Below are 57,671 nucleotides of genomic sequence, written 5' to 3' on the forward strand. Positions count from 1 at the left end.
TTTGTCCCTCCTCCTCCCTTCAAGTCTAACCATACAAGCTGGCTTGCCGGCGATGAGGCCCTTGCAGGCAACAGCTGACGCCACTGGTCGGCACAGCCCAACCGCTCTGGAACCTCTATTCCCTATCTTTGTTGCGTGGTTATGCGCCGGGCCCGGTGCTATGATCCAGCCCTTGCGTCGCAAAGAGTACAAACTCGTCGACGCACATCGGGCCGCCCGTGATCGGCCTTGCGCAAACCGCAAACAGACCTGAATCAGGAGATCCACCATGGCTTTTGAATTGCCGCCGCTGCCGTACGCCCACGATGCCCTGCAGCCGCACATCTCCAAGGAAACCCTGGAGTATCACCACGACAAACACCACAACACCTATGTCGTGAACCTGAACAACCTGGTCCCAGGCACCGAATTCGAAGGCAAGACCCTGGAAGAGATCGTCAAGAGCTCTTCGGGCGGCATCTTCAACAACGCCGCTCAAGTCTGGAACCACACCTTCTACTGGAACTGCCTGGCACCAAACGCCGGTGGCCAGCCGACCGGTGCCCTGGCTGACGCCATCAACGCCGCTTTCGGTTCCTTCGACAAGTTCAAGGAAGAGTTCACCAAGACTTCGGTTGGCACCTTCGGTTCCGGCTGGGGCTGGCTGGTGAAGAAGGCTGACGGTTCCCTGGCCCTGGCCAGCACCATCGGCGCCGGCTGCCCGCTGACCAGCGGCGACACCCCGCTGCTGACCTGCGACGTCTGGGAACACGCCTACTACATCGACTACCGCAACCTGCGTCCGAAGTACGTCGAGGCGTTCTGGAACCTGGTCAACTGGGCCTTCGTCGCCGAACAGTTCGAAGGCAAGACCTTCAAGGCCTGAGTCATCCAGCCTTGAGACACAACCCCGGCGCCACGCCGGGGCTCTTCGAAAATCCGATGCCAGTCCCCTGGTATCGGATTTTTCGGGGCATGCGAGGGGCCAGAACGCCCTGTTTTCAGGAAGCGTACCGATCAAGCCAGCCAAGGCTATCTACGGTGGCACCCGTAGGCCGATACTCACATCCAACCCACCCCGCATACCCGCGCTGCTCCAGCGCCGCCAACAACCCCGCAACATCCATCTGTCCCGTTCCCGGCTGATGCCGCCCCGGACAGTCGGCCACCTGCACATGCACCGTCCGTTCAAAGAACTGCGCCAACACATCGGCAGCATTTCCAGTCAGCAACTGTGCATGATAAAGATCAAGGATCAGCCCAATACCGGGATGCGCCTCCAGTACCTGCTGCGCCTTGCCGAAATCGGACATGTAATACCCCGGCATTGCCTGCGTGCAGATCACCTCGATCAATGGCCGCAGCCCCTGGTCCTCAAAATACTTCACGGCATAGTCCAGGTTGCTCGCATACACCTTGTCGGCGCCATCCTCGTGGGTTACCCCAGACATCAGGTGCACATCCGCACACGCCAGTGCGCGGGCATAGCTGACGGCCTGGCTTAACCCGTCACGGAATTCGAGCTCCTTGCCCGCCACAGCAGCAATGCCCTTGGAAACGCCGGCCGGCGCGGCAAACTGGACCAATGGCAACGCATATTGCGCCAGTTGATCAGCCAACAAACTCGCGTCGAATTCATAGGGTGACGGGAATTCCACCGCGCGAAATCCGGCGGCGGCAGCGGCTTCGATACGCTGCAGAAAAGGCAGTTCAGTGAACTGGAAGCCGAGATGAGCATTGAATTTGAGCATACGTATAGATCCATCCGTGTGTGGTATTTTCCTGTCCCCAGTCCGACCCGAATCTGCTGGATCGACTGAAGTTAACCATTCGGAATACAGCCTGTGATAAAGAAAGATCTCGCCCTGCAGTTGGCCCCTCGCGTCATCGAGATGATCCGCGCCCGGTCGATGAAGGCCGGCGAGCCATTGCGCGAGCAGACCTTCGCCCAAGCCTTCGATGTCTCCCGCTCCCCCATTCGCAGGGTATTTGCCCTGCTCGCCGAGTGGAACATCGCGGTGCAGGAGCCCAATCGCGGCTACTTTCTGAAACAGGACGCCGGGCAGATCCAGGAAACCACTGTACCGCCCACCTGCGACCCATTCGAAGACTTCTACCTGCGCGTGGTGGACGACATCCTCAGCGGGGAAATCCCTGCCGAATTCTTTGAGGCCCAATTACTGCGACGCTACTCCGTGCCCCGCGGGCAAATGCTCAAGGTCCTCAACCGGCTGGCAAGCGAAGCCATGGTCGAGCGCAAGCCCGGGCAAGGCTGGAGCCTTAACGAATTCGTACACAACGCCCAGACCCACATCCAGAGCTACCGCTTCCGCATGGCCATCGAGCCGGCCGCACTGCGCGAACCAGGCTACAAGGTCAACCAGGCCGCATTTGCCAAAGCCCGGGAGCAACAGCAGGCCATGCTCGACGGCGAAATTCACCAGCTCTCACGTGCCCAACTGTTCGAAATTGGCGCCCAGTTTCACGAAATGATCGTGCAGTGCTCGGGCAATCTCTTCTTCATAGATGCCATACGTCGGCAAAACCAGCTCAGACGCTTCATGAGCTACAAAGCCAACGTCGACCGCAGTCGCCTGATGACGCAATGCCTGGAGCACCTGCACCTGCTCGACTTGATCGAGTCCGGTCGGCGTGAAGAAGCCGCTCAGTTTCTCTGGAAACATCTGGACGAAGTCGGCCGGCTCAAGACCCGTCAGGATGCCTTGCTGGAAAGCCAGCAGGCGTAAACCCCTTCCCCCGCCTACCTTTCATTACCCGCGCGTTCAGATCAGGGAAGGCAGCTTAGACATTGCCTTCTTTTAACGCAAGATACAAAACAACCCTGAGATCCAGCGCCAGGATTGAATTTCGCGCCACTTATTGTATTTCATTGCAAGAATAAGCAATTATGCGCGCCGCTCGGACGCACTGTGGCACCGAATCACACAGGGATGATTGCAATGAAACAAGGAACGTTGGCTAACGGGACGGGGGTCTCCAGCCTGCTGTTCGGGGTGTACACGATTCTGCTGGCCCTGCTTGGCCTGACGCTGGCCTGTCAGGGAAGCACGCTGGTCAGTGCCGGCGGCTCGCCTTACTACGCAATGATGGGTACCGCATTGCTGCTGTCAGCCGCACTCATGGGCCTGAAGAAGTCGCTCGGCATCTATCTCTACGGTGCAGCATCCCTGGCCACCTACGGCTGGGCAATCTGGGAATCCGGCTACAACGGCTGGGCCTATATCCCACGTCTGGCATGGCTGGTACTTCTCAGTGTGATCTTTCTGGCCTTCTGGCCTCTTGTCCGGCGCGACTTTGCCAAAGTCAACAAGGCACTGTATTTCAGCATCATGGGGGGGATGCCGCTGCTGATGGCGGCCACCATCCTGACACCGCTGTTCTTCCCCAACACCGTTCACCTGGCCGACTCGCCCGCTATCACCGCGCATACACAGCAACCCTTCAGCCGCAGTAGGTGACCTCACCGGACGCCAATGTCGCCGCGTCCCACGACAAGACCAACTGGACCGCCTATGCCGGCTCCAACCTCGGCAACCACTATTCCGCTGCGGCGCAGATTACCCCAAGCAACGTTTCCGGCCTGGTCAAGGCCTGGGAGTATCATCATGGCGATGTGAAACAGCCTGGCGAAAAAACCAAGTATCTGAACGAGGCCACGCCAATCAAGGTTGGCGACTCGCTGTATACCTGCACGCCCAAGCAAATCATCATTTCGTTGAGCGCCACTACCGGCAAAGAGAACTGGCGCTACGACTCGAAAGTCGACCCGGACTATTTCGCCAACGGTGGTGCCTATTGCCGTGGTGTCTCGTACTACGAAGTATCCAATGCCAGTGGCCTATGCGCCAAACGCATCATCTGGGGCACCAACGACATCCGCCTGGGTGCAGTTGATGCGCTCACCGGGCAGGCCTGCCCAGATTTCGGCACGGCAGGCTTTGCCGACCTCAAGGACGGCCTGGGCACGTTCCGCAAAGGCTCCACCGGCATCACTTCTGCACCACTGGTAATCCGCGGTGTGGTCATTACCGGTGGCCGCGTGCTTGATTCGGATGTGCGCCCAGCGCCATCAGGTGTGGTTCGCGCCTACGACGCAGTCAGCGGCAAACAGAAGTGGGCCTGGGACCTCGGTCGCCCCGACAGCACTGCGCCTGCCGACGCCGATGAAACCTATACGCTCAGCACGCCCAACTCATGGGCGCCGATTTCCGCCGACGACGAACTGGGGCTGGTCTACATCACCACCGGCAATGCTGCAGGCGACTTCTATGGCGGTACCCGTACCGAACAGGAAGACAAGTTCAGCTCTTCACTGGTGGCCCTGGATGCGCTCACCGGCAAGGTCAAATGGCATTTCCAGACCGTCCATCACGACCTCTGGGACTACATGAGCGAAGGGCGGCAGTACGTTGTTGCCGTGGTCGGCGGGCATGACCGGATTCCGACCAAGCTGGGTGACAGCATCATTGCCTGGGCGCTGCCGGAAAAATAGCGCGCCCGCTGCGTAAAGGCGCTGTTCGGCACTGAAAGCCAGGCGCTGACATACCCGCTATCAACCAATCATCGACAGCCGATGGCGCGCCGTGCGCCGTCGGGTGGTAGTTGCAGTTCATCGCAGGGACCCGTCCGCTTCTCCAGCGGCGTGCAAATCAGACCCGCCCCACAGGCGCTACTCCATTTGGAGGAATGTGCCATGCCTGAGGGGGCGGGCTTGCCCGCGAAGCGGTCGACACGGTTTTCATCCACGCCCCACCCGCAAAACGCTTGCTCAGCCCGCATACCACGCTAACATCAAACCTCTGGAAGATTGTCACGGCGCATTCAAGTTGCGGGGTCAGGCAACCGATACACTTCTGATGGTCGGCCGATAGTGTATCGTCATCGTTGATGGCAAAATGATGCCATGCGCATGGATTAAGGAAACCCCCATTGAAGCTGGAATTGCGGAACAGCTTGTCGGTCAAGTTGCTCAGGGTCGTGCTGCTGTCGGCGCTAGCGGTCGGTGTCGTGCTCAGCTGTGCGCAAATCGTCTACGACACCTACAAGACCCGCCAAGCCGTGAACAGCGATGCCCAACGCATCCTCGACATGTTCCGCGACCCCTCGACCCAGGCGGTATATAGCCTCGACCGCGAAATGGGCATGCAGGTGATTGAAGGCCTGTTCCAGGACGAATCGGTACGCATGGCCTCCATTGGCCACCCCAACGAAACCATGCTCGCAGAAAAGTCCCGCCCGCTGCAGGACATGTCCATGCGCTGGCTGACCGACCTGATCCTCGGCCAGGAACGTACCTACAGCACGCAACTGGTCGGCCGCGGCCCCTACAGCGAATATTACGGCGACCTGAGCATCACCCTCGACACCTCGTCCTACGGCGAAGATTTCCTGATCAACGCCGTGATCATCTTCATTTCCGGCGTGCTGCGGGCCCTGGCCATGGGCCTGGTGCTGTATCTGGTCTACCACTGGCTGCTGACCAAACCGCTGTCGAAGATCATCGAGCACCTCACCCAGATCAACCCCGACCGCCCAAGCCAGCACCAGCTGCCGCTGCTCAAGGGCCACGAGAAGAACGAGCTGGGCCTGTGGGTAAATACCGCCAACCAGCTGCTGGCCTCGATCGAGCGCAACACCCACCTGCGTCACGAGGCGGAAAACAGCCTGCAACGCATGGCCCAGTATGACTTCCTCACCGGCCTGCCCAACCGTCAGCAACTGCAGCAGCAACTGGACAAGATCCTCGTCGACGGTGGCCGCCTGCAACACCGCGTGGCGGTGCTATGCGTAGGCCTGGACGACTTCAAGGGCATCAACGAGCAGTTCAGCTACCAGGTCGGCGACCAGTTGCTGCTGGCCCTGGCCGACCGCCTGCGCGCCCACAGCGGCCGACTGGGCGCCCTGGCACGCCTGGGTGGTGACCAGTTCGCCCTGGTGCAGGCCAATATCGAGCAGCCCTACGAGGCCGCCGAACTGGCGCAGAGTATCCTCGACGACCTGGAAGTGCCGTTCGACCTCGACCACCACCAGCAGATCCGCCTGCGCGCCACCATCGGCATCACCCTGTTCCCGGAAGACGGCGACAGCACCGAGAAGCTGCTGCAGAAAGCCGAACAGACCATGACCTTGGCCAAGGCCCGTTCGCGCAACCGCTACCAGTTCTACATCGCCAGCGTCGACAGCGAGATGCGCCGCCGTCGCGAACTGGAAAAGGACCTGCGCGAAGCCCTGCCACGCAACCAGCTGTACCTGGTGTATCAGCCACAGATCAGCTACCGCGACCACCGCGTGGTCGGTGTCGAAGCACTGCTGCGCTGGCAACATCCGGAGCTGGGCATGGTGCCCCCGGACCAGTTCATCCCCCTGGCCGAACAGAACGGCAGCATCATCGGCATCGGCGAATGGGTGCTCGACCAGGCCTGCCGGCAATTGCGCGAATGGCACGACATGGGCTTCAGCGACCTGCGCATGGCGGTCAACCTGTCCACCGTGCAGCTGCACCACAACGAGCTGCCGCGGGTGGTCAACAACCTGCTGCAGGCTTACCGCCTGCCACCACGCAGCCTGGAGCTGGAAGTCACCGAGACCGGCCTGATGGAAGACATCAGCACCGCTGCCCAGCACCTGCTGAGCCTGCGCCGCTCCGGAGCACTGATTGCCATCGACGACTTCGGCACCGGCTACTCGTCGCTCAGCTACCTGAAATCGCTGCCTCTGGACAAGATCAAGATCGACAAGAGCTTCGTCCAGGACCTGCTGGACGACGATGACGACGCCACCATCGTCCGCGCCATCATCCAGCTGGGCAAGAGCCTGGGGATGCAGGTAATCGCCGAAGGCGTGGAAACCGCCGAACAGGAAACCTACATCGTCGCCCAGGGCTGCCACGAGGGCCAGGGCTACCACTACAGCAAGCCGCTGTCGGCCCGTGAGCTGACCAACTTCCTCAAGCAGGCACAGCGAAACCAGGTTTCGATGTTCTGAGCCGCCTGCCCGATTACAGCCCGTGACCGGCATTTACACGAATTGCATGCCCGCCCCTTTACAGCAAATGCAAATCTTTCGCATGATGTTGTCGTTTCGCGTGCCACGGCGCACCGTCCACCCCTTGGTCCAACCACACGACGCAGGAAACCAATAATGATTCGAATGCCTCTGGCCTCCGCCAGTCTGCTGGCCATTGCCATCGCTCTCGCCGGTTGCGGTGAAGGCAAGGACGACAAGGCCGCCGCGCCGCAAGCCCAGGCACCTGCTGCCGCCAGCACCACCGCTGCAGCGCCCGGGGCTGTCGACGAAGCCGCCGGCAAAGCCGTGGTCAAGCATTACGCCGAGCTGGTCTACGCCGTGTACAGCGACTCGCTGAGCACCGCCAAGACCCTGCAGACCGCAGTCGACGCGTTCCTGGCCAAGCCGAACGACGAAACTCTGAAAGCAGCCAGGGAAGCATGGGTCGCCTCGCGCGTACCGTACCTGCAGAGCGAAGTATTCCGCTTCGGCAACACCATCATCGACGACTGGGAAGGACAGGTGAACGCCTGGCCGCTGGACGAAGGCCTGATCGACTACGTCGACAAGAGCTATGAGCACGCCCTGGGCAACCCGGCGGCCAACGCCAACATCATCGCCAACACCGAGATCCAGGTGGGCGAAGAGAAGATCGACGTCAAGGACATCACCCCCGAGAAGCTGGCCAGCCTGAACGAACTGGGCGGCTCTGAAGCCAACGTCGCCACCGGCTATCACGCCATCGAGTTCCTGCTCTGGGGCCAGGACCTGAACGGCACCGGCCCGGGCGCGGGCAACCGTCCGGCGTCGGACTACCTGGAAGGCAAAGGCGCCACCGGTGGCCACAACGACCGCCGCCGTGCCTACCTGAAAGCGGTCACCGACCTGCTGGTCAAGGACCTCGAAGAGATGGTCGGCAACTGGGCCCCGAACGTTGCCGACAACTACCGCGCCAAGCTGGAAGCCGAGTCGGTCAACGACGGCCTGCGCAAGATGCTGTTCGGCATGGGCAGCCTGTCGCTGGGCGAACTGGCTGGCGAGCGCATGAAGGTTTCGCTGGAGGCCAACTCGCCGGAAGACGAGCACGACTGCTTCAGCGACAACACCCACTACTCGCACTTCTACGATGCCAAGGGCATCCGTAACGTCTATCTGGGCGAGTACACCCGCCCGGACGGCAGCAAGGTGACCGGCCCGAGCCTGTCGTCGCTGGTGGCCAAGGTAGACCCGGCTGCCGACGCCACCCTCAAGGCCGACCTGGAAGCCACCGAAGCCAAGATCCAGGTGATCGTCGACCACGCGCTCAAGGGCGAGCACTACGACCAGCTGATCGCTGCCGACAACGCAGCCGGCAACCAGATCGTGCGTGACGCCATCGCCTCCCTGGTCAAGCAGACCGGTGCGATCGAGCAGGCCGCGGGCAAGCTGGGCATTGCCAACCTGAACCCGGATACCGCGGATCACGAGTTCTGATCCTGCTGTAGCGGTTCTGAAAGAGGCGGCCTTCGGGTCGCCTTTTTCGTTCAGGCAACACACCCCCTTGTAGGAGCGGCCTTGTGTCGCGAAAGGGCCGCAAAGCGGCCCCCCCGGCATTGTTTGCATCGGTGCCGAAATCCTGGGGCTGCTTTGCAGCCCTTTCGCGACACAAGGCCGCTCCCACAAGAGACCGAGCATGCCGACATGGCCAACTGACACCGATTTCATCCAGCAATTGCAAATTGCTCTTATTCAAACTCACTCACCCTGCTAAGCTTGCACGCCGGTTTTTCGCTCACGCCCAGGATTTTCGATGTCCTTGTCGCTGTCCCGACTCTCCCCCCTGCTGCTGGCCTTAGCCCTTGCCGCCTGCGACGACGCCCCGCGTTTCACCCAGGCCGAGCCCGGCGAAGCGTTGTCGGGCGGCAAAGCCACCGTGCAGCGTACTGACCGCAATGCCTATTCCCTGCCCTCGGCCAACCTCTCGCCCGAGCGGCGCCTGGACTTCGCCGTAGGCAACAGCTTCTTCCGCAACCCCTGGGTGATCGCGCCATCCACTACCACCGCACGTGACGGCCTGGGGCCGCTGTTCAATACCAATGCCTGCCAGAACTGCCACGTGCGCGACGGCCGCGGCCACCCGCCAGAGCCGGGCGACAGCAACGCCGTATCGATGCTGGTACGCCTGTCGATCCCCGACCAGCCCTACCTGGCCAAGGTGGTCGAACGCCTCGGCGTGGTGCCGGAGCCGGTCTATGGCACCCAGCTGCAGGACATGGCCATCCCCGGCGTGACGCCGGAAGGCAAGGTGCGGGTGAGCTACACCAGCGAAACGGTGTCGTTCGAGGATGGCCACCAGGTCGAGCTGCGCAAGCCGGCCCTGCAGATCACCCAGCTCGGCTATGGCGTGATGCACCCCGACACGCGCTTTTCGGCGCGAGTGGCGCCGCCGATGATCGGCTTGGGCCTGCTCGAAGCCATCCCCGAAGCCGACCTGCTGGCCAACGAGGATCCCGACGACCGCAACCGCGACGGCATCCGCGGCCGGGCCAACCGGGTGTGGGATGACGCCCAGGGCAAAACCGTGGTCGGCCGCTTCGGCTGGAAGGCCGGGCAGCCCAACGTCAACCAGCAGAACGTGCATGCCTTTGCCGGCGACATGGGCCTGACCACCACCCTGCAGCCCAACGACGACTGTACCCCGGCGCAGGCCGACTGCCTGGCCGCGCCCAACGGCGACGGTGCCGATGGCGAGAAGGAAGTCAGCGATAATATCCTGCGCCTGGTCACTTTCTACACCCGCAACCTGGCCGTGCCGGCCCGCCGCGATGTTGGCTCGCCGCAGGTGCTGGCGGGCAAGAACCTGTTCTACCAGGCCGGCTGCCAGGGCTGCCATACACCGCAGTTCACCACAGCCGCCAATGCCGCCGAGCCGGAGCTGGCCAACCAGTTGATCCGCCCTTACAGCGACCTGCTGTTGCATGACATGGGCCCGGGCCTGGCCGACGAGCGCACCGAATTCGCCGCCAACGGCCAGGACTGGCGCACCCCGCCATTGTGGGGCATCGGCCTGAGCGAAACGGTCAGTGGCCACAGCCAGTTCCTGCACGACGGCCGCGCCCGCAACCTGCTCGAGGCCGTGCTCTGGCACGGTGGCGAAGCCGAGTCGGCACGCAATTTCGTACTCACTTTCAATGCCGAGCAGCGTGCCGCGTTGCTGGCTTTCCTGAACTCACTTTAAAAAGCGCAAAGGAGCCGGGCATGTTCCGACCCAAACTGTTGTTCACCAGCCTCGCCGCACTCGCCCTCGGCGCCTGCTCGCCGCAGGACCCGCAAGCAGTCACCTCCGCTGCCATCGCCAAGCAGGTGATCCTGCCCACCTACAGCCGCTGGGTCGAAGCCGACCGCACGCTGGCCGCCAGCGCCCTGGCCTACTGCGAAGGCAAGGAAACCCTGGACAAGGCCCGTGCCGACTTCCTCAACGCGCAAAAGGCCTGGGCCGAGCTGCAACCGCTGCTGGTCGGCCCGCTGGCCGAAGGCAACCGCGCCTGGCAAGTACAGTTCTGGCCCGACAAGAAGAACCTGGTCGGCCGCCAGGTCGAGCAGCTGGTCAACGCAGACCAGCCGGTCGATGCCGCGGCCTTGGGCAAGGCCAGCGTGGTGGTACGTGGCCTGTCGGCCTACGAGTACATCCTGTTCGACAGCAAGCCGGACATCGCCACTGCCGAGCAGAAAGCCCGCTACTGCCCGTTGCTGGTGGCCATCGGTGAACACCAGAAAACCCTGGCCGAAGAGATCCTCAAGGGCTGGAACAGCACCGACGGCATGCTCTCGCAGATGACCAAGTTCCCCAACCAGCGCTACGCCGACTCCCACGAGGCCATCGCCGACCTGCTGCGCGCCCAGGTCACCGCTCTGGACAGCCTGAAGAAAAAGCTCGGTGCGCCGATGGGCCGCCAGAGCAAGGGCATTCCACAGCCACTGCAGGCCGAAGCCTGGCGCAGCCACAGCTCGCTCAAGAGCCTGGAGGCCAGCCTCAAGGCCGCCGAAGCGGTCTGGGTCGGGGTCGACAACCAAGGCCTGCGCGGCTTGCTGTCCAGCGATCAGAAAGCCCTGGCAGACAAGATCGACGCCGCCTACGCTGCCTCGCTCAAGCTGCTGGCCGACAACCAGAAAACCTTGGGCGAGCTGCTGGCCGACGACGCTGGCCAGCAAACCCTGAACCAGATCTACGACAGCCTCAACGCCGTCCACCGCCTGCACGAAGGCGAGCTGGCCAAGGCGTTGAACATCCAGCTGGGCTTCAATGCCAACGACGGTGACTGATCATGCTGCGACGCCAGGCCCTCAAACTCGGTAGCGTATTGCTCAGCGCCCTCACCCTGGGCGGCTGGAGCCTGTTCCGCAACAAAGGCAGCGAGCCCCTGCTGCTGTCGGCGCGTGACGACGGCGACGGCAAGCACTATGCGGTCGGGTTCCGCCTGGACGGCACCCAGGTGTTCAGCACCCAGGTCGCCCAACGTTGCCATGCCATCATCCATCACCCGGACCTGCCGATCGCCCTGTTCGTCGCCCGCCGTCCCGGCACCGAAAGCTACCTGGTCGACCTGCGCGACGGGCGCCTGCTGCAAACCGTCACCTCGCAGCCGAACCGGCACTTCTACGGCCACGCGGTCATTCACAAAGGTGGCGAATGGCTGTATGCCACCGAGAACGACACCACCGACCCGGGGCGTGGCGTACTCGGCGTGTACCGCTTCGAAGGCGAGCGCCTGGTGCACAGCGGGGAGATTCCGACCCACGGCATCGGCCCGCACGAAGTGGCCTGGCTGCCGGACGGCGAAACGCTGATCGTGGCCAACGGCGGTATCCGCACCGAAGCCGAAAGCCGGGTGGAGATGAACCTCGACGCCATGGAACCGAGCCTGGTGCTGATGCAGCGCGACGGTACCCTGCTGAGCAAGGAAACCCTGGCCCAGCAGATGAATAGCGTGCGCCACCTGGCGGTGGGCAGCGATGGCACCATCGCCGCCTGCCAACAGTTCATGGGCGATGCCGATGAAACCGCCGAACTGCTGGCGATCAAGCGCCCGGGCGAGCCGTTCAAGGCCTTCCCGGTGCCGGAGCGACAGTTGCAGGCCATGGCCCAGTACACCGCCAGCGTGGCTATCCACAGCGAGCTGCGGCTGGTCGCGCTGACCGCGCCACGAGCCAACCGCCTGTTCGTCTGGGACCTGGACAGCGGCGCGGTGCGGCTGGATGCGCCAATGCCCGATTGCGCGGGGGTGGGCGCGGTACAGGACGGCTTTGTCGTCACCTCCGGGCAGGGCCGTTGCCGGTTCTATGATTGCCGCAAGGCCGAGCTGGTCGGGCAACCGATGAACCTGCCGTCCGGTTTCTGGGACAACCACCTGCATCTCGTCTGATTTTCGGGTTGGCTGTACTGGCCCCTTCGCGGCTAAAGCCGCTCCCACAGGAATAGCGCAACCCGCTGACTGCGCGGTCCCTGTGGGAGCGGCTTCAGCCGCGAAGGGGCCGGCCCAGGCATTCCACTCCCTTTCCCCCAAAAAACAGTCAATACTTCCCCCATCCACACGTGGGCAGGATCGCCCGTTGTCGTGTCTAAGCGAATAACAACCGCATCCAAGGAACCGGACCTATGCTGCGCCGCCGCATGCTCATCATGTTGGCCGTGGTTCTGCTGATCGTGCTGGCCCTGGGGGGCTACAAAGCCTTTTCGATCTACCAGCAGATCCAGATGTTCACTGCCCCCAAGCCGCCCATCACCGTGGCGGCCGCCTTGGCCGAACAGCGCCCGTGGCAAGAGCGCCTGCCCGCTGTCGGCAGCCTCAAGGCGCTACAGGGCGTTGAGCTGAGCCTGGAAGTGGAAGGCATCGTCAAGGCCCTGCATTTCGACTCAGGCCAGCAGGTCAAGGCCGGGCAACTGTTGCTGCAACTCAACGACGACCAGGAAACCGCCCTGCTCGGCACCGCCCAGGCCGACCTGGGCCTGGCCAAGGTAGATTTCGGCCGTGGTAGCCAGCTGGTCGGCGACTCAGCCATCTCCCGCGGCGAATTCGACCGCCTCACCGCCCAGTACCGGCGCAATCAGGCGGTGGTCGACCAGCTCAAGGCATCGAAGACCAAGAAGAGCATCAGCGCTCCGTTCAGTGGCACCATCGGCATTCGCCAAGTGGACGTCGGCGACTATCTGGCCGCCGGCACGGTGATCGCCACCCTGCAGGACACATCCAGCCTCTACGTCGACTTCAACGTACCGGAACAGGCCCTGCCGCACCTCAGCCTGGGCCAGCAGGTGCTGGTGCAGGTGGCCGCCTACCCGGGCCAGACCTTCCCCGCCAGCCTCAGCGCCATCAACCCCAAGGTCGAGGAAACCACGCGCAACCTGCTGGTGCGCGCAACCATGGCCAACCCGGACAGCAAGCTGCTGCCGGGCATGTTCGCCAGCCTGCTGATCCTGCTACCCAACCCGCAGCCACAAGTGGTGGTGCCGGAAAGCGCCATCACCTACACCCTGTATGGCAACTCGGTGTATGTCGCAACGCCGAAAAAGGACAAGGACGGCAAGCCACTAAACGACGACAAGGGCCAGCCGCAGCTCACCGCCGAGCAGCGCACGGTGCAAACCGGCGAGCGCCGTGACGGCGTGGTGGTGGTCAGCAAGGGCCTGCAGGCCGGGGAACAGGTGGTCACTGCCGGCCAACTGAAGCTCACCCCCGGTGCCGCGATCCGCATCGGCCAGGACAAAGCCCTGAAGCCCGCACAGGGCGCGCCGGGCAAGGACTGACAGGAGGCTGGCATGGCGTTCACCGACCCGTTCATCCGCCGCCCGGTGCTGGCTAGCGTGGTGAGCCTGCTGATCCTGCTGCTGGGCTTCCAGGCCTGGAACAAGCTGCAGATCCGCCAGTACCCGCAAATGGAAAATGCCCTGATCACCGTAACCACCGCCTACCCCGGCGCCAACGCCGAGACCATCCAGGGCTATATCACCCAGCCGCTGCAGCAAAGCCTGGCCAGCGCCGAAGGCATCGACTACATGACCTCGGTGAGCAGACAGAACTTCTCGATCATTTCCATCTACGCCCGCATCGGCGCCGACAGCGACCGGTTGTTCACCGAACTGCTGGCCAAGGCCAACGAAGTGCGCAACAAGCTGCCCCAGGACTCCGAAGACCCGGTACTGAGCAAGGAAGCCGCCGATGCTTCGGCGCTTATGTACATCAGTTTCTACAGCAAAGAGATGAGCAACCCGCAAATCACCGACTACCTGTCGCGGGTGATCCAGCCCAAGCTGGCGACCCTGCCGGGCATGGCCGAAGCGGAAATCCTCGGCAACCAGGTGTTCGCCATGCGCATCTGGATCGACCCGGTGAAACTGGCGGGCTATGGCCTGTCTGCCATCGACGTGACCAATGCCGTGCGCCGCTACAACTTCCTTTCCGCGGCCGGCGAGGTGAAGGGTGAATACGTGGTCACCAGCATCAACGCCAGCACCGAGCTGAAGTCGGCCGAGGCGTTCGCCGCCCTGCCGGTCAAGACCAGTGGCGACAGCCGCGTGCTGCTTGGCGATGTGGCGCGGGTCGAGATGGGGGCTGAAAACTACGATACGGTCAGCTCGTTCGACGGCACCCCATCGGTGTACATCGGCATCAAGGCCACACCAGCCGCCAACCCGCTGGACGTCATCAAGGAAGTGCGGCGCATCATGCCCGAGCTGGAAAGCCAGCTGCCCTCGGCGCTGAAGGTATCGATCGCCTATGACGCCACGCTGTTCATCCAGGCCTCCATCGACGAAGTGATCAAGACCCTCGGCGAAGCGGTACTGATCGTCATCGTGGTGGTGTTCCTGTTCCTCGGTGCCCTGCGTTCGGTGCTGATTCCGGTGGTGACCATTCCGCTGTCGATGATCGGCGTGCTGTTCTTCATGCAGATGATGGGCTATTCGCTCAATCTGCTGACCCTGCTGGCAATGGTGCTGGCCATCGGGCTGGTGGTGGACGACGCGATCGTCGTGGTGGAAAACATCCACCGGCACATGGAAGAAGGCAAGTCGCCGTTCGACGCCGCCCTCGAGGGCGCCCGCGAAATCGCCATGCCGGTGGTGTCGATGACCATCACCCTGGCGGCAGTGTATGCACCGATCGGCTTCCTCACCGGGCTGACCGGCGCATTGTTCAAGGAATTTGCCCTGACCCTGGCCGGTGCGGTGATCATATCCGGCATCGTTGCCCTCACCCTGTCACCAATGATGTGCGCGCTGCTGCTGCGCCAGGAACAGAACCCCAGCGGCCTTGCCCACCGCCTGGACGTGCTGTTCGAACGCCTGAAGGTGCGCTACCAGCGCCTGCTGCACACCACCCTCGACAGCCGGCCCGTCGTGCTGGTGTTTGCCGTGATCATTCTGTGCCTGATTCCGGTACTGCTGAAGTTCACCCAGAACGAACTGGCACCCAACGAGGACCAGGGGGTGATTTTCATGATGAGCAATTCGCCGCAGCCGGCCAACCTTGATTACCTCAACGCCTATACCGACGAATTCACTCCGCTGTTCAAGGCTTTCCCGGAGTATTACTCGTCGTTCCAGATCAACGGTTTCAATGGCGTGCAGACCGGCATCGGCGGCTTCCTGCTCAAGCCCTGGAACGAGCGCGAGCGCACGCAGATGGAGCTGCTGCCGCTGGTGCAGAGCAAGCTCGAAGAAATCAGTGGCCTGCAGATCTTCGGCTTCAACCTGCCGTCGCTGCCCGGCACCGGCGAGGGCCTGCCATTCCAGTTCGTGATCAACAGCGCTGGCGACTACCCGGCACTGCTGGATGTGGCCCAGCGCATCAAGGCCCGCGCCCAGGAATCAGGCAAGTTCGCCTTCCTCGACATCGACCTGGCCTTCGACAAGCCCGAGGTGGTGGTGGATATCGACCGGGCCAAGGCGGCGCAGATGGGGGTGTCGATGGACACCTTGGGCAGCACCCTGGCGACCTTGCTGGGCGAGGCGGAAATCAACCGCTTCACCCTCGAAGGCCGCAGCTACAAGGTGATTGCCCAGGTCGAGCGGCCTTACCGCGACAACCCCGGCTGGCTGAACAACTACTACGTGAAGAACGACCAGGGCCAACTGCTGCCGCTATCCACCCTGATCACCCTTACCGACCGCGCCCGCCCGCGCCAGCTCAACCAGTTCCAGCAGCTGAACTCGGCGATCATCCAGGGCGTGCCCATGGTCAGCCTGGGCGAGGCGCTGCAGACCGTACAGGGCATCGCCCGCGAGGAGGCTCCGGAAGGTTTCGCCTTCGACTATGCCGGCGTGGCGCGCCAGTACGTCCAGGAAGGCAGCGCGCTGTGGGTGACCTTCGGCCTGGCATTGGCGATCATCTTCCTGGTGCTGGCGGCGCAGTTCGAAAGCTTCCGCGACCCACTGGTAATACTGGTGACGGTGCCGTTGTCGATCTGTGGCGCGCTGCTGCCACTGTTCCTTGGCGTATCGAGCATGAACATCTACACCCAGGTCGGGCTGGTGACACTGATTGGGCTGATCAGCAAGCACGGCATCCTGATTGTCGAGTTCGCCAACCAGTTACGTGAGGAGCGCGGCATGAGTGTGCACGAAGCGATCGAGGAAGCCGCGGCGATTCGCCTGCGGCCGGTGCTGATGACCACGGCGGCGATGGTATTTGGCATGGTACCGCTGATCCTGGCGACTGGTGCGGGGGCAGTCAGCCGCTTTGACATCGGTACGGTGATTGCCACCGGGATGTCGATCGGCACGCTGTTTACCCTGTTCGTGTTGCCTTGTATTTACACCCTGCTGGCGCACAAGGCGGTTGCCAGGGAAACATCGGTTGCCTGAACAGGCCTCTTCGCAGGCTCGCCCGCTCCCACACGTGCGGCACCAGTTTCAGGACCGGTGCCATACCTGTGGGAGCGGGCAAGCCCGCGAAGAGGCCGGCGAGGCGAATGCAAAAATGCCAAAGGCCCCGCAATCGCGAGGCCTCTGGCATTTCCATCTACACCGGATTCAACCGAACGGCCGCAACCCCTGGCGCATGCCGAACAGGAACAGCAACAGATCCTGATCCGGCGCGGCCTCGGCTTGTTGCTGCGGTTTCATTTCCCGCGGCAACGCGCACTGGTCGGCCAGTTCGGCCTTGCTGAACACTGTCGGCTTCGGCTCCTCCCAGGCAGCCACCGCCACGGTGGTCACCGCCAGGCCAGCTACCAGGAACAAAGCTCGAGCTATTTCTAGTTTCATTGCCCTAACCCTTTGACAGCGCTGCCAAACGCCATCTGGTAAAAGTAGAGCAGTGTTTGCCATTCCGCGTCATTCATCGACGAATGGCGGCGCAGCTGGCGCAGGTCATTGCCCGCCGCACGATGGCAGCTGATGCGCCGACGGCATTTTTCCAGGTCCAGCAGCGCGACTTCGACCCGGGCCTGCTCGCCCTCGCCAATCACCTTGACGAACACATGCTTGCCATACAGACAACCGTGCTGCCAGTGCCCCAGGTGCATGCGCGCCAGGTTGTCCGCCAGGTCCTTGAGCATGCGCTCATGCACCACCTGCGGGTAACGCTCGCGGGCACCTTCGGCATGCCAGGTATCGAGTTCGACGAAACCGTCGAGTGCTTCGCTCACCAATAGCGCACGCCACTGCTTGTCGGCACCACGTTCGGCGCCACAGAAGACGATGCGCGGTACACGCACGCCCAGTTGCTCGAAGCTGTTCAACGCATCGAGCTCACGCAATACGGTCGGCCGGCCGAAAGGGTGCAGCAGGCTACGGTAGATATGCCCGACCTGGCGCTTGGCATACAGCAGCTTGCCATTGCCATCGTCGAGGCGTTGCACACCGCTCTCGCCACCACGGCGCTGGTTAGGCTCCTCGACCCACTCGCCCTGCTGGCGCCAGTAAAAATCGAACCGCGACTCCCCGCTCTGGGCTACAGCCATCAAACACTACCCCTTACGCAATACATATACCCGCCACATGGCATAGAACGGCAGGAAGTCGAGGCGTTCCTGGATTCTGAAGCCGGCGGCTCGGAATTCTTCTTCGACCGTGTCGGCCGGTAACACAAACCGGTTCTGGTAATTGTCCTGGTCGCCCTTCCTGGACCTGCGGCGCTGTTCCAGTTTTTTCCGGCGCCATGCTTTGAAATTACCATCCACCCACAATGACAGGATCACACTATCACGGCTAACCCGTTGAAATTCCGAAAGAATGGTCTTTCTGTGCGCCGCTTCGCCGATGTGGTGGAACAAGCGCATGCAGAAGATGCTGTCCACCGAATTGTCCGGCAAGTCGATGGCAAATGCCGAAGTCTGCAAAGGGCGTACCCGTGCCACCACCTCTGGCGCTTGCGCGGTACAGGCTGTCTCGATCATCGCTTCTGAGTTGTCGGCGCCGATGATCACCCGGTTGGGCTTTTCTGCCAGCAACGGCCAGAAGCGGCCAGCACCGCATGGCAGGTCGAGGACCAGCCCAGGCTCACCAGCCAATGCCAAGGCACGACGCGCCAGTTGCTCATCACGCTTGTGGGAAAGGCGTCGCGCAAGGCCATCCTGGTGCTTGAGAAAGTACTCGCGGGCATGTTCTTTGTCGTACTTCTCGGAAAATTCAAGCTTGATGGGGCTACGCATTGGGCATCTCCTGACTCCATTCCGCCCACATTAGGTAAGTAAGCGTAGGAATCAGGTCATGCTGATGTGAAAAATATGTTGAGCGCCGAATGGCCTGTAACAACAGATTACTCGACCAAAGCCTCTGGATCGCCCTTCACTGCGGTTTTGCTCAGGTCGACCACGAAACGGCAGCCGTGTGGCAAGGTTGATGTCAGGGTGACATGCCAACCTTGGTCATCGCAGATGCGCTGTACCAACGACAGGCCCAGGCCCAGGCCCTCACCGCGCCGCTCATCGCCGCGCACGAACGGCCGGAACATCGCCTCGCGCTGTTCCTCCGGGATACCCACGCCACTGTCCTCCACGCTGAAGCCGGTGGCTTCCAGGCTCAGGCGGATGTAGCCGCTGTCGGTGTAGTGCGCGGCATTACGCAGCAGGTTGCCCATTACCGACTGCAGGAAGGTGGCGTTGTACAGTACCGGGCTGGCACTGACGCGGCCATCGTAATACAAGGCCAGGCCCTTCTGCTCGATGGTGTCGCGCCAAACCCCGACCAGTTCGTCAGCCACCTCCCGCAGGGTGGCCCGCGATGCCACCGCACCCTCGTCGCGCTGTGCCCGGGCCAGCATCAGGAAGGTCTTGACCAGCTCGCGCATTTCTTCCGTGGCCCGCGCCACACGCTCCACCTGGCTGCGCGAGCGGGCGTCCAGCGTCGGGTTTTCCATCAGCAGCTCACACGAGGTGGCCAGCACCATCAAGGGTGTGCGCAATTCATGGCTGACGTCGCTGGTGAACAACCGTTCGCGGGTCAGGGCATCGCGCAGGCGGCCCAGGGTATCGTCGAAGGCTACCGCCAGCTGGCCGACTTCGTCTGCGGCATAGTCCGGTGCCAGCGGCGGGGCCAGCCCCAGCAACTGGTCACGGTGGCGTACCTGGCGCGCCAGGCGGATCACCGGCGCCATCACCCGGCGCGCCACCAGCCAGCCGAGGATCACCGCCAGTACCAGGCTGAGCACGAAGCCCACCACCACCACCGCGAACAGCAAGCGCTCGCGCTCTTCGAAGTCGCTCTGGTCCTGCAACAGCACATAGCGACGGCCATCAACGATCTCGACCATGGCGTGGTACGACAGTTGATCGCGGAATACCTCGTGGAAGCCGCGGTCAAGGTGGCGCAGGTCCTTGGGAAGTTCGAAGTCGTCGCGCCCGCCGCTGAAATAGAACAGCTGGTCGGGGCGGGGGCGGTGGCTCCAGTCGCTGACGCTGTCCATGCGCAGCAGGCGCTGCAGGTCACCGCCCAGCACCGACGAAATCAGCCGCTCCTCGACCAGGTGCACGGTGCCGACGATGCCAAAGGCGAAGGCCCCGGCCACCAGCGCGCTCATCAGGGCAAAGGCGATGATGATGCGCTGGGCAAGGCTTTGCTTAAACTCCATCACGGCCCTCGGCGAGGCGATAGCCGACGCCATGGACGGTATGCAGCAGCGGTTTTTCAAACGGCTTGTCGATCACCTGGCGCAGCTGGTGCACGTGGCTGCGCAGGCTGTCGCTGTCAGGGCAATCATCTCCCCAAAGGGCTTCTTCCAGCACTTCGCGACGCAATACGTGCGGGCTTTTCTGCATCAGCACCGCCAGCAGCTTGAGGCCGACAGGGTTGAGCTTGAGCAGGCGGCCCTGGCGGGTGACTTCGAGGGTGTCCAGGTCATAACTGAGGTCGGCCACCTGCAAGGTGCGGCGCCCGCCGCCCTGGGCCCGGCGCAGCACCGCTTCGATGCGGGCAGCCAGCTCCGACAGGGCGAAGGGCTTGAGCAGGTAATCGTCGGCACCGGAGCGGAAGCCCTGCAGGCGGTCGTCCAGTTGGTCGCGGGCGGTGAGCATGATCACCGGCGTATCGCGGCGGGCGTCTTCGCGCAGGCGCTTGCACAGGGTGTAGCCGTCGATGCCCGGCAACATGATGTCGAGCACGATCAGGTCGTAGTGCTCGGTGGCAGCCAGGTGCAGGCCGGACAGGCCATCCTGGGCACAGTCGACGGTGTAGCCCTTCATGCCCAGGTAATCGGCCAGGTTGGCCAGGATATCGCGGTTGTCTTCAACCAAAAGAATGCGCATCGGTTTCTCCTGTGCGGCGCTTCTCGCTGTGGTGCGCGGCAGGCGCAGCTTAAGGCCTATGCCTGCAGGGTGCCAGCCCCAGGGAAAATTCAGCGCACTTGACGGTTTTTTCACTGATCCTTCACGGACACAGGATAGCGGGCGGCCGACAATGCCCGATCTTTTTCGCGCCCTGGAGCCGTCATGCAGCAACCAACCCGCCCTCGCCCGATCAATTTCTGGCTGTACCTGGGGCTACCCCTGGCGACCGCGCTTGGCCTGATCCTGCTGGAACTGACCTCGGTCGACATGGACATTGCCAACCTGTTCTTCGACCCTGCTGCCGGGCAGTTCATCGGCCGCCACAGCTATTTGCTGGAGAACATCCTGCATGACAGGGTCAAGCAGGGGGTGATCCTGCTGGGAGTGATGTCACTGGTGACCTTTGCTGCCAGCTTCTTCTGGAAGCGCCTGTTCGGCTGGCGCCGTGAGCTGGGCTGCCTGGTACTGGCACTGGGCCTGTCCACGGCGTTTGTCACACCGCTGAAGAAAGTGACCCAGGTGCAATGCCCGTGGAGCCTGACCCAGTTTGGCGGGAAGGAAACCTACAGCAAGCTGCTGGAACCGCGGCCGGCGACCGACAAGCCCGGGCTGTGCTGGCCGGGCGGGCATGCCGCCACCGGGTTCTGCCTGTTCGGGCTGTTCTTCATGTTGCGTGATCGCAAGCCGAGGCTGGCACGGGTGGCGTTGACGGTGGCCTTCGTCGCCGGGTCAGTGCTGTCGCTGGGGCGGATGATGCAGGGGGCGCACTTCCTGTCGCACAACGTGTGGACGGCGGTGTTCTGCTGGCTGATCGGCTTGGGGTCGTATTACCTGGTTCTGTATCGTCGGGGAATGGCTGAGGTACCCGCCGCTGAGCGTAGCGTCGCCTGAACCCGGGGCCGCTTTGCGGCCCTTTCGCCGGCAAGCCAGCTCCTACAGGTAAAACGCCTGTCACAAGGTTGGCGCAAACCTGTGGCTGCACAGCAGCCCCAATGGTCCCAACAGGAAAACAAAAAAGCCCCGGTTCTCGCGAACCGGGGCTTTTCATGGTGCAGGGGGTAAGGCTGGCTTACATCATGCCGCCCATGCCACCCATGCCGCCCATGTCAGGCATGCCAGCAGCTGGCTTGTCTTCCGGCAGGTCGGCAACCATGGCTTCAGTGGTGATCATCAGACCGCCGATCGAAGCAGCAGCTTGCAGCGCCGAGCGGGTGACCTTGGCTGGGTCCAGGATACCCATCTCGATCATGTCGCCGTATTCGCCGGTAGCAGCGTTGTAACCGAAGTTACCCGAACCTTGCTTGACCTTGTCAGCGACAACGCTTGGCTCGTCGCCGGCGTTGGCAGTGATCTGGCGCAGCGGCGCTTCAACAGCGCGACGCAGCAGGGCGATACCGACGTTCTGGTCTTCGTTGTCGCCTTTGAGGTTGGCAATGGCAGCCAGGGAGCGAACCAGGGCTACACCACCGCCAGGTACCACGCCTTCTTCAACGGCTGCACGGGTAGCGTGCAGGGCGTCTTCAACGCGGGCTTTCTTCTCTTTCATTTCAACTTCGGTGCCGGCACCGACCTTGATCACGGCAACACCGCCAGCCAGTTTGGCCAGACGCTCTTGCAGCTTCTCACGGTCGTAGTCCGAGGAAGTCTCTTCGATCTGGGCACGGATCTGCTTGACGCGTGCTTCGATCTCGGTATCGGCGCCAGCGCCGTCGATGATGGTGGTGTTTTCCTTGGACAGGATGACGCGCTTGGCGTTACCCAGGTGCTCCAGGGTAGCGGTTTCCAGCGACAGGCCGATTTCTTCGGAGATGACCTGGCCGCCAGTCAGGACGGCGATGTCCTGCAGCATGGCCTTGCGGCGGTCGCCGAAGCCCGGAGCCTTGACCGCAGCAACCTTGACGATGCCGCGCATGTTGTTGACTACCAGGGTAGCCAGGGCTTCGCCTTCAACGTCTTCGGCAACGATCAGCAGTGGGCGGCCGGCCTTGGCAACGGCTTCCAGAACTGGCAGCAGCTCACGGATGTTGGAGATCTTCTTGTCGACCAGCAGCAGCAGCGGGCCTTCCAGCTCGGCAACCATGGTGTCCGGCTTGTTGACGAAGTACGGGGACAGGTAGCCGCGGTCGAACTGCATGCCTTCAACGACCGACAGTTCGTTTTCCAGGCCCGAGCCTTCTTCAACGGTGATCACGCCTTCTTTACCGACTTTTTCCATGGCTTCGGCGATGATTTCACCGATGGAGTTGTCGGAGTTGGCGGAGATGGTACCTACCTGGGCGATGGCCTTGGAGTCGGCGCATGGCTTGGACAGGTTCTTCAGCTCGGCGACGACGGCAGCGGTGGCCTTGTCGATGCCGCGCTTCAGGTCCATCGGGTTCATGCCGGCAGCGACGGCTTTCAGGCCTTCGTTGACGATGGCCTGAGCCAGGACGGTAGCGGTGGTGGTGCCGTCACCGGCAGCGTCGTTGGCCTTGGAAGCAACTTCCTTGACCAGTTGGGCGCCCATGTTCTCGAAGGCGTCTTTCAGCTCGATTTCCTTGGCGACGGAAACGCCGTCCTTGGTGATGGTCGGAGCGCCGAAGCTCTTGGCCAGCACCACGTTACGGCCTTTCGGGCCCAGGGTCGCTTTTACCGCGTCAGCCAGAACGTTGACACCAACCAGCATTTTCTTACGAGCGGAATCGCCGAATTTTACGTCTTTAGCAGCCATGATCGTTTAATCCTTGGAATTCTTTGGAGTAACGGGAAGTCGGGGAAATCAGCCTTCGATAACGGCGAGGATTTCGTTCTCGGCCATGACCAGCAGGTCTTCGCCATCGACTTTCACGGTGTTGCTGCCCGAGTAAGGGCCGAAAACCACTTTGTCACCCACTTTCACGGCCAGTGCGCGAACTTCGCCGTTGTCCAGGATGCGACCGGTGCCGACGGCGACGACTTCGCCGCGGTTTGGTTTTTCAGCGGCCGAACCCGGCAGGACGATACCGCCAGCGGTTTTCGATTCTTCTTCGCTGCGACGGATAACGACGCGGTCATGCAGAGGACGAAGCTTCATTGTCGATCTCTCCCAAATTGTGGTTTTCATCGGCCGGTGTCGACACCGGCGGGTTGTTGCTGTCCGGCGTTGCCGGGGTGGCCCGCAATGGGCGAACCACCTGAGTTATGCCTGGTGTTGCCACCAGAAACCTTGCGGTGACCACATACATGAGGCCGCCATATTCAATTACAAGGCTTGCTTCAGAAAATTTTTCATTAGCGCCTTGGCCCCGCAAAAAGCTGGGGCCGCGTTGCGCCCCTTTCGCGACACAAGGCCGCTCCCACAGAAGGTATGCATTGCCTGTGGGAGCGGCCTTGTGTCGCGAAAGGGCCGCAAAGCGGCCCCCGGTTATTACTTGTCGCGGCGCTCGTACTCGCCTTCGATCACATTCGGCCTATGCCCGCCATCACGCGGCCGGGCCTGGAACGGGTCGTCCTGGAAGGCGCGCTGTCGCATGGCTTGGGCCTCGGCACGCTCGCGCATCTTGCGCGCGGCCAGATGACGGGTGAATGGCAGCAGGCACAGCAGGCCCAGCACGTCGCTGATGAAACCTGGCAGCAACAGCAGGCCACCACCAACGGCCAGCATCATGCCCTGGAACATGTCCTCGGCGGGCAGTTCGCCACGCTGCAGGCTTTCACGGGCGCGCAGTGCGGTTGCCAGCCCGGCCACGCGCATCACCAGCACACCCAGGGCGGAGCCGGCGATGATCAGCAGCAGTGCCGGGAAGAAACCGATGGCGGCACTGACCTTCACGAAGACGAACAGCTCCAGCACGGGAAACAGGAGAAACAGCAGTAGAAAAGCACGCATCAAAGCATTCCTCGTCGGAAGAGAACCTTCCTGTAAGACCAACAGATGGATGCGTGCGCTCGGCTTTTCAACCCTCGACTTCCGTCGCAACCGGCCACTGGTCGGCGCGAGCCAGCAAAACCAGGGCTTCGCGGACTTGTGTCGGCGTGTTGCAAGTACTTGGGAAGGGCAACCAGTAAACCGCCTGGCCAATACGCAGGTGCATGCCTTCACTGTCCACCCCGACCATCTGTACTGGCGCATGGCGTGGCAAATCGGTCAGTTCCACATAATGGGCGATGGCGTTGGCGTGGTCGTTGTTCATGTGCTCGACCATGCTCGTCTCGGCCTTGCCGGCGAACGGGTTGGCCAGGGTCACCTGATCGAGCCAGTGGATCGCGCCGAAGCCGCCGATGTAGCGGTGGCGCACCGGCTGCAGCACCCAGAAGTCGAAGTCGTGGGCCTTGTGGTAGTTGGCCGCGTCCGGGAAATAGCGGTAGTAACGCTCGGCGGCAGCCTCGATGGCGGCCTCTTCCACCAGCTTGTGCGCCTCGGCCATCACCGTCAGGCGCCCCACGGCCTGCACGTCCTCGGCTTCGCGCTCACCTACCAGCAGCGAGCACTTGGGATCCTTCTGCAGGTTGTGCGTGTGCTGGGCGATGCGGCTGATGAGGATCAACGGGTTGCCCTGGGCGTCCAGGCAGTACGGCACGACCGAGCCGAAGGGGTAGCCGGGCATCGACTTGGAATGGGTCGAGAGCACGCCGCGGTATTCCTTGAGCAGCAGCTCCCGGGCGGGACGGATGGCATTGGTACTCACTTGGGGGCGGCTCCTGATATCGGGCTGGATAGGACAAGATAAGCATTATCAGATCCAGTGCCAATGGGGCTGCTTTGCAGCCCATCGCGATACAAGGCCGCTCCCACATGGACCGACGTATATCTTGCCTTTGTGGGAGCGGCCTTGTGTCGCGATAGGGGCGCAACGCGCCCCCGGCGGTTTACCAGGTGACGCCGAAGCCTGCGGTATAGCGGGTCTTGTCCAGGTCACTCTCACGGGTACCGGTGATGATGTCCTTCTCCGCCTTGAGGTTGAGCGAGGCCCATTCAGTGACCTTGTAGCGCAGGCCAACCTCGGCATCAAGCGCATAGTCGGCCACGCCACCCAGCGGCTTGGCGAACTCGCCGTTGGTGAACAGTTGCACATTCTTGCCAATCAGGTAGCGGGTGTAGTCCCACTTCACCGCCGCAGAATAGAAGTTGTCCTTGGCGCCATCCTGGTATTCGAAGTCGGTGCGGTTGATCAGCGACCCCAGCGAAAACGCGCCCAGTTCGTTGTCCCAGAACTGGTAACCCGGGCCGGTACCCACGGTGCGCTGGCGGGCTAGGTCTTCGATGCGGTCGCGCTTGTACTCCATGCGCCCCTGCCAGAACCACTTCTCGGTGAGGAAGCGGTCCAGGGCGTACTCGGCACTCCAGTTGTCGGTGGTGGTGACGTCGTCCTTGGTCTCGCGGTTGTATTCGCCTTCAGCGTTGTGCCGCCAGCGGCCATGGCGGGCGCTGGTCTTGAAGCCGACGTCGTAGTCGTCGGTGTCGTTCTCGGCGCGCTTGTAGTCCAGCGCCACGTCGACGTTGCCCTTCCACACGAAGTCCTCGACCAGGGGCTTGGGCTTCATGATCTGCTCGATGCTGGCCAGCTCCACGGTCTTTGGCGCCTCGCCATTGGCCAAGGTCACCTTGCCGGGCTCGGCGGCCTTCAGCGACTTGGCGCGCTCACCGCTGTAGGCGTCCTGCTTGACCAGCATCTCCTGGTCGCTCTCCAGGGTCTGGACCTCTTTCCAGTCCAGGGCGATGGAACCGCCATAAGGGGTTTCCAGCAGCAGCTTGCCGCCGTCGAAGACTTTGATCTTGCCGCTGAGACGGTCACCGTTCTTCATCCATACGGTGTCGGCGAACACCGGGGAGGCGCAGAGGGAAACAGCAAGCAGGCACAACAAGGATCTAGAATACATAAGCGGGCTATGATTTGCGGACTACGGGTTCGATTTGGCGAAAAAAGCCGGGCATTATCCGGATAACGACGACCAGAGCAAGAAAAGACCGGGAGCATGCCGTTGAGTTCAACTCTCATTTGCCAGACCGCCGGTCCGGTTTCATCTGCAGCCCAGAGGGGGCCTGATGTCTGACGGATATGAGCACGCCCTCGACTCCGCCGAGGGCCGACGGACGGTGCTGTATTCGGTACTTGGCCAAGTTCCGGCCGGCAAGGTGGTCAGCTATGGCCAACTGGCCGAACTGGCAGGGCTTGGTCGGGCGGCACGCTGGGTCGGGCGTACCCTCGGGCAACTGCCCGCGGACACTCGCCTGCCCTGGCACCGGGTGCTCGGTGCAGGCGGCCGCCTGAGCCTGGCACTGGGTACCCCGTCTGGGGATGAACAACGGGCGCGCCTGCGTGCGGAGGGTGTAAATGTAACCAACAATCGTGTGGATATGACGCGCCATGGCTGGCGCCCGATGGAGCACAGCGGTTAGAGTGCGCGCTTTGTTTTCGCAAACTTGAGGCAGATGTTGGCCCATGCCCCGTAAAACCTGGCGCGCTGCGCTTGCTGCCTATGCCAGCCCGTCAACCTTGGTACTTTTGCTGCTCGGCTTCGCCGCCGGTCTGCCCTACATGCTGGTGTTCTCCACCCTTTCGGTGTGGTTGCGCGAAGCTGGCGTGGCCCGCGAGACCATTGGTTACGCCAGCCTGATCGGCCTGGCGTACGCCTTCAAGTGGGTGTGGTCGCCACTGCTCGACCAATGGCGCCTGCCGCTGCTCGGCAGCCTGGGGCGCCGGCGTTCGTGGTTGCTGCTGTCGCAAGCGCTGGTGGTGATCGGGCTGGTCGGCATGAGCCTGTGCGACCCGCAGCAGCACCTGTCATGGCTGATCGCCCTGGCGGTGCTGGTGGCCTTCGCTTCGGCCACCCAGGACATCGCGGTCGATGCCTACCGCCTGGAAATCGCCGACGACCAGCGCCAGGCTGCACTCGCCGCCAGCTACATGGCCGGCTACCGCGTGGCGGCCCTGCTGGCCACGGCTGGTGCCCTGTTCTTCGCCGAGTGGTTCGGCTCCACCGGTTTCAGCTACCTGCACAAGGCTTGGGCCGGCACCTACGTCATGTTCGCGGTGATGATGCTGCCCGCCGTGTTCACCACCCTGATCATGCGCGAACCGCCCGTACCCATGCGTACCCAGCTGTCGGCAGCGCGCTATGGGCTGGTGCACCAGCTGGCCTCGGTGTTCGTGCTGATAATCCTGCTGGTATCGGTACCGGCCAGCTTCACCCAGATGTTCAATACCGGCTGGTCCAGCGTCATCTCCGGTGATGCAACGCCACTGGACCTGCTGCTGGAAGACCGCGCCTTCCTGCGCCTGATCCTCTATGTGCTGCTGACCTGGGCGTGCCTGTCGAGCCTGGGCCGTCGCGGCCTCGCGCCGGTGCTGACCCCGGTCAACGACTTCATCGCCCGCTACCGCTGGCAGGCCCTGCTGCTGCTCGGCCTGATCGCCACCTATCGCATGTCGGACACGGTAATGGGCGTGATGGCCAACGTGTTCTACATCGACATGGGCTTCACCAAGGACCAGATCGCCAGCGTCAGCAAGATCTTCGGCCTAATCATGACCCTGGTCGGCGCCGGTGTTGGCGGCCTGCTGATCGTGCGCTTCGGCATCATGCCGATCCTGTTCATCGGCGGTGCGGCCTCCGCGGGCACCAACATTCTGTTCCTGATGCTGGCCGACATGGGCCCGAACTTGCAAATGCTGGTGGTGACCATCTCGCTGGACAACTTCAGCTCCGGCCTGGCCACCTCGGCCTTCGTTGCCTACCTGTCGAGCCTGACCAACCTGAAGTTCTCGGCTACCCAGTACGCGTTGCTCAGCTCGATCATGCTGCTGTTGCCAAGGCTGATCGGGGGTTATTCGGGGGTCATGGTGGAGAAGTTCGGTTACCACGACTTCTTCCTGATCACTGCCCTCCTTGGCGTGCCGACCCTGATCCTGATTGCCCTGCAGTGGCGCCAGGAAGCCGGGCCGGGCAAACCGGTTGCAGAGGAAGGTTCGGCGGCCGAGCGGCCCTGACAGGTTTGTATTGCCTGTACCGGCCTCTTCGCGGGTAAACCCGCTCCCACAGGGACTGCACTGCCCTCGAGAGCTGTGCAGTCCCTGTGGGAGCGGGTTTACCCGCGAAGAGGCCAGTTCAGGCAATAAAGTTTACCGAGCAACAGCCCCCTCACCAGGCCGTCCACCCACCACAAACCACAGCGGCCACAGCGCCAAGGCCCCCGCCACACCCGCCGCCAGGGCAAAGTGCAGCAAGCTGGCCCCGGCCCCAATCATCGCCAGCAGCGCCCCACCCAACCCCAGCAAGGCAATGGTGATCATCCCCAGCATGGCCGAGACCAGGCCCTTGCTCTGCTCGCTGGCGAACAGCGTCATGCGATACAGCACCGCGTTGGCCACGCCCAACCCCAGCGCGTACAGCGACATGCCCGCCACCACGCTGGTCACACTCGGCCAGTACCATGTCGCCAGTCCCATCAGGCACAGGCCGGCCAGGTATGGCCACAATGCACCGCGCACCAGCGCCGCCAACGGATAGCGATCGGCAATGCGGTTGATGATCAGGTTGCCCAGGATCAGCCCGCCAAACACCGGCAACTGCCACAAGGCGTACTCCATGGTGCTCAGCCCCTCGTCGTGGATCAGCAGCACCGGCGACAGGCCGATCCAGCCAATCAGCGGCAGACCGACCAGGCCCAGGGCCGCGCTGCCAGCGACAAAGCGGCGGTTGCCCAGCAACTGGCCGTAGCCGGCCAGCAGTGGCAGCAGGTGGATCGGCGTGAATGCCAGGCGCGAGCCGTCACGGCGCTCCACGCCCAAGGTCTCCGGCATCAGCCGGTACAGCAGCAGCCAGGCCACAACCGCGCCAATGGCGAAGGCCACGAACAGCCAACGCCAGTCCAGCCACTGCAGCAGCAAGGTGCCCACCAGCGGCCCGAGCAGTGGCGAGAGCAAGGCGATGTTGGCCAGCAGGGCCATCATGCGCACGGCGTCGGCTTCGCTGAAGGCTTCGTTCAGGGCCGGGTAGCTGACCGTGACCACAAAGCCCAGGCCGATGCCTTGCAGCAGGCGCAGCAAGTTGAACAGGCCGATGTCGTGGACCCAGAAGGTGGCCAGACAGGCCAGGCCGAAGAACGCGCAGCCGATCAGCAGCAACGGGCGCCTGCCATAGCGGTCGGCCAGCGGACCGATCAGCCATTGCAGCACCACGCCCCCCAGCAGGTACAAGTTGAGGGCGTGGGGAATGTATTCGGGGCTGGCATTCAGGTCGCCGACCACCACCGGCATGGCCGGCATGACGGCGTCGCTGGCCAGGTAGGTGAGCAGCTCGAACAGGGCCAGGGTCAGACCGAACAGCAAGGCGCGCAGGGGGGTGATGTACAGCAGTGGTTTCATGATGGCGTATCGGGTGTGGCAGGTGGGGTCAGGCTATATGCCAGAAATGGCGGGGTATTGCTGTGAACAAGTGTAAAAAGCCGAGGCCGCTTCGCGCCCCATCGCGACACAAGGCCGCTCCTACAAGGGTTACGCGATTCCCTGTAGGAGCGGCCTTGTGTCGCGATGGGGCGCGAAGCGGCCCCAATCAATGACAACGCGGTATTACTGCGCTGCAGTCTCCTGCACCACGCGAATCACCCGCTGCGGGAACGGAATGTCGATCCCTTCGGCCTTCAACCGGTCACGCGCATGCTCGTTGAGCATGAACATCACATCCCAGTAATCGGCAGTCTTGGTCCACAAGCGCAAGGACACTGTGATCGAGCTGTCGCCCAGGGTCGCGACCACCGCCTGCGGCGCCGGGTCGGGCAGCACGCGCGGGTCCTGCGCCAGCTCCAGCAGCACGTTGCGGGCCTTCTGCAGGTCGGCCTCGTAGTCCACGCCCACATCGAACACCACCTTGCGCGTCGGCTGGCGGTTGGTGTTGGTGATGATGCCGTTGGACAGGCTGCCGTTGGGCATGATCACCGTCTTGTTGTCACCAGTGCGCAGCACGGTGTGGAAGATCTGGATGCTGTCGACGGTGCCGGCCACGCCTTGCGCCTCGATCCAGTCACCGATGCGGAACGGGCGAAACATCAGGATCAGCACACCGCCGGCGAAGTTCGCCAAGCTGCCCTGCAAGGCCAGGCCGATGGCCAGGCCCGCGGCACCGATGGCGGCAACGAACGAGGTGGTCTCGATACCGATCATCGACGCCACGCTGACGAACAGCAGCACCTTCAGCACGATATTCGACAAGGTGCTGATGAAGCCCTGCAGTGCCAGGTCGGCGTTGCGCAGGCCAACCAGCTTGCCCAGGCGGGCGCTGACCTTGTTGATGATCCACCAGCCGACCGCCAGGGTCAGCAGCGCCAGCAACACACGGCTGCCATATTCCATGATCAAGGGGATCCAGGTCTGGGATTGGCGGACCAGCTGATCGACTTCAGCGTTCAAATCCATATTCATCTCCTGATGCCGAGCGGCAAGTACACGGTAGAACTGGCCACGCGCGATGGCGCAGCCCCGGCCCCCATGGACATCATTTGGCCATCGGGGTTCCGGGCGATGCCCACATCAGTCGCGGAAGTTATTGAACTGCAGTGGCATGTCGAATTCCTTGGTACGCAGCAGCGCAATGGCTTCCTGCAGGTCGTCGCGCTTTTTGCCGGTAACGCGTACCTGCTCGCCCTGGATGGCGGCCTGCACTTTCAGCTTGGCATCCTTGATGGTGGCGACGATCTTCTTCGCCAGATCCTTGTCGATACCTTCGCGGAACTTGGCTTCCTGTTTCTTTTCCTTGCCCGAGGCATACGGGTCCTTGGTTTCCAGGCACTTCACGTCGATCTTGCGCTTGACCAGCGCCAGGCGCAGGATTTCCAGCATCGCTTCGAGCTGGAACTCTTCCTCGGCGGTGAGCATCACGGTCTGCTCTTTGTCCTTGAACTCGAAGGTGCCCTTGCCCTTGAGGTCGTAGCGACGGTCCAGGTCCTTGATGGCGTTGTCGACCGCGTTCTGCACTTCGTGCTTGTCCAGTTCCGATACCACGTCGAACGAAGGCATGGTTGTTCTCCCAAAATAAAAGCGCGCTCAGGCTGAAGATGGAGCGCGCTGGGTTTGACGGTTAAAATGCGGGCTCATTATAACGGGTTGCGAAACGCATATGAGCAGCACCTGGCATATTCTCGGCGCCGGTAGCCTGGGCAGCCTGTGGGCTTGCCGCCTGGCGCGCGCGGGCAAGGCAGTGCGCCTGATCCTGCGTGACGGGCAGCGGCTGCAGGCCTACCAGCAGGCCGGCGGCCTGACCCTGGTCGAACAGGACCAGTCCCGCCACTACGCCATCCCCGCCGAAACCGCGCAGGCACACGGCCCGATCCATCGCCTGCTGGTGGCCTGCAAGGCCTACGACGCCGCCCCGGCCATCGCCGGCGTGGCACCTCGCCTGGCCGAAGACGCCGAGGTGGTTCTGCTGCAGAACGGCCTGGGCAGCCAGGACGAGGTCGCCGACCTGGTGCCCCATGCACGCTGCATCTTCGCCTCCAGTACCGAAGGCGCATTCCGCGAGGGAGATTGGCAGGTACGCTTTGCCGGCCACGGCTTCAACTGGCTGGGTGACCCACGCAACCCGACGATCCCGGCCTGGTTCGATGACCTGCATCAGGCTGGCATCCCTGCCGAGTGGACGGTGGATATCCTTACCCGTCTGTGGCGCAAGCTGGCACTCAATTGCGCCATCAACCCGCTGACCGTGCTGCACGACTGCCAGAACGGCGGGCTGCTGGGGCACCTGGGCGAAGTGGATGCGCTGTGCGCCGAGCTGGCCCAACTGCTGCGCCGCTGTGGCCAGCCAGAAGCGGCAGACGGGCTGAACGAGGAAGTGCAGCGGGTGATCCTCGCCACTGCGGCCAACTACTCTTCCATGTACCAGGATGTACGCGCAGGCCGCCGCACCGAGGTGCACTACCTGCTTGGCCATGCCTGCCGCACCGCCGGCCGTCATGGCCTGCAACTGCCAGAGCTGGAACGCCTGCTGCAGCACCTGGTCGATAACCTGCGTGTGCGTGGTTTGCCCTGCGACTGACGCAGCCCTTTCAACCGGATACGGACATTGCCTAGCCCATGACCTTGCGCCAACGCCTGGAAAACCTCCCGGTCGGGCAGAAGCTGCTGGCAGCCCTGCTGGTGTTGCTGGTGACCATCCTGTTGGTGGCCAACCTCACCTTCATCAGCGCCGCCTACTGGATCACCCAGGAAAGCATGGCGCCACAGGCGCTGCACACCATCGGCCGGCTGGTGGCCAACCCGCAACTGGCGGCGCGCGCCGGCGATACACCGGACACCGCCAGCGCCCTGCTGAAAGAGCTGGACAGCTACACGCCGCTGCGCGCCGCTGCCGTCTACGGTGGCGATGGCCGCATGTTGGCGCAGCTGCAGCACGGCGAGCCGCTGGCACTGCCCAAGCGTTTTCGCAACATCGACGGCTGGCGCCTGATGGAGTTTCGCAGCACCCAGCTGATCCGCATGCCACGTGACGCCAACCCGCCCGCACACCTGCTGCTGGTGGCCAGCAGTGAACTGCCCACGGCTTTCTATACCGGCACCCTCAGCGCCAGCCTGGGCATCCTGGTGTTCAGCATCCTGCTGTGGATCGTCATCGCCCGACAGATAAAACGCCTGATCACCCAGCCGATCAACCAGCTCGAAGAGCTCAGCCGCCAGGTCACCCGCGAAGAGAGCTATGCCTTGCGCGCGCAGCGCGGTAACGACGACGAAATCGGCAGCCTGGCCGAAGCGTTCAACACCATGCTCTCGCGCATCGAAGCCCGCGAACAGCAACTCAAGCGCACCCGCGACGAGTTTCAGGAGGCCTACGACCAGGCCCAGGGCCTGGCCGAGGAAACCCGCCACACCAACCGCAAGCTGGAACTGGAAGTCCAGGTGCGCAGCAAGATCGAGAAAAAACTCACCGGCTTCCAGAACTACCTCAACAGCATCATCGACTCGATGCCCTCGGCGCTGATCGCCCTGGATGAACAGCTCTACGTGACCCAGTGGAACCACGAAGCCACGGTACTTTCCGGCACGCCTCTGGACGAGGCGCTGAACCAGCCGATCTTCATTGCCTTCGAACCGCTCAAGCCGTTCCTGCCGCAACTGAAGGAAACAGTGGAAAAGCACCGGGTGGCAAAGATCGAGCGGGTCACCTGGCCCAAGGGTGACGACCTGCGCCACTACGCCCTGACCTTCTACCCGCTGACCGGTGGCGGCGGCCGTGGCGTTGTCATCCGTATCGACGACATCACCCAGCGCCTGTCGCTGGAAGAAATGATGGTGCAATCGGAAAAGATGCTTTCGGTCGGCGGCCTGGCCGCCGGCATGGCCCACGAGATCAACAACCCGCTGGGCGCGATCCTGCATAACGTGCAGAACATCCGCCGGCGCCTGTCACCAGAACTGCCGCGCAATCAGGAACAGGCAGAGGAACTGGGCATCGACCTGCCCACGGTCAACCGCTACCTGGAGAGCCGCGAAGTGCCGCAATTGCTCGACGGCATCCAGCAGGCCGGTGCCCGGGCAGCGAAGATCGTCACCCACATGCTCAGCTTCAGCCGCCGCAGCAACCGTCAGCTGGCGCCGTGCGACCTGCCGGCGCTGATCGATCAGGCGGTGGAAATTGCCAGCAACGACTTCGACCTGGCCATAGGCTTCGATTTCAAGGGCCAGGCCATCGTGCGTCAGTTCGACCCCGACCTGGGGCCGGTGCCGTGCACCGCCAACGAATTGGAGCAGGTGCTGCTCAACCTGCTGAAAAACGCGGCCCAGGCCATCCACCAGCGGCCACAGCCGAGCGAGCCCGGGCGCATCACCCTGCGCACCCGCTTGAGCCCGCCATGGGCGGAAATCCAGGTCGAGGACAACGGCGTCGGCATGCCCGAAGGGGTGCGCAAGCGCACCTTCGAGCCGTTCTTCACCACCAAGGAAATCGGCCAGGGTACCGGGCTGGGGCTGTCGGTCTCGTACTTCATCATCACCAACAACCACAAGGGGCAGATGGAAGTGCAGTCCACGCCCGGCCAGGGCACCTGCTTCACCCTGCGCCTGCCCCTTGGCCAGCCGGCAGCGGTGGCGCCGGCCAAAATGGAGAAATGACATGGGCTACCGCCTGTCGAAGATCTACACCCGCACCGGCGACAAAGGCGAAACCGGCCTGGGCGACGGGCGCCGAGTGCCCAAGGACCACCCGCGAATCGAGGCGATTGGCGAGGTGGACAGCCTGAACAGCCAGCTGGGTTTGCTGCTGGCGGGGCTGGCCGAACAAGGGCTGGATGAAGTGAGCGCGGTGTTGGCGCCGTGTCAGCACCGCCTGTTCGACCTGGGCGGTGAGCTGGCGATGCCCAGTTATCAGGCGTTGGACCTGGCGGAGGTGGAGCGGCTTGAGGCAGCGATCGATGTGTGGAATGAAGAGCTGGGGCCGTTGAAAAACTTCATCTTGCCCAGTGGCTCGGCGCTGGTGGCACAGGCGCATGTGTGCCGGAGCCTGGCGCGCAGTGCGGAGCGGCGGTGCCAGCAGCTGAATGCGCTGGAGCCGTTGGCGGGGGTTGGGTTGGCGTATATCAACCGGCTTTCGGATCTACTGTTCGTGGCCGCGCGGATCATTGGGCGGCGGCAGGGGGTGGCGGAGGTTTTGTGGCAGCCTGCTGAGAAACCAAACGGCTGATATTTCTGGGGCTGCTGCGCAGCCCATCGCCGGCAAGCCAGCTCCCACAGAGCCCGGTCTGTGCTGCCTCTGTGGGAGCTGGCTTGCCGGCGATGGGCCGCAAAGCGGCCCCAATTACAGGCGACTCAGATCTCAGGCCAGAACGCCCGGATCCCGGCCACACCCTGTGCCCCCGCTTCCCAGGCCTGCTCACGCTCACCCGGCCCTACCCCACCCAGCAGGTAGACCGGCTTGTTGAACCCGGCAATCAACCGCTGTGCCTCGTCCCACCCCAGCGGCACCGCCTCAGGGTGTGTCCGGGTTGCCTGCACCGGCGACAAGGTGACGAAGTCCACGCCCATCTGCTCCGCCAGCGCCAGCTCTTCGGCACTGTGGCAGGACGCCGCCAACCAGCGCTCCTTGGGGAACGGCCGGCCGTTGGCGGCATATTTGCGCAGTTGTGCAGCCGTCAGGTGCCAACCCGCGGCTGGGAAGTCACCCAGCCACTCCAGCGGCCCCTTGAGCATCAGCTGCGCCTTGCCCGCGCAAAGGCCGACCGCATCCACCGCCACATCGCGATACTTGGGATCGTACATGTCCGGGGCACGCAACTGGATCAGGCGAATGCCACTGGCCACTGCCTTCTGGATGCCCTTGAGCATCTGCGGCACTTCCAGGCCATCGGGGGTGATCAGGTACTGATCCGGCAGGCGCGCGGCTGCAACGATCGGCTTGTTGGCCTCGGGGAATTCGTATTGGGGCAAATCGCGTGGAGCAACCCATTCCAGCGGCTGCCCTTCGGCGCCATGCGGCTCGCCGGCGAATGCCTCGACTTCGCGCACATCCAGCAGCACCTGCTTGTCCGGGTAATCGTGGCTGACCTTGATCAGCGCGCGCGAACGGCTCACCTCGATACCCAGCTCCTCGCGCAGCTCGCGGGCCAGCGCCGCCTCGACGCCCTCACCCTCTTCTACCTTGCCGCCCGGGAATTCCCACAGACCGCCCTGGTGCTGGGTATCGGCGCGCCGTGCGATCAGAATACGGCCGTCAGTACCGCGAATGACAGCAGCTACAACATGAATCCGTTTCACCCTTCACGCTCCGCCAGGCCAGCCTTTTGCCAGGCCTGGAAGGCTGGCCACTGATAAATGGTTTCGATATAAGCCGCTGCCTCTGCTGGCACTTCCACACGGTAGGTGCGCAGGCGCACCGCCACCGGGGCGAAGAAGGCATCAGCCAGGCTCGGCCTGCCGAACAGGAACGGGCCGCTGTCCTTGGCCGCAAGGCGACATTCCGACCACAGTGCAACGATACGGTCGATATCGATTTGAACCTCCAGCGGCACACCGTCCAGCGCCTGGTCGCGGGACAGGTCGAACGGCATCGCGCCGCGCAGGGCGAAGAAGCCGCTGTGCATCTGCGCGCAGGCCGAACGGGCCTGGGCCCGGGCCGCCACGTCGGCAGGCCACAGCTGCGCGTCGGGGTGGCGTTCGTTGAGGTATTCGGCAATGGCCAGCGAGTCGGCGATCACACCGTGCTCGGTCTTGAGCAGCGGTACCTTGCCGGTAGCCGAAAAGGCGAGGATGCGCTGACGGGTGTCAGGCTGGTTCAGCTTGATCAGTGTTTCTTCGTAAGGCACGCCAGCCAGCTCGAGGGCCAGGGCGCCACGCAGCGACCAGGAGGAATACAGCTTGTCGCCGATGATCAGGTGATAGCTCATGGTTCGGCTCCATCGTTTGGGAATTCTGGGGCTGCTCTGCAGCCCTTTCGCGACACAAGGCCGCTCCCACATGGGGCGGTGTACGAAGGTCCTTGTGGGAGCGGCCTTGTGTCGCGATGGGCCGCAAAGCGGCCCCAGCTACATCAGGTACGGTACTCGGCGTTGATCTTCACGTACTCGTGGGACAGGTCGGTGGTCCAGATGGTTTCGCTGCACTGGCCACGACCCAGTTCGATACGGATGGTGATCTCTTCCTGGGCCATAACCTTGGCACCCTGGTCTTCGGTGTAGCTCGGGCTACGGCCGCCTTTGCTGGCAATGCACACGCTGTCCAGGTACACATCGATCAGGCTCACGTCCAGCTCCGGTACGCCGGCACGGCCGACGGCGGCGAGGATACGGCCCCAGTTGGGGTCGGAAGCGAACAGCGCAGTCTTGATCAGCGGCGAGTGGGCCACGGCGTAGCCGACGTCCAGGCATTCCTGGTGGTTGCCACCGCCGTTGACCTGCACGGTAACGAACTTGGTGGCGCCTTCGCCGTCACGGACGATGGCCTGGGCCACTTCCATGCACACTTCGAACACTGCCTTTTTCAGAGCTTCGAACAGTGCGCCGCTGGCTTCGGTGACTTCCGGCAGGTTGGCCTTGCCAGTGGCAATCAGCATGCAGCAGTCGTTGGTCGAGGTGTCGCCATCGATGGTGATGCGGTTGAACGACTTGTTGGCGCCGTCCAGCATCAGGTCCTTGAGCACCGCCGGGGCAACCTTGGCGTCGGTGGCGATGTAGCCGAGCATGGTGGCCATGTTCGGGCGGATCATGCCTGCACCCTTGCTGATGCCGGTGACGGTAACCGTCACGCCATCGTGCTGGAACTGGCGGCTGGCCCCCTTGGGCAGGGTGTCGGTGGTCATGATGCCGGTGGCAGCTTCAGCCCAGTGGTTTTCCGACAGGTTGTCGAGGGCGGCCTGCAGTGCGCCTTCGATCTTCTCGACCGGCAGCGGCTCGCCGATAACGCCGGTGGAGAATGGCAGTACCGACTCGGCCGGTACGCCGGCCAGTTCGGCCAGCTTGGCGCAGGTGCGCTCGGCGGCGGCCAGGCCTGGCGCGCCGGTGCCGGCGTTGGCGTTACCAGTGTTGGTCAGCAGATAGCGCACGGTGCCCTGTACACGCTGCTTGGACAGGATCACCGGCGCTGCGCAGAAGGCGTTGAGGGTGAACACGCCAGCCACGCTGGAGCCTTCGGCGCAGCGCATGACCACCACATCCTTGCGCCCCGGGCGCTTGATGCCGGCAGAAGCGATGCCGAGTTCAAAACCCGGAACCGGGTGCAGGGTGGGCAAAGGACCAAGACCAACAGCCATTAGAGCGCTCCTAGAAAATACGGTTGAGTTGCAAAAAGCGGGGCCGCTTCGCGCCCCATCGCGACACAAGGCCGCTCCTACATAGGATGGCGCAGCGTTGCGGCTGTGCGCTATCCCTGTGGGAGCGGCCTTGTGTCGCGATAGGGCCGCACCGCGGCCCCAATTCAGGTCAGATCACTCGATCTGCCCGTGGCAATGCTTGAACTTCTTGCCCGAACCACACCAGCACGGCTCGTTGCGGCCCAGCTTCTGCTCGTTGCGCACCGGTGCCGAGGCAACGGCCACTTCGGCGCCCTCCTCGTTCAGTTGCTCGCTTTCCAGGCCCGGAGCAGCGGCATGCTGGAACTGCATGCGGCTGGCCAGTTCCTCGGCCTCGCGGCGCAGGCGTGCTTCCTCTTCGACCGGGTCTTCGCGGCGTACCTGAACGTGCGACAGCACGCGGATGGTGTCGCGCTTGATCGACTCGAGCAGCTCCTGGAACAGGCTGAAGGATTCGCGCTTGTACTCCTGCTTCGGGTTCTTCTGCGCATAACCACGCAGGTGGATACCGTGACGCAGGTGGTCCATGGTCGACAGGTGGTCTTTCCACAGGTCATCCAGCACACGCAGCAGGATCTGCTTCTCGAAGGTACGCAGGGCTTCGATACCGGCCTGGTCTTCCTTCTCGGTGTACGCGGTGGTGATTTCGTTCAGCAGCTTCTCGCGCAGGGTCTCTTCGTAGAGGTGATCGTCCTCGTCGAGCCACTGCTGGATCGGCAGCTTCATGGCGAAATCGCTGGCCAGCGAAGCCTCCAGGCCGGCCACGTCCCACTGTTCGGGCAGCGACTGCGGCGGAATGTGCTGGCTGATGGTAGCGTCCAGTACTTCCTTGCGGAATTCGACGATGGTGTCGCCGATGTTCTCGGCGGCCAGCAGGCTGTTGCGCATGTGGTAGATCACCTTGCGCTGCTCGTTGGCCACGTCGTCGTATTCCAGCAACTGCTTGCGGATGTCGAAGTTGCGGCCTTCGACCTTGCGCTGGGCCTTCTCGATGGCGTTGGTGACCATGCGGTGCTCGATGGCCTCGCCGGACTGCATGCCCAGCGCCTTCATGAAGTTCTTCACCCGGTCAGAGGCGAAGATACGCATCAGGCTGTCTTCCAGCGACAGGTAGAAGCGGCTGGAGCCCGGGTCGCCCTGACGGCCGGAACGGCCACGCAGCTGGTTGTCGATACGGCGCGATTCGTGGCGCTCGGAAGCGATCACGTGCAGGCCACCCGACTCGATCACCTGCTGGTGACGCTTCTGCCAGTCGGCCTTGATCTGGGCGATCTGCTCGGCGGTCGGGTTTTCCAGGGCTGCCACTTCGGCTTCCCAGTTACCGCCCAGCAGGATGTCGGTACCACGGCCGGCCATGTTGGTGGCGATGGTCAGGGCACCTGGCGCACCGGCTTGCGCGATGATCTCGGCTTCCTTCTCGTGGTACTTGGCGTTGAGCACCTTGTGGTCGATACCTTCCTTCTTCAGGAGGTTGGACATGTGCTCGGAGGTTTCGATGGTCGCAGTACCCACCAGCACCGGGCGACCCTGCTTCATGCTTTCCTTGATGTCGGCGATGATCGCGGCGTATTTCTCGTCGGCGGTCAGGTACACCAGGTCGTTGAAGTCTTTACGTGCCAACGGTTTGTTCGGCGGAATGACCATCACGTTGAGACCATAGATCGACTGGAACTCGAACGCTTCGGTGTCAGCGGTACCGGTCATGCCGGACAGCTTGGTGTACAGGCGGAAGTAGTTCTGGAAGGTAGTCGAAGCCAGGGTCTGGCTCTCGGCCTGGATGTTCAGGTTCTCTTTGGCTTCGATGGCTTGGTGCAGGCCTTCGGACAGACGGCGGCCCGGCATGGTACGGCCGGTGTGCTCGTCGATCAGCAGGACCTGGCCGTCCTGGACGATGTACTCGATGTTGCGGTGGAACAGCTTGTGCGCGCGCAGGCCTGCATAGACGTGGGTCAGCAGGCTCAGGTTATGCGCCGAATACAGGCTCTCGCCCTCGGCCAGCAGGCCGGACTGGGTGAGCATCTCTTCGATGAACTGGTGACCGGCTTCGTTCAGCTCGACCTGACGGCTCTTTTCGTCAATGGTGAAGTGGCCTTCCTGGGTGACCTGGCCTTCCACTTCCTCGATGTGCTGGGTAAGGCGCGGGATCAGACGGTTGATCTCGATGTACAGCTTGGAGCTGTCCTCGGCCTGGCCGGAAATGATCAGCGGGGTACGCGCTTCGTCGATGAGGATGGAGTCGACTTCGTCGATCACGGCGAAGTTCAGTTCACGCTGGAACTTCTCTTCCTGGCTGAACGCCATGTTGTCGCGCAGGTAGTCGAAACCGAATTCGTTGTTGGTGCCGTAGGTGATGTCGGACGCGTAGGCGGCACGCTTTTCTTCCGGCGGCTGGAAGGCCGAGACGATGCCGACCGACAGGCCAAGGAACTCGTACAGCGGGCGCATCCAGTTGGCGTCGCGGCGGGCCAGGTAGTCGTTGACGGTGACCACGTGCACGCCCTTGCCGGACAATGCGTTGAGGTACACGGCCAGGGTACCGACCAAGGTCTTGCCTTCACCGGTACGCATTTCTGCGATCATGCCCTCGTGCAGGGTCATGCCACCGATCAGCTGCACGTCGAAGTGGCGCATGCCCATCACGCGCTTGCCGGCCTCACGGGCCACGGCGAAGGCTTCAGGCAGCAACTGGTCCAGTGTCTCGCCTTTGGCCAGGCGCTCCTTGAACTCTGCGGTCTTGCCCCGCAGTTGCTCGTCGGAGAGGGCCACCATCTTCTCTTCGAGAGCATTGACGATGTTCACCGTCTTGAGCATGCGTTTGACTTCACGCTCGTTCTTGCTTCCAAAAAGTTTCTTTAACAAAGGCGCAAACATATCGGCAGGATCTTCCACACGTAGGGATGGAGGGCGGCCCCATGAGTCGCCCGTGCAGCCCTGAGGCCGCATGCGAACGAGCATTCTACCCGGAAACGATGGTGAGGAAAGTGGTGGATTTCCACGATGCTTGGACAGCGTTTTGGCGGGGGCTTGTTTTAGATAGGGGCATTTTCCCTGAGTTCAAGGTTCGGGAAGATGAAACGTATCGAGAATGAGTCTTGTCTTTTGTTATCTGTGCCGGCCACTTCGCGGGTAAACCCGCTCCCACAGGATTACCTACACATCAAGGGCAGTGCCGTGCGTGTAGGAGCGGGTTCACCCGCGAAGAGGCCAGTGCAGGCTATAGAGATGTTAGACTGCGGACCATGTAACCTCATGCGTACCCCCATGGCCTACAAACCCTCCCCCGCCCAGCCGCCCTCGGCCCTGCTCCGCCAGGTCCGCCCGCTGCGCCTGCTGCTGAACCAGGCCGAACGCCTGGAGCACCTGCAGCGCCTGCTGGAAAGCCAGCTGCAACCGGCCGCCCGCGAGCATTGCCATGTGGCGTCGTGGCGCGATGGCACATTGTTGCTGGTGGTGACAGACGGCCATTGGGCAACCCGCCTGCGCTATCAGCAGAAACGCTTGATGTCTGCATTACAGGCCATGGAGGCATTCGCCAACCTCAGGCGCATCCTGTACAAGGTCCAGCCCCCGCTGGTGCCAGCCAAGCGTGGTGGCAATGCCGCAGAACTGTCCAATAACGCAGCCGAGAGCCTGCGCGATACCGCCGAGGGCATCACTGACCCCAAGCTGCGCGCAGCACTGGAACGATTGGCCGCCCACGCCCGGGACAAGCCATAAAAAAGGCCACCCGAAGGTGGCCTTAATGAACTAGAGAGTGTTCGAACTTACACGGCCGCAACAGGGCGCATGTACGAGATCGGTGCCGTGCTGGCATCTTCGAAGGTGACCACTTCCCAGGCATCGGTTTCGGCAATCAGCTTGCGCAACAGCTGGTTGTTCAGCGCGTGGCCGGACTTGTAGCCCTTGAACTCGCCGATCAGGCTGTTGCCCAGCAGATAAAGGTCGCCAATGGCGTCGAGGATCTTGTGCTTGACGAATTCGTCATCGGAACGAAGGCCGTCTTCGTTGAGCACACCGGTCTCGTCGACCACGATGGCGTTCTCGACACTGCCACCCAGCGCAAGGTTGTGCTTGCGCAGGTACTCGATGTCACGCATGAAGCCGAAGGTACGGGCGCGGCTGACTTCCTTCACGAACGAGGTGCTGGAGAAGTCGACGACCGCACTCTGGGTCTGGCCCTTGAGGACCGGATGATCGAAGTCGATCTCGAAGCTCACCTTGAAGCCGTCGAAAGGCAGGAAAGTGGCGCGCTTGTCGCCCTCTTCCACGGTTACCTCACGCAGGATGCGGATGAACTTCTTGGCTGCGTCCTGTTCTTCCAGGCCGGCAGACTGAATCAGAAATACAAAGGGTCCGGCGCTGCCATCCATGATCGGCACTTCCGAGGCGGAGAGCTCGACGTAGGCGTTATCGATGCCCAGGCCCGCCATGGCGGAGAGCAGGTGCTCGACCGTATCGACCTTGACGTCACCGTTGACCAGCGTCGTCGACATGGTTGTCTCGCCGACGTTGGCCGCGCGCGCCGGGATTTCGACCACAGGGTCGAGGTCGGCGCGGCGGAAGACGATGCCGGTGTCAACAGGTGCAGGCTTGAGGGTCAGGTAAACCTTCTCCCCGGAGTGCAGACCGACACCTGTGGCACGGATGGTATTCTTCAGGGTGCGTTGTTTAATCATGGCATTGGCCGCTTCAGCGCAAATTGCGAACAGGTATCAACAAAGGCTGGGGATGATAACAGACCCAACCTTTGATGAATACCAATCACCTTTATACCCCTGATAAATTCCATTAATCAGCCTGACGACGCAGAAATGCCGGGATATCGAGGTAGTCCAGGTCATCCTGAGGGTTCAGTTTAGCGGCTGCAGCGGCACCTGCATGAGCCTGGTTGCGCATTACGGTCGGGCGCTCCAGGTCACGGTAGTTGACCGCAGGCTGCTCCTGGCGAACCGGCGCCGGGTTGGAGGCCTCGTACACCTGCTGGGCAGTCTGCAGGGTATTGTCGACCACCTTCACAGGCTTCTCGATGCGCGCGCCCAGGCCAGTAGCCACCACGGTCACGTGCAGCTCGTCACGCATGTCCGGGTCGATCACGGTGCCGACCTTGACCATGGCGTGGTCGGAGGCGAAGGCTTCGATGATGCTACCCACATCGGAGTACTCACCCAGCGACAGGTCAGGGCCTGCGGTGATGTTCACCAGGATGCCGCGGGCGCCCTGCAGGTTGACGTCTTCCAGCAGCGGGTTGCGGATCGCTGCCTCGGTGGCTTCACGCGCACGGTTCGGGCCGCTGGCGCAGCCAGTACCCATCATGGCCATGCCCATTTCACCCATCACGGTACGCACGTCGGCGAAGTCGACGTTGATCATGCCCGGGCGCTTGATGATATCGGAGATACCGCGCACGGCACCGGCCAGTACGTCGTCGGCCTTGGCGAAGGCGGACAACAGGCTGGCATCCTTGCCCAGGATGGTCAGCAGCTTCTCGTTGGGGATGGTGATCAACGAGTCGACGCTTTCGGCCAGCATGCGGATGCCTTCATCGGCGATCTGCATGCGCTTGCGGCCTTCGAACGGGAACGGACGGGTCACCACGGCGACGGTGAGGATGCCCATTTCCTTGGCCACTTCGGCGATGATCGGCGCTGCACCGGTACCGGTACCGCCACCCATGCCAGTGGTGATGAACACCATGTTGGTGCCCTGCAGCACTTCAGCGATGCGCTCACGGTCTTCCAGCGCGGCCTGACGGCCGACTTCCGGATTGGCACCAGCACCCAGGCCCTTGGTCACGCCAGTGCCCAATTGCAGGATGGTGCGCGCGCCGATGTTCTTCAGCGCCTGGGCATCGGTGTTGGCGCAGATGAATTCCACGCCTTCGATGCTGCTCTTGACCATGTGGTTGACGGCGTTGCCGCCACCACCGCCAACACCGATCACTTTGATGACCGGGCTTTGCGGGACGTTGTCTACGAGCTCGAACATTTTCCCTCTCCTTACAGTTCTCTAGTTGTCGCGCCTACCACTACTGCTTTGAAACTTAGAAATTGCCCTGGACCCAGCGCTTGAAGCGTTCAAGCACTGGAGCCTTCGGTTCATCGCCATAGCTGTTGTTGCTGCTGTTACCGGTCAGGGGCAGGTCTTCGGTCTGCTTCTGCAGGCCGTAGGTGAGCAAGCCCACGCCGGTGGAATAGATCGGGTTGCGAACCACGTCGCTGAGCCCCCGAACGCTGTGCGGTACGCCCAGGCGTACCGGCATGTGGAAGATTTCCTCGGCCAGTTCCACGGCGCCTTCCATCTTCGCGGTGCCGCCGGTGAGAACGATGCCGGCCGGCACCAGGTCCTCGTAGCCACTGCGGCGCAGTTCGGCCTGGATCAGGGTGAAGAGCTCGTCGTAACGTGGCTCCACCACCTCGGCCAGGGCCTGGCGCGACAGCTCGCGCGGTGGGCGATCGCCCACGCTCGGCACCTTGATGGTCTCGCCGGCGCCAGCCAGTTTGGCCAGGGCGCAGGCGTAGCGGATCTTGATTTCTTCGGCATACTGGGTCGGAGTACGCAGCGCCATGGCGATGTCGTTGGTCACCTGGTCGCCAGCAATCGGAATCACCGCGGTGTGACGGATCGCGCCCTCGGTGAAGATGGCGATGTCGGTAGTGCCACCGCCAATGTCCACCAGGCACACGCCCAGCTCTTTTTCATCGTCGGTCAGCACCGAGTAGGCCGAGGCCAACTGCTCGAGGATGATGTCGTCGATTTCCAGGCCGCAACGGCGTACGCACTTCTCGATGTTCTGCGCCGCGTTGACCGCGCAGGTGACCACGTGGACCTTGGCTTCCAGACGTACGCCAGACATGCCCAGCGGCTCGCGCACGCCTTCCTGGTTGTCGATCACGTAGTCCTGCGGCAGGGTGTGCAGCACGCGCTGGTCGGCCGGGATGGCAACGGCCTGGGCGGCGTCGAGTACGCGCTCCAGGTCGGCCAGGCTGACCTCGCGGTCGCGGATGGCGACGATGCCGTGGGAGTTCAGGCTGCGGATGTGATTGCCGGCCACGCCGACGAAGGCCGAGTGGATGCGGCAGCCTGCCATCAGCTGCGCCTCTTCCACGGCGCGCTGGATCGACTGCACGGTGGACTCGATGTTCACCACCACGCCTTTTTTCAGGCCGCGGGACGGATGAGTACCGATCCCGACGATTTCCAGGGTGCCGTCCTCGCCCACTTCACCCACCAGCGCCACCACCTTGGAGGTGCCGATGTCCAGCCCGACGATCATTTTGCCGCTATGCGCGTTTGCCATGGTCCTGCCTCTCTCTAATTCTTCGCAACGGCGGGTTGGGCCGTCGTCGGTGCAATCGGTTCCCGCCAACCAACGGCAAGTCCGTTGGAGTAACGCAGATCAATGCGGGCGATAGTGGTGATCTGGTCTTTGAGTGTCTTGTCGTAAATGGCAATGAAACGGCGCATCTTCTCCACCAGATGGTCGCGCCCCAGCAGCAGCTCGATGCCCGGCCCGGCGCTGCTCGCGCCCGTGGTCAGGAACCAGCTGCCTCGCTCGCGCAGCTCCAGGCGAGCGATGGAAAAGCCCAGGGGGCGCAGCATCTGGCTCAATACCTGATACTGCTGCATGACTTGTTGCTGAGCACGCTGCGGCCCGGCCAGCTGCGGCAGGTGCTCGTAGTTGGCCAGTTCGCGCGGGGTGAAGGCCTGGCCCTGGTTGTTGAGCAAGGCTTCGTCACCCCAGCGCGCTACCGGCAACTGCTCTTCCAGGCGGATCACCACCTCGTCGGGCCACACCCGGCGCACTTCGGCGTGGGCGATCCACGGCATCTGCTCGAGCTCTGCGCGCATCGCCGGCAGGTCGACACTGAAGAAGCTCGCTGCCACATAGGGCGCGATACGCTGCTGCACCGACTGCTGGCTGATGTAGCTGAGGTCGCCCTGCACGTCGATCTTGGTGATCGGCCGGTCGGCATATGGCATCAGGCGAATGGCGCCCTCGTAGGCGCCAAAACCGGCCGCCACCAACAGCACCGGCCACAGCAGGCGCTTGAGACCACCCAGGCTTGGCCGCGGCAGGCGCGCCGATACGGGCTCGTCGGCCACCAGCCTGCTGGCACCACGCGGCACCGGCTTGCTACGGCCGGTAACGGGTTGCTGCTGACGTATCATCGCGCCTTGCATGGTTTTAACCTCGCGTCGCCACGCTCTCGGCCAGGATTGCCAGCACCAGTTGCTGGAAGTCCAGGCCGGCCGCGCGGGCCGCCATGGGCACCAGGCTATGGTCAGTCATGCCGGGTGCGGTGTTGACTTCGAGCAGCCAGAACCGGCCCTGCTCGTCCTGCATCACGTCCAGCCGCCCCCAGCCTTCGATGCCGATGGCATCGCAGGCACGCGCGGTCAGGTCGATCAGTTCCTGTTCCTTGACGCTGTCCAGGCCGCACGGAATGCGGTACTGGGTATCGTTGGCGATGTACTTGGCGTCGTAGTCGTAGAACACGTGCGGCGTACCCAGGGCGATCGGCGGCAGCACCTGGCCGCGCAATACCGCGACGGTGAACTCCGGCCCGTGGATCCACTGCTCCACCAGTACCTGGGAATCGTATTTAGCTGCGTCCTGCCAGGCGGCGACCAGTTCCTGGGCGCTGTTCACCTTGGCCATGCCGATGCTGGAACCTTCATGGGCGGGTTTGACGATAAGCGGGAAGCCCAGTTCCGTACTGGCCTGCAAACAATCGCTTTCGCTCGCCAGCACTGCGTGGCGCGGAGTCGGAATGCCCAGGCTCTGCCACACCTGCTTGGTGCGCAGCTTGTCCATGGCCAGTGCCGAAGCAAGGATGCCACTGCCGGTATAGGGAATGCCCAGGCACTCGAGCAGGCCTTGCATGCTGCCGTCTTCACCGCCACGACCGTGGAGAATGATGAAGGCGCGGTCGATCTTCTCGCTTTGCAGGCGGTCGAGCAGGTCGTCCCCCACGTCGATGGCGACCACGTCGACACCGGCGGTGGTCAGCGCGTCGATCACTGCGGCGCCGGACTTGAGCGACACTTCGCGCTCGGCGCTCTTGCCGCCGTACAGCACCGCGACGCGGCCGAACGCCTTGACGTCCAGGGTCGAGTGCAGTTTGTCGTAGGCGCTGGTCATTTCGACTTCTCCTGCTTGGCGCCAGCGAACAGCGGGCTTTTCATCAATTGAGGGGCCAGGCCGCCGACATCACCGGCACCTTGGCAGATCAGGATGTCGCCAGCGCGCAGCAGTGGCTTGACCAGTGGCGCAAGGTCGACACCACGTTCGATGTATATCGGGTCCAGCTTGCCGCGCTGGCGGATGCTGTGGCACAGCTGGCGGCTGTCGGCGCCGGGGATCGGCTCTTCGCCAGCCGGGTAGACTTCCATCAGCAGCAGCACGTTGGCATCGCCCAGCACCTGGACGAAATCGTCGTACAGGTCGCGGGTACGGCTGTAGCGGTGCGGCTGGTAGACGATCACCAGGCGACGGCTTGGCCAACCGCCGCGCACGGCCTGGATCACCGCAGCCACTTCGGTCGGGTGGTGGCCGTAGTCGTCGACCAGCATCACGCTGCCGCCTTCGACCGGCAGTTCGCCGTACACCTGGAAGCGGCGGCCGACGCCCTGGAACCCGGACAGGCCCTGGACAATGGCTTCGTCGGTGATGCCTTCGTCGGTGGCGATGGCGATGGTGGCCAAGGCGTTGAGCACGTTGTGGTTACCGGGCATGTTCACCGACACCTCCAGCGGCTCGCGGTCGCGACGCAGCACGGTGAAGTGGGTCTGCATGCCCATCTGGCGCACGTTGATGGCGCGGATGTCGGCCTCGTCGCTGAAGCCATAGGTCACGGTCGGGCGCTTGACCTGTGGCAGGATCTCGCGCACCACCGGGTCGTCCAGGCACATCACGGCCAGGCCGTAGAACGGCAGGTTGTGCAGGAACTCGACGAAGGTTTTCTTCAGTTTGTTGAAGTCACCTTCGTAGGTCGCCATGTGGTCGGCGTCGATGTTGGTGACCACGGCTACCATCGGTTGCAGGTGCAGGAAGCTGGCATCGCTCTCGTCCGCTTCGGCAATCAGGTAGCGGCTGGTACCCAGCTGGGCATTGGTGCCGGCAGCGGTCAGGCGGCCACCGATGACGAAGGTCGGGTCCAGGCCGCCAGCGGCGAACACCGAGGCCAGCAGGCTGGTGGTGGTGGTCTTGCCGTGGGTGCCGGCAACGGCCACGCCATGGCGATAGCGCATCAGCTCGGCGAGCATCTCGGCGCGCGGCACCACCGGAATGCGCCGCTCGAGGGCGGTGGCGACTTCCGGGTTGGCTGGGTTGATGGCGCTGGAAACCACCAGCACATCGGCAGTGGCGGCGTTCTCGGCGCGGTGGCCGACGAAAATCTCGGCGCCGAACGACTCCAGACGCTCGGTGACCGGCGAAGCCTTCAGGTCGGAACCGGACACTTCATAGCCCAGGTTCAGCAACACTTCGGCAATGCCGCACATGCCCACGCCGCCGATACCGACGAAGTGGATACGGCGGATACGGCCCATCTTTGGCTGGGGCATGGCTTTCTGGCTTTCAACCATGGGCCACCTCCAGGCAGATATCGACCACGGTGCTGGTTGCGGCAGGTTTGGCCAGGCGCCGTGCGGTGCCTGCCATGACGTTGAGTTTCTCGGGTTGCATCAGCACCTCGTTCAGGCGTTCAGCGAGCTGCGCTGCGCCAGTTGTCGCTTGTGGCATCAGGAAGGCAGCGCCTTCCCGGGCCAGATATTGGGCGTTGTGGGTCTGGTGGTCGTCGATCGCGTGGGGCAATGGCACCAGCATCGAAGGCAGGCCCGCTGCCGCCAGCTCGCTGACGGTCAGGGCGCCGGCCCGGCACACCACAATGTCGGCCCAGCCATAGGCTTGGGCCATGTCCTTGATGAAGGGCTCTACCTGAGCCTCGACGCCCGCCTCGCGATAACGCTCGGCGGTGGCCGGCGCGTGTTGCTTGCCGGCCTGGTGGAATACCTCTGGCCGCAGCGCGGGGGGCACTTCGGACAGGGCCTTAGGCAACAATTTGTTCAATGGTTCCGCCCCCAGGCTGCCGCCCATCACCAGCAGGCGCGCACGGCGCTCGGCCAGCGGCGCGCGCAGGGCATCCATGAACAGCTCCGGGCGCACAGGATTGCCGGTGGTGCGCAGTTTGTCGCTGGCGGCGAAGGTGGCCGGGAAGGCTTCGCACACGCGGGCAGCCAGCGGCAGCAGCAGGCGGTTGGTAGTACCGGCGCGGGCGTTCTGCTCGTGGATCACCAGCGGTACGCCGCACAGGCGTGCGGCCACGCCACCTGGGCCGGTCACATAGCCACCGAAGCCGACCACGCATACCGGCTTGAGCTCACGCACGATACGCCGCGCCTGCAGCACGGCCTTGATCAGGGTCAACGGCGCCTTGAGCAACGACAGCTTGCCCTTGCCGCGAAGGCCACTGACCTGGATCAGATGCAACGGCAGGCCGGCCTGGGGCACCAGTTCGTTCTCGATGCCACGCGGGGTGCCCAGCCAGTGCACGCTGTAACCGCGCGCCTGGAATTCACGGGCGCAGGCCAGGGCCGGGAATACGTGGCCACCGGTGCCGCCCGCCATGATCAGTACGTTCCTGCCGTCAGCGGCCATGATTGGTCTCCTCGGCAAAATCGCTTTCGCTGAATTCGTGCTCCTCACTGCCCAGGTGCGTACGGCTTTCCCACTCGATACGCAGCAACAGGCCCACGCAGGCACAGCAGATCACCAGCGAGCTGCCCCCGTAGCTGAGGAACGGCAGGGTCAGGCCCTTGGTCGGCAGCAGGCCGACGTTCACACCGATGTTGATCAGGAACTGGCCGATCCACAGGAAGGCAAGGCCGAACGCAACATAAGCGGCAAAGAACTGTTTGGCTTTTTCCGCCCACAGGCCGATATACAGGGCACGCACAGTCACGAATACGAACAGCGCGATAGTCAGCAGCGAGCCGACCACACCGAGTTCTTCGGCCAGTACCGAGAACACGAAGTCGGTGTGCGCTTCAGGCAGGTAGAACTGCTTCTGCACGCTGTTGCCCAGGCCAACGCCCAGCCACTCGCCACGGCCGAAGGCAATCAGCGCCTGGGTCAGCTGGTAGCCCGAGCCGAACTGGTCGGACCACGGGTCGGTAAAGGTAATCAGGCGCGCCATCCGGTAAGGCTGCGCCTGTACCAGGACGAACACCGCGACCACCGCCAATACCACCATCAGGCTGAAGCGGAACAGCCCCACCCCGCCGAGGAACAGCATGGCCGCCGCCGCGCCCATCATCACCACGGTGGCACCGAAGTCCGGCTCCATCAGCAGCAGGGCAGCCATGGGCAGCAGCACGATGAACGGTTTGAAGAAGCCCATCCAGGTTTCGCGCACCTCGGTCTGCCGGCGCACCAGGTAGCCAGCCAGGTAGATGACCACGAACACCTTGGCAATTTCCGAAGGCTGCACGTTGAAGAAGCTGAAGCCGATCCAGCGCATGGAACCGTTCACTTCGCGGCCGATACCCGGCACCAGCACCAGCACCAGCAGGCCGAAGGCCCCCAGCAGCATCAGGAAGCCCATGCGCTGCCAGGTGGCGATCGGCACCATCATGGTGGCGCCACAGGCGACCAGGCCGAGGAACACGTACACCAAGTGGCGGAACATGTGGTAAAGCGGGTTGCCAGACTGCACCGCAGCCACTTCCGAGGACGCCGAGGTGATCATCACCAGGCCCAGGCCCAGCAAAGCCAGGCAGCCGGCGAGCATCGCGAAGTCCAGGTCGATGCCACGGCCGCTGATCAGCGGCGACGGATAGGGCTTGAGGATGCCAAAGATCATGCAAGGCCTCCCGCTGCCTGGGCGAACAGGCGCCCGCGTTCTTCGAAGTTCTTGAACATGTCGAGGCTGGCGCACGCCGGCGACAACAGCACGGCATCACCCGCCCGGGCCAGTTCGGCGCATTGCTTTACAGCCTCGTCAAGAGACTTAACGCGGACCAGTTGCACGCCATCACCCAGGGCTTCGGCCAGGCGCTCGGCATCACGGCCAAGCAGCACCACGGCGCGGCAGAAGCGCTTGACCGGCTCGCGCAACGCGGCGAAGTCGGCGCCCTTGCCGTCGCCACCGGCGATCAGCACCAGTTTGCCTTCGATGTCGGAACCCAGGCCTTCGATCGCGGCCAGGGCAGCACCGACGTTGGTGGCCTTGGAATCGTCGTACCAGTTCACGCCGTTGCGCTCGCGCACCCACTGGCAACGGTGGGCCAGGCCGCCGAACTCGCGCAGTGCCTCGAGCATTGGTTCGAACGGCAGGCCGGCAGCGTGCCCCAGAGCCAGAGCCGCCAGGGCGTTGCTCTGATTGTGGGCGCCACGAATCTTCAGCTCACGTGCCGGCATCAGCGCCTGGAACTCGAACGCCAGGTATTTTTCGCCGTCCACTTCACGCAGGCCGAAGGCCTTGAAATCCGGTTGGTTGAGACCGAAGGTCCAGCATGGGCGGCCTTCCACCGGCAGCGGTCGGCTCAGGGCGTCCTGGCGGTTGACCACGACCTGACGGGCACCACGGAAGATCCGGTGCTTGGCCAGGTGGTAGGCCGGCAGGCCGCTGTAGCGGTCCATGTGGTCTTCGCTGATGTTCAGCACGGTGGCCACTTCGGCGTTGAGCTGGTCGGTGGTTTCCAGCTGGAAGCTGGACAGTTCCAGCACGTACAGCTCGACGTCATCGGCCAGCAGGTCCAGCGCCGGGGTACCGAGGTTGCCGCCCACCGCCACGCGCTTGCCCGCCTTGGCGGCCATTTCGCCGACCAGGGTAGTGACGGTGCTCTTGGCGTTGGAGCCGCTGATGGCAATGATCGGAGCCTTGGCGTGGCGGGCGAACAGTTCGATGTCACCGGACAGCTTCACCCCACGCGCGGCCGCCTGCTGCAAGGCCGGGGTGGCAAGGGCCAGGCCGGGGCTGACGTACAGCTCGTTGGCGCGGCACAGGAAGTCCACGTCCAGTTCACCACAGCGCACTTCCACCTGCGGGTAATCACGGCGCAGGGTGTCCAGTTCCGGCGGTTGCTCGCGGGTGTCGGCGACCGCAAAGGCAATGCCCCGGCTCGCCAGGAAGCGAACCAGGGACATGCCGCTCTTGCCGAGGCCGACAACGATGCGGAATTGGTCGGAAGCGATCAAGGACACGCTCATCTACCTCAGTTTCAGGGTTGCAAGGCCGATCAGCACCAGGATCACGGTGATGATCCAGAAGCGGACGATCACCCGTGGCTCTGGCCAGCCCTTGAGTTCAAAGTGGTGGTGGATCGGCGCCATGCGGAACACGCGCTTGCCGGTCAGCTTGAAGGAGGCAACCTGGATCACCACCGACAGGGTTTCCATGACGAACACGCCGCCCATGATGAACAGCACGATTTCCTGGCGGACGATCACGGCGATGGTGCCCAGCGCAGCGCCCAGCGCCAGCGCACCGACGTCACCCATGAATACCTGCGCTGGGTAGGTGTTGAACCACAGGAAGCCCAGGCCGGCACCGATCAGCGCGCCGCAGAACACGATCAGCTCGCCCGAGCCCGGCACATAGGGGATCAGCAGGTATTCGGCGAACTTAACGTTGCCCGACAGGTAGCAGAAGATGCCCAGAGCGCCGCCGACCATCACCGTCGGCATGATCGCCAGGCCGTCGAGGCCGTCAGTGAGGTTGACCGCGTTGCTCGAACCGACAATGACGAAGTAGGTCAGCACGACGAAGCCGATGCCCAGCGGAATGGTGACATCCTTGATGAACGGCAGGATCAGCGTGGTTTCGACGCTGGTCGGCGCGGTCTTGTAAAGGAAGATGGCTGCAGCCAGGCCGAACACCGACTGCCAGAAGTACTTCCAGCGGCTTGGCAGGCCACGCGAGTTCTTTTCGATCACCTTGCGGTAGTCGTCGACCCAGCCGATGGCACCGAATGCCAGGGTAACGATCAGCACCACCCACACGTAGCGGTTGGTCAGGTCGGCCCACAGCAGCGTGCTGACGGCGATGGCGGACAGGATCAGCGCCCCACCCATGGTCGGGGTGCCGGACTTGGACAAGTGCGATTGCGGGCCGTCGTTACGCACGGCCTGGCCGATCTGGCGGATTTGCAGGGTACGGATCATCCACGGCCCCAGCCACAGCGCCAGGGACAACGCGGTCAGCACACCCAGAATCCCGCGCAGGGACAGGTACTGGAAGACCGCGAAGCCTTTGTGGAACTGTTGCAGATACTCGGCCAACAGCAGCAGCATTAATGTTTCTCCCCGCTGGCACCGCACAATGCCGCCACGACGTTTTCCATCGCAGCGCTGCGCGAGCCCTTGATCAAGATAGTGGTGTCGCTGGCATTCTCGGCGCCAACCGCGTCGATCAGCTCAGCTTGAGTAGCGAAATGGCGGCCATTGGCTCCGAACGCCTTGACCGCGTGTGTCATGTTGGAACCCACTGCGTACAGGGCGTCGACCTTGCCACGCGCGTAGTCACCCACCTGACGGTGGCCTTCTTCCGCCCATTGCCCCAGTTCGCCGATATCCCCAAGCACCAAGACGGTGCGCCCGGAAAAGCCGGCGAGTATATCAATGGCCGCGCACATGGAGGTGGGATTTGCGTTGTAACTGTCGTCGATCACCCGCACGCCGTTCGGCGCAATCTGCGCCACGGTACGGCCCTTGACCGGTTGCACGGCAGCCAGGCCTGCGGCGATGCCGCTCAGGCTCAGACCAACGGCATGGGCAGCGGCAGCGGCGGCCAGGGCATTGCTGACGTTGTGCTCACCGAGCACATTGAGTTGCACGTCTACCGTGTCGCCAGCGCCATGCAGCTTGAACGACGGGCAACCACGGGCATCGCGGCCGATGTCAGAGGCATGGAAATCGGCCTTTGGATTGTTGCGGGCAAAGCTGAAGACCTTGTGCGCGCCGGCACGTGCCTTCCATATATCAAAGGCCTTGTCGTCCAGGTTGAGGATGGCGATACCGCCCTCGCCCAGGCCTTCGAGAATCTCGCCCTTGGCTTCGACGATCTTTTCCGGGCCGCCGAACTCGCCAACGTGGGCGGTGCCGGCGTTGTTGATGATGACCACCTGGGGCCGGGTCAGGCCGACGGTGTAGCGGATCTCGCCAATGCGCGAGGCGCCCAGCTCGATCACCGCGGCGCTGTGCTCGGGGGCGATCTCCAGCAGGGTCAGCGGCGCGCCGAGGTCGTTGTTCAGGTTGCCGCGGGTGGCGTGCACCAGGCCACGGGTGCGCAGGATGCTGGCGAGCATCTCCTTGACCGTGGTCTTGCCGCTGGAACCGGTGATGGCCACCACCGGCTTGTCGAAGGCAGCACGGTTCAGCGCGCCAAGCTGGCCGAGGGCCAGGCGGCAATCGGCGACCAGCAGCTGCGGCAGGTCGACATCGGCCACTTCACGCTCGACCAGGGCAGCGACAGCGCCCTTGGCCTTCACATCGGCCAGGTAGTCGTGGCCATCGAAGCGCGGGCCAGCCAGGGCGACGAACAATTGCCCGGCGCCAACACTGCGGCTGTCGATGCTGACGCCGGTGAAGGTGGCGTCAGCACCGATTTGTTGACCACTCAGTGCTGTGGTCAGCTGGCTGAGTGACATCGGCTTAAGCATGTGGAGCCTCCCAGGCTGCAAGTGCCTTTTCGGCCTCGGTCAAATCGGAGAAATCATGGCGCTCGCCATTGATCTCCTGGTAATCCTCGTGCCCCTTGCCGGCCAGCACGATCACATCGTCGGCAGCGGCGGTGGCGATCAGGTGCGCGATGGCTTCGCCACGACCGGCAACGAACTCGACTTCGACAGGCTTGGTGAAACCCGGGCGGATGTCGTCAAAGATGCGCAGCGGGTCTTCAGTACGCGGGTTGTCGTCTGTTACCAGCACGCGGTCGGCCAGGCGCTCGGCCACTTCAGCCATCAGCGGGCGCTTGCCGCGGTCTCGGTCGCCGCCGCAGCCGAAGAGGCACAGCAGCTTGCCGTGCGCATGCGGGCGCAGGGCTTCGAGCACTTTCTCCAGGGCGTCCGGGGTGTGCGCATAGTCGACCACCACCAACGGCTTGTCGCCCCCACCCAGGCGCTGCATACGGCCGATAGGCCCCTGCAGTTTCCGGGTGACCTCGAGGATTTCGTCCAGCGCATAGTCCAGCGCCAACAGAGTCGCCACGGCGGCGAGCATGTTGCTCAGGTTGAAGCGGCCCAGCAACTGGCTGCGCAGGGTACGTTCGCCCTGGGCGGTGACCAGGGTGGCGCACACGCCATCGTCATTGAACACGGCTTCACGGCAGTACAGCGAGGCCTCCGGGTTCTCCAGGCTGTAGCTGAGCAACCGGGTTTCGATATGGTCGACACTCGGGCGGCGGGCAAAATCGGCGGCCAGGCGACGGCCGAAATCGTCATCCAGGTTGACCACCTGGCAACGCAGGCTCGGCCAGGCGAACAGCTTGGCCTTGGCGGCCTCATAGGCCTCCATGCTGCCGTGGTAGTCCAGGTGGTCGCGGGACAGGTTGGTCATGACCGCAATGTCGAATTCCAGAGCGGCGACCCGGCCCTGCTCCAGTGCGTGGGAGGAAACCTCCATGGCCACGGCTTTGGCGCCACCTTTCTTGAGGTCATTGAGGGTCGACTGTACGGCGATCGGGTCGGGCGTGGTCAGGCGGCCACTCTGCAGCTCACCATAGAAGCCGGTACCCAAGGTGCCGATCAGGCCACAACGCTGGCCAAGCAAATCCAGCGCCTGAGCCACCAGCTGGGTGACGCTGGTCTTGCCGTTGGTACCGGTAACGCCCACCAGATTCAGCTGGCGGCTTGGTTCGCCATAGAAGCGACCTGCGATATCCGAAAGCTGGGCGATCAGGCCCTTGACCGGGATGAGCGGCACATCGGTGATTGGCAGGACGCTCGCGCCCTGCTCTTCATAGGCTACGGCGGCAGCGCCACGCGCCAGGGCATCGGCGATATGCTCGCGGCCATCGACCTTGGCACCCGGAACAGCCAGGAACAGATCACCCGGGCGCACATTGCGGCTGTCCAGCGTCAGTTCACGGATCAACGGGTCACGGCTGGCGTGAGCGAAAAGCTTGCTCAATGGCATTGTCATCATCCACGCCCTCCCTTGGCGGTTGCAGCTGCATTGACTTGCGATTGTTCGACGGGTGCCGGTGGCGGCAGGTTGTCTGGCGGAACGTTCATCAGGCGCAGTGTGCCGGACATGACCTTGCTGAATACCGGTGCCGAAACCAAGCCACCGAAGTAACCGCCCTTGCCAGGCTCATCGATCACCACGACGATGGCGTAGCGCGGGTCGCTCATCGGCCCGAAGCCGGCGAACAGCGAGCGGTAGGCGTTTTCGGTGTAGCCCTTGGAGCCCACGGTGGCTTTACGCGCGGTACCGGACTTGCCGGCCACGTGGTAGAACGGCACCTGGGCGCGGAACACGCCGCGCGGTGCTTCGATCACCTGTTGCAGCATGCCCTGAATGGTTTCGGCGGTTTCCTTCGGAATGGCCTGCACCGCTTCCGGGGCCTTGTCGACCTTGAGGATCGACAGCGGCACCATCTTGCCGTCGTTGGCCAGCGCCGCGTATGCATGCACCAGCTGCAGAGCGGTCACCGACACGCCATAGCCATAAGACAGGGTCGCAGTCTCGGCCTTGCGCCACTCGCGATGGTTGGGCAGGTTGCCGACGCGCTCGCCGGGGAAGCCAAGGCCGGTGTACTGGCCCAGGCCGACCTGGGACATGACCCGGTAGATGGCCTCGCCGCCGATGTCGAAGGCGATCTTGCTCATGCCGACGTTACTGGAGTTGATCAGGATACCGGTCAGGTCGAGGATCGGGCCTTCGCTCTTGGACACGTCCTTGATGGTGTAGCGACCAATTTGCAGGCTGCCCGGGTACACCTCGACCTTGTCGGTCGGCTTCCAGCGACCACTTTGCAGCGCCGCGCTCATGGAGATCGGCTTGACCGTGGAGCCCGGCTCGAACACGTCGATGATCGCGCGGTTACGCATGGCGGCCGGGAACATGCTGCGGCGGTTGTTGGGGTTGTAGGTCGGCTGGTTGACCATGGCCAGGACCTCACCGGTCTTGACGTCCATGATCACCAGGCTGCCGGCCTTGGCGTCCTGTTCGGCAATGGCGTTGCGCAGCTCGC

At 63.2% G+C, this 57,671-nt stretch carries 49 protein-coding genes (1 of these 49 running past the window's edge); 18 read left to right on the plus strand and 31 right to left on the minus strand.

Annotated elements, in window-relative coordinates; genetic code table 11:
- The first annotated feature begins 268 nt into the window (after positions 1-268).
- Positions 269-865, plus strand: a complete 597-nt coding sequence (locus tag MJ643_RS17525) for a Fe-Mn family superoxide dismutase (RefSeq protein WP_013974076.1) — start codon at positions 269-271, stop codon at positions 863-865.
- 115 nt (positions 866-980) lie between these two features.
- On the opposite strand, the gene MJ643_RS17530 is transcribed toward MJ643_RS17525, so the two are convergent.
- Positions 981-1,730, minus strand: coding sequence for a TIM barrel protein (locus tag MJ643_RS17530; protein ID WP_013974077.1), 750 nt, complete (start codon positions 1,728-1,730; stop codon positions 981-983).
- A 93-nt stretch (positions 1,731-1,823) separates the two neighbouring features.
- On the opposite strand from MJ643_RS17530, the gene MJ643_RS17535 reads away from it, so the two are divergent.
- The 10 genes from MJ643_RS17535 to MJ643_RS17580 all read left to right on the plus strand — a co-directional run bounded on the left by MJ643_RS17535 (position 1,824) and on the right by MJ643_RS17580 (position 16,846).
- Positions 1,824-2,726, plus strand: coding sequence for a GntR family transcriptional regulator (locus MJ643_RS17535; protein ID WP_023660868.1), 903 nt, complete (start codon positions 1,824-1,826; stop codon positions 2,724-2,726).
- 213 nt (positions 2,727-2,939) lie between these two features.
- Complete coding sequence (locus MJ643_RS17540; RefSeq protein ID WP_230397018.1) at positions 2,940-3,458, plus strand: hypothetical protein; 519 nt, start codon at positions 2,940-2,942, stop codon at positions 3,456-3,458.
- Positions 3,455-4,492 (plus strand): hypothetical protein, encoded by a 1,038-nt coding sequence (locus MJ643_RS17545; protein ID WP_230397017.1) that lies wholly within the window; start codon positions 3,455-3,457, stop codon positions 4,490-4,492. The genes MJ643_RS17540 and MJ643_RS17545 overlap by 4 nt, the downstream gene beginning before the upstream one ends.
- Before the next feature lie 437 nt (positions 4,493-4,929).
- On the plus strand, positions 4,930-6,984 hold the full coding sequence (locus tag MJ643_RS17550; protein ID WP_015271685.1) for a GGDEF domain-containing phosphodiesterase: 2,055 nt from the start codon (positions 4,930-4,932) through the stop codon (positions 6,982-6,984).
- A 156-nt stretch (positions 6,985-7,140) separates the two neighbouring features.
- A complete protein-coding gene (locus MJ643_RS17555) occupies positions 7,141-8,478 on the plus strand; it encodes an imelysin family protein (protein WP_013974080.1) in 1,338 nt (445 codons plus the stop codon).
- A 316-nt stretch (positions 8,479-8,794) separates the two neighbouring features.
- Complete coding sequence (locus MJ643_RS17560; protein WP_013974081.1) at positions 8,795-10,222, plus strand: di-heme oxidoredictase family protein; 1,428 nt, start codon at positions 8,795-8,797, stop codon at positions 10,220-10,222.
- Positions 10,223-10,242: 20 nt separating this feature from the next.
- On the plus strand, positions 10,243-11,307 hold the full coding sequence (locus MJ643_RS17565) for an imelysin family protein (protein WP_013974082.1): 1,065 nt from the start codon (positions 10,243-10,245) through the stop codon (positions 11,305-11,307).
- Positions 11,308-11,309: 2 nt separating this feature from the next.
- Positions 11,310-12,407 (plus strand): DUF1513 domain-containing protein, encoded by a 1,098-nt coding sequence (locus MJ643_RS17570; protein ID WP_013974083.1) that lies wholly within the window; start codon positions 11,310-11,312, stop codon positions 12,405-12,407.
- 233 nt (positions 12,408-12,640) lie between these two features.
- Positions 12,641-13,789, plus strand: a complete 1,149-nt coding sequence (locus MJ643_RS17575) for an efflux RND transporter periplasmic adaptor subunit (protein ID WP_024087702.1) — start codon at positions 12,641-12,643, stop codon at positions 13,787-13,789.
- Between the two features lie 12 nt (positions 13,790-13,801).
- A complete protein-coding gene (locus tag MJ643_RS17580; RefSeq protein ID WP_247726970.1) occupies positions 13,802-16,846 on the plus strand; it encodes a multidrug efflux RND transporter permease subunit in 3,045 nt (1,014 codons plus the stop codon).
- A gap of 168 nt (positions 16,847-17,014) precedes the next feature.
- Here MJ643_RS17580 and MJ643_RS17585 read toward each other — a convergent pair whose 3' ends face one another.
- The 5 genes from MJ643_RS17585 to colR all read right to left on the minus strand — a co-directional run bounded on the left by MJ643_RS17585 (position 17,015) and on the right by colR (position 20,727).
- Entirely contained in the window at positions 17,015-17,248 is a 234-nt protein-coding gene (locus MJ643_RS17585; RefSeq protein WP_013974086.1) for a hypothetical protein, read from the minus strand.
- Positions 17,245-17,946, minus strand: a complete 702-nt coding sequence (locus MJ643_RS17590) for a lipopolysaccharide kinase InaA family protein (RefSeq protein ID WP_208209688.1) — start codon at positions 17,944-17,946, stop codon at positions 17,245-17,247. The genes MJ643_RS17585 and MJ643_RS17590 overlap by 4 nt, the downstream gene beginning before the upstream one ends.
- 6 nt (positions 17,947-17,952) lie before the next feature.
- The gene (locus MJ643_RS17595) at positions 17,953-18,636 is read right to left on the minus strand and encodes a class I SAM-dependent methyltransferase (RefSeq protein WP_013974088.1); all 684 of its coding nucleotides are present in this window, start codon (positions 18,634-18,636) and stop codon (positions 17,953-17,955) included.
- A gap of 107 nt (positions 18,637-18,743) precedes the next feature.
- Positions 18,744-20,054: a HAMP domain-containing sensor histidine kinase gene (locus tag MJ643_RS17600; RefSeq protein ID WP_013974089.1), complete on the minus strand. Its 1,311-nt coding sequence runs from the start codon at positions 20,052-20,054 to the stop codon at positions 18,744-18,746.
- Positions 20,044-20,727, minus strand: coding sequence for a two-component system response regulator ColR (gene colR / locus MJ643_RS17605; RefSeq protein WP_003255215.1), 684 nt, complete (start codon positions 20,725-20,727; stop codon positions 20,044-20,046). The genes MJ643_RS17600 and colR overlap by 11 nt, the downstream gene beginning before the upstream one ends.
- A 183-nt stretch (positions 20,728-20,910) precedes the next feature.
- Here colR and MJ643_RS17610 point away from each other — a divergent pair, with 183 nt between their 5' ends.
- Positions 20,911-21,639 carry a phosphatase PAP2 family protein gene (locus MJ643_RS17610; RefSeq protein ID WP_013974090.1) on the plus strand — a complete coding sequence of 243 codons (729 nt, stop codon included), beginning with the start codon at positions 20,911-20,913 and terminating at the stop codon, positions 21,637-21,639.
- Between the two features lie 178 nt (positions 21,640-21,817).
- Here MJ643_RS17610 and groL read toward each other — a convergent pair whose 3' ends face one another.
- From groL to MJ643_RS17635, 5 genes are all read right to left on the minus strand, one after another.
- Positions 21,818-23,458 (minus strand): chaperonin GroEL, encoded by a 1,641-nt coding sequence (gene groL / locus MJ643_RS17615; RefSeq protein WP_013974091.1) that lies wholly within the window; start codon positions 23,456-23,458, stop codon positions 21,818-21,820.
- A 48-nt stretch (positions 23,459-23,506) separates the two neighbouring features.
- Positions 23,507-23,800 (minus strand): co-chaperone GroES, encoded by a 294-nt coding sequence (locus MJ643_RS17620; protein WP_003260750.1) that lies wholly within the window; start codon positions 23,798-23,800, stop codon positions 23,507-23,509.
- A 333-nt stretch (positions 23,801-24,133) separates the two neighbouring features.
- Positions 24,134-24,595 (minus strand): FxsA family protein, encoded by a 462-nt coding sequence (locus MJ643_RS17625; RefSeq protein WP_039612990.1) that lies wholly within the window; start codon positions 24,593-24,595, stop codon positions 24,134-24,136.
- Positions 24,596-24,662: 67 nt separating this feature from the next.
- Positions 24,663-25,394, minus strand: coding sequence for a DUF2470 domain-containing protein (locus MJ643_RS17630; protein ID WP_023662442.1), 732 nt, complete (start codon positions 25,392-25,394; stop codon positions 24,663-24,665).
- Between the two features lie 181 nt (positions 25,395-25,575).
- A complete protein-coding gene (locus MJ643_RS17635) occupies positions 25,576-26,586 on the minus strand; it encodes a DUF481 domain-containing protein (protein WP_023662443.1) in 1,011 nt (336 codons plus the stop codon).
- A 166-nt stretch (positions 26,587-26,752) separates the two neighbouring features.
- Between MJ643_RS17635 and MJ643_RS17640 the strand changes: the two genes are divergently transcribed.
- A complete protein-coding gene (locus MJ643_RS17640) occupies positions 26,753-27,106 on the plus strand; it encodes an MGMT family protein (protein ID WP_003260756.1) in 354 nt (117 codons plus the stop codon).
- A 43-nt stretch (positions 27,107-27,149) separates the two neighbouring features.
- Positions 27,150-28,697, plus strand: coding sequence for an AmpG family muropeptide MFS transporter (locus tag MJ643_RS17645; protein WP_013974096.1), 1,548 nt, complete (start codon positions 27,150-27,152; stop codon positions 28,695-28,697).
- A 132-nt stretch (positions 28,698-28,829) separates the two neighbouring features.
- Here the strand turns inward: MJ643_RS17645 and MJ643_RS17650 are convergent, their stop codons facing one another.
- The 3 genes from MJ643_RS17650 to MJ643_RS17660 form a co-directional block, all read right to left on the minus strand.
- On the minus strand, positions 28,830-30,074 hold the full coding sequence (locus MJ643_RS17650; protein WP_013974097.1) for an MFS transporter: 1,245 nt from the start codon (positions 30,072-30,074) through the stop codon (positions 28,830-28,832).
- Between the two features lie 204 nt (positions 30,075-30,278).
- The gene (locus tag MJ643_RS17655) at positions 30,279-31,121 is read right to left on the minus strand and encodes a mechanosensitive ion channel family protein (protein ID WP_015271698.1); all 843 of its coding nucleotides are present in this window, start codon (positions 31,119-31,121) and stop codon (positions 30,279-30,281) included.
- 114 nt (positions 31,122-31,235) lie between these two features.
- Positions 31,236-31,721 (minus strand): YajQ family cyclic di-GMP-binding protein, encoded by a 486-nt coding sequence (locus tag MJ643_RS17660; RefSeq protein ID WP_013974099.1) that lies wholly within the window; start codon positions 31,719-31,721, stop codon positions 31,236-31,238.
- 100 nt (positions 31,722-31,821) lie between these two features.
- Between MJ643_RS17660 and MJ643_RS17665 the strand changes: the two genes are divergently transcribed.
- The 3 genes from MJ643_RS17665 to MJ643_RS17675 are packed head-to-tail and all read left to right on the plus strand — an operon-like array spanning position 31,822 to position 35,376.
- Positions 31,822-32,739, plus strand: a complete 918-nt coding sequence (locus MJ643_RS17665) for a putative 2-dehydropantoate 2-reductase (RefSeq protein WP_013974100.1) — start codon at positions 31,822-31,824, stop codon at positions 32,737-32,739.
- Positions 32,740-32,777: 38 nt separating this feature from the next.
- Positions 32,778-34,808 carry an ATP-binding protein gene (locus tag MJ643_RS17670; protein WP_013974101.1) on the plus strand — a complete coding sequence of 677 codons (2,031 nt, stop codon included), beginning with the start codon at positions 32,778-32,780 and terminating at the stop codon, positions 34,806-34,808.
- 1 nt (position 34,809) lies between these two features.
- Complete coding sequence (locus MJ643_RS17675; RefSeq protein WP_013974102.1) at positions 34,810-35,376, plus strand: cob(I)yrinic acid a,c-diamide adenosyltransferase; 567 nt, start codon at positions 34,810-34,812, stop codon at positions 35,374-35,376.
- Between the two features lie 125 nt (positions 35,377-35,501).
- On the opposite strand, the gene MJ643_RS17680 is transcribed toward MJ643_RS17675, so the two are convergent.
- The 4 genes from MJ643_RS17680 to secA form a co-directional block, all read right to left on the minus strand.
- On the minus strand, positions 35,502-36,446 hold the full coding sequence (locus tag MJ643_RS17680) for a Nudix family hydrolase (protein ID WP_013974103.1): 945 nt from the start codon (positions 36,444-36,446) through the stop codon (positions 35,502-35,504).
- On the minus strand, positions 36,443-37,075 hold the full coding sequence (locus MJ643_RS17685; protein WP_013974104.1) for a glutathione S-transferase family protein: 633 nt from the start codon (positions 37,073-37,075) through the stop codon (positions 36,443-36,445). Before MJ643_RS17685 ends, MJ643_RS17680 begins: the two co-directional genes overlap by 4 nt.
- A 143-nt stretch (positions 37,076-37,218) precedes the next feature.
- A complete protein-coding gene (gene argJ, locus MJ643_RS17690) occupies positions 37,219-38,436 on the minus strand; it encodes a bifunctional glutamate N-acetyltransferase/amino-acid acetyltransferase ArgJ (protein ID WP_023662147.1) in 1,218 nt (405 codons plus the stop codon).
- 174 nt (positions 38,437-38,610) lie between these two features.
- Positions 38,611-41,346, minus strand: coding sequence for a preprotein translocase subunit SecA (secA, locus tag MJ643_RS17695; RefSeq protein ID WP_015271704.1), 2,736 nt, complete (start codon positions 41,344-41,346; stop codon positions 38,611-38,613).
- 390 nt (positions 41,347-41,736) lie between these two features.
- Here secA and MJ643_RS17700 point away from each other — a divergent pair, with 390 nt between their 5' ends.
- Entirely contained in the window at positions 41,737-42,192 is a 456-nt protein-coding gene (locus MJ643_RS17700) for a DciA family protein (protein ID WP_023661964.1), read from the plus strand.
- A gap of 47 nt (positions 42,193-42,239) precedes the next feature.
- Here the strand turns inward: MJ643_RS17700 and lpxC are convergent, their stop codons facing one another.
- The 13 genes from lpxC to MJ643_RS17765 all read right to left on the minus strand — a co-directional run.
- Positions 42,240-43,151: a UDP-3-O-acyl-N-acetylglucosamine deacetylase gene (gene lpxC, locus MJ643_RS17705; RefSeq protein WP_003260771.1), complete on the minus strand. Its 912-nt coding sequence runs from the start codon at positions 43,149-43,151 to the stop codon at positions 42,240-42,242.
- Positions 43,152-43,263: 112 nt separating this feature from the next.
- Entirely contained in the window at positions 43,264-44,460 is a 1,197-nt protein-coding gene (gene ftsZ, locus MJ643_RS17710) for a cell division protein FtsZ (protein WP_003260772.1), read from the minus strand.
- Between the two features lie 55 nt (positions 44,461-44,515).
- Positions 44,516-45,772, minus strand: a complete 1,257-nt coding sequence (gene ftsA / locus MJ643_RS17715; RefSeq protein ID WP_015271706.1) for a cell division protein FtsA — start codon at positions 45,770-45,772, stop codon at positions 44,516-44,518.
- A gap of 14 nt (positions 45,773-45,786) precedes the next feature.
- A complete protein-coding gene (locus tag MJ643_RS17720; RefSeq protein ID WP_012274056.1) occupies positions 45,787-46,656 on the minus strand; it encodes a cell division protein FtsQ/DivIB in 870 nt (289 codons plus the stop codon).
- Positions 46,657-46,660: 4 nt separating this feature from the next.
- Positions 46,661-47,617, minus strand: a complete 957-nt coding sequence (locus MJ643_RS17725; RefSeq protein WP_023661967.1) for a D-alanine--D-alanine ligase — start codon at positions 47,615-47,617, stop codon at positions 46,661-46,663.
- Positions 47,614-49,062, minus strand: a complete 1,449-nt coding sequence (gene murC, locus MJ643_RS17730) for a UDP-N-acetylmuramate--L-alanine ligase (RefSeq protein ID WP_013974110.1) — start codon at positions 49,060-49,062, stop codon at positions 47,614-47,616. Before murC ends, MJ643_RS17725 begins: the two co-directional genes overlap by 4 nt.
- Positions 49,055-50,134, minus strand: coding sequence for an undecaprenyldiphospho-muramoylpentapeptide beta-N-acetylglucosaminyltransferase (gene murG / locus MJ643_RS17735; protein ID WP_013974111.1), 1,080 nt, complete (start codon positions 50,132-50,134; stop codon positions 49,055-49,057). Before murG ends, murC begins: the two co-directional genes overlap by 8 nt.
- The gene (ftsW, locus tag MJ643_RS17740; protein WP_169774641.1) at positions 50,124-51,335 is read right to left on the minus strand and encodes a putative lipid II flippase FtsW; all 1,212 of its coding nucleotides are present in this window, start codon (positions 51,333-51,335) and stop codon (positions 50,124-50,126) included. Before ftsW ends, murG begins: the two co-directional genes overlap by 11 nt.
- Positions 51,335-52,681 (minus strand): UDP-N-acetylmuramoyl-L-alanine--D-glutamate ligase, encoded by a 1,347-nt coding sequence (gene murD, locus MJ643_RS17745; protein WP_038410490.1) that lies wholly within the window; start codon positions 52,679-52,681, stop codon positions 51,335-51,337. Before murD ends, ftsW begins: the two co-directional genes overlap by 1 nt.
- 6 nt (positions 52,682-52,687) lie before the next feature.
- Positions 52,688-53,770, minus strand: a complete 1,083-nt coding sequence (gene mraY, locus MJ643_RS17750) for a phospho-N-acetylmuramoyl-pentapeptide-transferase (protein ID WP_023661969.1) — start codon at positions 53,768-53,770, stop codon at positions 52,688-52,690.
- The gene (murF, locus tag MJ643_RS17755; RefSeq protein WP_023661970.1) at positions 53,770-55,137 is read right to left on the minus strand and encodes a UDP-N-acetylmuramoyl-tripeptide--D-alanyl-D-alanine ligase; all 1,368 of its coding nucleotides are present in this window, start codon (positions 55,135-55,137) and stop codon (positions 53,770-53,772) included. The genes mraY and murF overlap by 1 nt, the downstream gene beginning before the upstream one ends.
- Positions 55,130-56,617, minus strand: coding sequence for a UDP-N-acetylmuramoyl-L-alanyl-D-glutamate--2,6-diaminopimelate ligase (locus tag MJ643_RS17760; RefSeq protein WP_024087705.1), 1,488 nt, complete (start codon positions 56,615-56,617; stop codon positions 55,130-55,132). Before MJ643_RS17760 ends, murF begins: the two co-directional genes overlap by 8 nt.
- Positions 56,617-57,671 carry the 3' portion of a penicillin-binding protein 2 gene (locus MJ643_RS17765; protein WP_162150115.1) on the minus strand. The gene runs 688 nt beyond the window's last position, so only the last 1,055 of its 1,743 coding nucleotides appear in the window; the start codon falls outside the window, past its right edge; the stop codon is at positions 56,617-56,619. The genes MJ643_RS17760 and MJ643_RS17765 overlap by 1 nt, the downstream gene beginning before the upstream one ends.

The sequence above is a fragment of the Pseudomonas sp. PNPG3 genome, from assembly GCF_023093815.1.
GTDB lineage: Bacteria > Pseudomonadota > Gammaproteobacteria > Pseudomonadales > Pseudomonadaceae > Aquipseudomonas > Aquipseudomonas asiatica.

Bases quoted from the DNA above. Each gene is read 5' to 3' on its own strand.
- MJ643_RS17525 (WP_013974076.1), top strand. From the start codon at position 269: ATGGCTTTTGAATTGCCGCCGCTGCCGTACGCCCACGATGCCCTGCAG.
- MJ643_RS17530 (WP_013974077.1), bottom strand. From the start codon at position 1,730: ATGCTCAAATTCAATGCTCATCTCGGCTTCCAGTTCACTGAACTGCCT.
- MJ643_RS17540 (WP_230397018.1), top strand. From the start codon at position 2,940: ATGAAACAAGGAACGTTGGCTAACGGGACGGGGGTCTCCAGCCTGCTG.
- MJ643_RS17555 (WP_013974080.1), top strand. From the start codon at position 7,141: ATGATTCGAATGCCTCTGGCCTCCGCCAGTCTGCTGGCCATTGCCATC.
- MJ643_RS17560 (WP_013974081.1), top strand. From the start codon at position 8,795: ATGTCCTTGTCGCTGTCCCGACTCTCCCCCCTGCTGCTGGCCTTAGCC.
- MJ643_RS17565 (WP_013974082.1), top strand. From the start codon at position 10,243: ATGTTCCGACCCAAACTGTTGTTCACCAGCCTCGCCGCACTCGCCCTC.
- MJ643_RS17570 (WP_013974083.1), top strand. From the start codon at position 11,310: ATGCTGCGACGCCAGGCCCTCAAACTCGGTAGCGTATTGCTCAGCGCC.
- MJ643_RS17575 (WP_024087702.1), top strand. From the start codon at position 12,641: ATGCTGCGCCGCCGCATGCTCATCATGTTGGCCGTGGTTCTGCTGATC.
- MJ643_RS17580 (WP_247726970.1), top strand. From the start codon at position 13,802: ATGGCGTTCACCGACCCGTTCATCCGCCGCCCGGTGCTGGCTAGCGTG.
- MJ643_RS17585 (WP_013974086.1), bottom strand. From the start codon at position 17,248: ATGAAACTAGAAATAGCTCGAGCTTTGTTCCTGGTAGCTGGCCTGGCG.
- MJ643_RS17590 (WP_208209688.1), bottom strand. From the start codon at position 17,946: ATGGCTGTAGCCCAGAGCGGGGAGTCGCGGTTCGATTTTTACTGGCGC.
- MJ643_RS17595 (WP_013974088.1), bottom strand. From the start codon at position 18,636: ATGCGTAGCCCCATCAAGCTTGAATTTTCCGAGAAGTACGACAAAGAA.
- MJ643_RS17600 (WP_013974089.1), bottom strand. From the start codon at position 20,054: ATGGAGTTTAAGCAAAGCCTTGCCCAGCGCATCATCATCGCCTTTGCC.
- colR (WP_003255215.1), bottom strand. From the start codon at position 20,727: ATGCGCATTCTTTTGGTTGAAGACAACCGCGATATCCTGGCCAACCTG.
- MJ643_RS17610 (WP_013974090.1), top strand. From the start codon at position 20,911: ATGCAGCAACCAACCCGCCCTCGCCCGATCAATTTCTGGCTGTACCTG.
- groL (WP_013974091.1), bottom strand. From the start codon at position 23,458: ATGGCTGCTAAAGACGTAAAATTCGGCGATTCCGCTCGTAAGAAAATG.
- MJ643_RS17620 (WP_003260750.1), bottom strand. From the start codon at position 23,800: ATGAAGCTTCGTCCTCTGCATGACCGCGTCGTTATCCGTCGCAGCGAA.
- MJ643_RS17625 (WP_039612990.1), bottom strand. From the start codon at position 24,595: ATGCGTGCTTTTCTACTGCTGTTTCTCCTGTTTCCCGTGCTGGAGCTG.
- MJ643_RS17635 (WP_023662443.1), bottom strand. From the start codon at position 26,586: ATGTATTCTAGATCCTTGTTGTGCCTGCTTGCTGTTTCCCTCTGCGCC.
- MJ643_RS17640 (WP_003260756.1), top strand. From the start codon at position 26,753: ATGTCTGACGGATATGAGCACGCCCTCGACTCCGCCGAGGGCCGACGG.
- MJ643_RS17645 (WP_013974096.1), top strand. From the start codon at position 27,150: ATGCCCCGTAAAACCTGGCGCGCTGCGCTTGCTGCCTATGCCAGCCCG.
- MJ643_RS17650 (WP_013974097.1), bottom strand. From the start codon at position 30,074: ATGAAACCACTGCTGTACATCACCCCCCTGCGCGCCTTGCTGTTCGGT.
- MJ643_RS17655 (WP_015271698.1), bottom strand. From the start codon at position 31,121: ATGGATTTGAACGCTGAAGTCGATCAGCTGGTCCGCCAATCCCAGACC.
- MJ643_RS17660 (WP_013974099.1), bottom strand. From the start codon at position 31,721: ATGCCTTCGTTCGACGTGGTATCGGAACTGGACAAGCACGAAGTGCAG.
- MJ643_RS17665 (WP_013974100.1), top strand. From the start codon at position 31,822: ATGAGCAGCACCTGGCATATTCTCGGCGCCGGTAGCCTGGGCAGCCTG.
- MJ643_RS17670 (WP_013974101.1), top strand. From the start codon at position 32,778: ATGACCTTGCGCCAACGCCTGGAAAACCTCCCGGTCGGGCAGAAGCTG.
- MJ643_RS17675 (WP_013974102.1), top strand. From the start codon at position 34,810: ATGGGCTACCGCCTGTCGAAGATCTACACCCGCACCGGCGACAAAGGC.
- MJ643_RS17685 (WP_013974104.1), bottom strand. From the start codon at position 37,075: ATGAGCTATCACCTGATCATCGGCGACAAGCTGTATTCCTCCTGGTCG.
- argJ (WP_023662147.1), bottom strand. From the start codon at position 38,436: ATGGCTGTTGGTCTTGGTCCTTTGCCCACCCTGCACCCGGTTCCGGGT.
- secA (WP_015271704.1), bottom strand. From the start codon at position 41,346: ATGTTTGCGCCTTTGTTAAAGAAACTTTTTGGAAGCAAGAACGAGCGT.
- MJ643_RS17700 (WP_023661964.1), top strand. From the start codon at position 41,737: ATGGCCTACAAACCCTCCCCCGCCCAGCCGCCCTCGGCCCTGCTCCGC.
- lpxC (WP_003260771.1), bottom strand. From the start codon at position 43,151: ATGATTAAACAACGCACCCTGAAGAATACCATCCGTGCCACAGGTGTC.
- ftsZ (WP_003260772.1), bottom strand. From the start codon at position 44,460: ATGTTCGAGCTCGTAGACAACGTCCCGCAAAGCCCGGTCATCAAAGTG.
- ftsA (WP_015271706.1), bottom strand. From the start codon at position 45,772: ATGGCAAACGCGCATAGCGGCAAAATGATCGTCGGGCTGGACATCGGC.
- MJ643_RS17720 (WP_012274056.1), bottom strand. From the start codon at position 46,656: ATGCAAGGCGCGATGATACGTCAGCAGCAACCCGTTACCGGCCGTAGC.
- MJ643_RS17725 (WP_023661967.1), bottom strand. From the start codon at position 47,617: ATGACCAGCGCCTACGACAAACTGCACTCGACCCTGGACGTCAAGGCG.
- murC (WP_013974110.1), bottom strand. From the start codon at position 49,062: ATGGTTGAAAGCCAGAAAGCCATGCCCCAGCCAAAGATGGGCCGTATC.
- murG (WP_013974111.1), bottom strand. From the start codon at position 50,134: ATGGCCGCTGACGGCAGGAACGTACTGATCATGGCGGGCGGCACCGGT.
- mraY (WP_023661969.1), bottom strand. From the start codon at position 53,770: ATGCTGCTGCTGTTGGCCGAGTATCTGCAACAGTTCCACAAAGGCTTC.
- murF (WP_023661970.1), bottom strand. From the start codon at position 55,137: ATGCTTAAGCCGATGTCACTCAGCCAGCTGACCACAGCACTGAGTGGT.
- MJ643_RS17760 (WP_024087705.1), bottom strand. From the start codon at position 56,617: ATGACAATGCCATTGAGCAAGCTTTTCGCTCACGCCAGCCGTGACCCG.